At 72.1% G+C, this 55482-nt stretch carries 55 protein-coding genes (2 of these 55 cut by a window edge); 23 read left to right on the top strand and 32 right to left on the bottom strand.

Annotated elements, in window-relative coordinates; all coding sequences use genetic code 11:
- The 4 genes from AB0B94_RS11325 to AB0B94_RS11310 all read left to right on the top strand — a co-directional run.
- On the top strand, positions 1–572 hold the 3' end of the coding sequence (locus tag AB0B94_RS11325) for an FtsK/SpoIIIE domain-containing protein (RefSeq protein ID WP_357271715.1). Its footprint begins 2104 nt before the window's first position; only the last 572 of its 2676 coding nucleotides appear in the window; its start codon lies beyond the left edge, outside the window; it ends in the stop codon at positions 570–572.
- Complete coding sequence (locus AB0B94_RS11320) at positions 569–1231, top strand: hypothetical protein (protein ID WP_357271695.1); 663 nt, start codon at positions 569–571, stop codon at positions 1229–1231. The genes AB0B94_RS11325 and AB0B94_RS11320 overlap by 4 nt, the downstream gene beginning before the upstream one ends.
- A gap of 71 nt (positions 1232–1302) precedes the next feature.
- Complete coding sequence (locus tag AB0B94_RS11315) at positions 1303–3933, top strand: CHAT domain-containing protein (RefSeq protein WP_357271684.1); 2631 nt, start codon at positions 1303–1305, stop codon at positions 3931–3933.
- 39 nt (positions 3934–3972) lie between these two features.
- Positions 3973–4488 (top strand): trypco2 family protein, encoded by a 516-nt coding sequence (locus AB0B94_RS11310; RefSeq protein WP_357271671.1) that lies wholly within the window; start codon positions 3973–3975, stop codon positions 4486–4488.
- A gap of 1 nt (position 4489) precedes the next feature.
- Here AB0B94_RS11310 and AB0B94_RS11305 read toward each other — a convergent pair whose 3' ends face one another.
- Both AB0B94_RS11305 and AB0B94_RS11300 read right to left on the bottom strand, forming a co-directional pair.
- Positions 4490–5767 carry a cupin domain-containing protein gene (locus AB0B94_RS11305; RefSeq protein WP_357271654.1) on the bottom strand — a complete coding sequence of 426 codons (1278 nt, stop codon included), beginning with the start codon at positions 5765–5767 and terminating at the stop codon, positions 4490–4492.
- Positions 5768–5776: 9 nt separating this feature from the next.
- The gene (locus tag AB0B94_RS11300) at positions 5777–6082 is read right to left on the bottom strand and encodes a hypothetical protein (RefSeq protein ID WP_238672152.1); all 306 of its coding nucleotides are present in this window, start codon (positions 6080–6082) and stop codon (positions 5777–5779) included.
- A 157-nt stretch (positions 6083–6239) separates the two neighbouring features.
- Here AB0B94_RS11300 and AB0B94_RS11295 point away from each other — a divergent pair, with 157 nt between their 5' ends.
- Complete coding sequence (locus AB0B94_RS11295) at positions 6240–7019, top strand: DUF72 domain-containing protein (RefSeq protein WP_357271649.1); 780 nt, start codon at positions 6240–6242, stop codon at positions 7017–7019.
- Between the two features lie 42 nt (positions 7020–7061).
- Here the strand turns inward: AB0B94_RS11295 and AB0B94_RS11290 are convergent, their stop codons facing one another.
- The 10 genes from AB0B94_RS11290 to AB0B94_RS11245 form a co-directional block, all read right to left on the bottom strand.
- On the bottom strand, positions 7062–7490 hold the full coding sequence (locus AB0B94_RS11290; RefSeq protein ID WP_357271646.1) for a DUF2267 domain-containing protein: 429 nt from the start codon (positions 7488–7490) through the stop codon (positions 7062–7064).
- Positions 7483–7668, bottom strand: a complete 186-nt coding sequence (locus AB0B94_RS11285) for a hypothetical protein (protein ID WP_357271642.1) — start codon at positions 7666–7668, stop codon at positions 7483–7485. The genes AB0B94_RS11290 and AB0B94_RS11285 overlap by 8 nt, the downstream gene beginning before the upstream one ends.
- A 112-nt stretch (positions 7669–7780) precedes the next feature.
- Positions 7781–8653: a DUF72 domain-containing protein gene (locus AB0B94_RS11280; protein ID WP_357271638.1), complete on the bottom strand. Its 873-nt coding sequence runs from the start codon at positions 8651–8653 to the stop codon at positions 7781–7783.
- A gap of 48 nt (positions 8654–8701) precedes the next feature.
- Positions 8702–9100 carry a TraR/DksA C4-type zinc finger protein gene (locus tag AB0B94_RS11275; protein ID WP_091408390.1) on the bottom strand — a complete coding sequence of 133 codons (399 nt, stop codon included), beginning with the start codon at positions 9098–9100 and terminating at the stop codon, positions 8702–8704.
- A gap of 164 nt (positions 9101–9264) precedes the next feature.
- A complete protein-coding gene (locus AB0B94_RS11270) occupies positions 9265–9927 on the bottom strand; it encodes a uridine kinase (protein ID WP_357271634.1) in 663 nt (220 codons plus the stop codon).
- Positions 9928–9968: 41 nt separating this feature from the next.
- Positions 9969–10574 (bottom strand): winged helix-turn-helix domain-containing protein, encoded by a 606-nt coding sequence (locus AB0B94_RS11265; RefSeq protein ID WP_238672145.1) that lies wholly within the window; start codon positions 10572–10574, stop codon positions 9969–9971.
- Positions 10575–10821: 247 nt separating this feature from the next.
- Positions 10822–11355: a winged helix-turn-helix domain-containing protein gene (locus AB0B94_RS11260; protein ID WP_357271630.1), complete on the bottom strand. Its 534-nt coding sequence runs from the start codon at positions 11353–11355 to the stop codon at positions 10822–10824.
- Between the two features lie 50 nt (positions 11356–11405).
- Entirely contained in the window at positions 11406–11894 is a 489-nt protein-coding gene (locus AB0B94_RS11255; RefSeq protein ID WP_357271627.1) for a rhodanese-like domain-containing protein, read from the bottom strand.
- A 41-nt stretch (positions 11895–11935) separates the two neighbouring features.
- Entirely contained in the window at positions 11936–12391 is a 456-nt protein-coding gene (locus tag AB0B94_RS11250) for a cysteine dioxygenase family protein (protein ID WP_357271624.1), read from the bottom strand.
- 112 nt (positions 12392–12503) lie between these two features.
- Complete coding sequence (locus AB0B94_RS11245) at positions 12504–12881, bottom strand: signal peptidase I (RefSeq protein ID WP_030490949.1); 378 nt, start codon at positions 12879–12881, stop codon at positions 12504–12506.
- A gap of 64 nt (positions 12882–12945) precedes the next feature.
- Here AB0B94_RS11245 and AB0B94_RS11240 point away from each other — a divergent pair, with 64 nt between their 5' ends.
- Positions 12946–13338, top strand: coding sequence for an ankyrin repeat domain-containing protein (locus AB0B94_RS11240; protein WP_357271620.1), 393 nt, complete (start codon positions 12946–12948; stop codon positions 13336–13338).
- Positions 13339–13369: 31 nt separating this feature from the next.
- Positions 13370–14320 (top strand): DUF3500 domain-containing protein, encoded by a 951-nt coding sequence (locus AB0B94_RS11235; protein ID WP_238672142.1) that lies wholly within the window; start codon positions 13370–13372, stop codon positions 14318–14320.
- Positions 14321–14492: 172 nt separating this feature from the next.
- On the opposite strand, the gene AB0B94_RS11230 is transcribed toward AB0B94_RS11235, so the two are convergent.
- From AB0B94_RS11230 to AB0B94_RS11195, 8 genes are all read right to left on the bottom strand, one after another.
- Complete coding sequence (locus AB0B94_RS11230) at positions 14493–15251, bottom strand: methyltransferase domain-containing protein (protein ID WP_357271616.1); 759 nt, start codon at positions 15249–15251, stop codon at positions 14493–14495.
- A 75-nt stretch (positions 15252–15326) separates the two neighbouring features.
- The gene (locus tag AB0B94_RS11225; RefSeq protein ID WP_238672140.1) at positions 15327–15521 is read right to left on the bottom strand and encodes a DNA-binding protein; all 195 of its coding nucleotides are present in this window, start codon (positions 15519–15521) and stop codon (positions 15327–15329) included.
- 384 nt (positions 15522–15905) lie between these two features.
- Positions 15906–16391 carry a DUF2231 domain-containing protein gene (locus AB0B94_RS11220; protein ID WP_357271612.1) on the bottom strand — a complete coding sequence of 162 codons (486 nt, stop codon included), beginning with the start codon at positions 16389–16391 and terminating at the stop codon, positions 15906–15908.
- 213 nt (positions 16392–16604) lie between these two features.
- A complete protein-coding gene (locus AB0B94_RS11215) occupies positions 16605–17345 on the bottom strand; it encodes a GAF and ANTAR domain-containing protein (RefSeq protein ID WP_357271608.1) in 741 nt (246 codons plus the stop codon).
- Positions 17346–17526: 181 nt separating this feature from the next.
- Positions 17527–19818 carry an accessory Sec system translocase SecA2 gene (secA2, locus tag AB0B94_RS11210; RefSeq protein WP_357271605.1) on the bottom strand — a complete coding sequence of 764 codons (2292 nt, stop codon included), beginning with the start codon at positions 19816–19818 and terminating at the stop codon, positions 17527–17529.
- A gap of 75 nt (positions 19819–19893) precedes the next feature.
- On the bottom strand, positions 19894–21702 hold the full coding sequence (locus AB0B94_RS11205; RefSeq protein ID WP_357271602.1) for an ABC transporter ATP-binding protein: 1809 nt from the start codon (positions 21700–21702) through the stop codon (positions 19894–19896).
- Between the two features lie 41 nt (positions 21703–21743).
- Positions 21744–22832: a zinc-binding alcohol dehydrogenase gene (locus tag AB0B94_RS11200; protein WP_357271599.1), complete on the bottom strand. Its 1089-nt coding sequence runs from the start codon at positions 22830–22832 to the stop codon at positions 21744–21746.
- The gene (locus AB0B94_RS11195; RefSeq protein WP_357271596.1) at positions 22825–23835 is read right to left on the bottom strand and encodes a Gfo/Idh/MocA family oxidoreductase; all 1011 of its coding nucleotides are present in this window, start codon (positions 23833–23835) and stop codon (positions 22825–22827) included. The genes AB0B94_RS11200 and AB0B94_RS11195 overlap by 8 nt, the downstream gene beginning before the upstream one ends.
- Positions 23836–24063: 228 nt before the next feature.
- Between AB0B94_RS11195 and AB0B94_RS11190 the strand changes: the two genes are divergently transcribed.
- The 5 genes from AB0B94_RS11190 to ctaD all read left to right on the top strand — a co-directional run bounded on the left by AB0B94_RS11190 (position 24064) and on the right by ctaD (position 29746).
- Complete coding sequence (locus AB0B94_RS11190) at positions 24064–25047, top strand: glucosyl-3-phosphoglycerate synthase (protein ID WP_238672193.1); 984 nt, start codon at positions 24064–24066, stop codon at positions 25045–25047.
- Positions 25048–25070: 23 nt separating this feature from the next.
- The gene (locus AB0B94_RS11185; RefSeq protein ID WP_357273845.1) at positions 25071–26210 is read left to right on the top strand and encodes a glycosyltransferase; all 1140 of its coding nucleotides are present in this window, start codon (positions 25071–25073) and stop codon (positions 26208–26210) included.
- Positions 26211–26307: 97 nt separating this feature from the next.
- Complete coding sequence (locus tag AB0B94_RS11180; RefSeq protein WP_357273841.1) at positions 26308–26754, top strand: DUF4383 domain-containing protein; 447 nt, start codon at positions 26308–26310, stop codon at positions 26752–26754.
- Between the two features lie 146 nt (positions 26755–26900).
- Positions 26901–27629, top strand: a complete 729-nt coding sequence (locus tag AB0B94_RS11175) for an ATP-binding protein (protein ID WP_357271593.1) — start codon at positions 26901–26903, stop codon at positions 27627–27629.
- A 125-nt stretch (positions 27630–27754) separates the two neighbouring features.
- Positions 27755–29746 carry a cytochrome c oxidase subunit I gene (gene ctaD, locus AB0B94_RS11170; RefSeq protein ID WP_357271590.1) on the top strand — a complete coding sequence of 664 codons (1992 nt, stop codon included), beginning with the start codon at positions 27755–27757 and terminating at the stop codon, positions 29744–29746.
- Positions 29747–29810: 64 nt separating this feature from the next.
- Here ctaD and AB0B94_RS11165 read toward each other — a convergent pair whose 3' ends face one another.
- Positions 29811–30959 (bottom strand): SigB/SigF/SigG family RNA polymerase sigma factor, encoded by a 1149-nt coding sequence (locus tag AB0B94_RS11165; protein WP_357271587.1) that lies wholly within the window; start codon positions 30957–30959, stop codon positions 29811–29813.
- Positions 30960–31181: 222 nt separating this feature from the next.
- Positions 31182–32624: a hypothetical protein gene (locus tag AB0B94_RS11160; protein WP_357271584.1), complete on the bottom strand. Its 1443-nt coding sequence runs from the start codon at positions 32622–32624 to the stop codon at positions 31182–31184.
- Between the two features lie 145 nt (positions 32625–32769).
- Here AB0B94_RS11160 and AB0B94_RS11155 point away from each other — a divergent pair, with 145 nt between their 5' ends.
- Positions 32770–33000 (top strand): CDGSH iron-sulfur domain-containing protein, encoded by a 231-nt coding sequence (locus AB0B94_RS11155; RefSeq protein ID WP_238672129.1) that lies wholly within the window; start codon positions 32770–32772, stop codon positions 32998–33000.
- A 13-nt stretch (positions 33001–33013) separates the two neighbouring features.
- Here the strand turns inward: AB0B94_RS11155 and AB0B94_RS11150 are convergent, their stop codons facing one another.
- The 3 genes from AB0B94_RS11150 to AB0B94_RS11140 are packed head-to-tail and all read right to left on the bottom strand — an operon-like array spanning position 33014 to position 37038.
- On the bottom strand, positions 33014–34117 hold the full coding sequence (locus AB0B94_RS11150; RefSeq protein ID WP_357271581.1) for an iron-containing redox enzyme family protein: 1104 nt from the start codon (positions 34115–34117) through the stop codon (positions 33014–33016).
- A 49-nt stretch (positions 34118–34166) separates the two neighbouring features.
- Entirely contained in the window at positions 34167–35921 is a 1755-nt protein-coding gene (locus AB0B94_RS11145; protein WP_357271578.1) for a thiamine pyrophosphate-binding protein, read from the bottom strand.
- A complete protein-coding gene (locus tag AB0B94_RS11140; protein WP_357271575.1) occupies positions 35914–37038 on the bottom strand; it encodes a Vms1/Ankzf1 family peptidyl-tRNA hydrolase in 1125 nt (374 codons plus the stop codon). Before AB0B94_RS11140 ends, AB0B94_RS11145 begins: the two co-directional genes overlap by 8 nt.
- A gap of 142 nt (positions 37039–37180) precedes the next feature.
- Between AB0B94_RS11140 and AB0B94_RS11135 the strand changes: the two genes are divergently transcribed.
- Positions 37181–37729 carry a hypothetical protein gene (locus tag AB0B94_RS11135; protein ID WP_357273836.1) on the top strand — a complete coding sequence of 183 codons (549 nt, stop codon included), beginning with the start codon at positions 37181–37183 and terminating at the stop codon, positions 37727–37729.
- A 60-nt stretch (positions 37730–37789) separates the two neighbouring features.
- Here the strand turns inward: AB0B94_RS11135 and AB0B94_RS11130 are convergent, their stop codons facing one another.
- On the bottom strand, positions 37790–38128 hold the full coding sequence (locus tag AB0B94_RS11130) for a DUF3817 domain-containing protein (protein WP_112602008.1): 339 nt from the start codon (positions 38126–38128) through the stop codon (positions 37790–37792).
- A 153-nt stretch (positions 38129–38281) separates the two neighbouring features.
- Between AB0B94_RS11130 and AB0B94_RS11125 the strand changes: the two genes are divergently transcribed.
- Entirely contained in the window at positions 38282–39760 is a 1479-nt protein-coding gene (locus AB0B94_RS11125) for a glutamate--cysteine ligase (protein WP_357271572.1), read from the top strand.
- Positions 39761–39795: 35 nt separating this feature from the next.
- Here the strand turns inward: AB0B94_RS11125 and AB0B94_RS11120 are convergent, their stop codons facing one another.
- Positions 39796–40182 carry a DUF2267 domain-containing protein gene (locus AB0B94_RS11120; protein ID WP_357271569.1) on the bottom strand — a complete coding sequence of 129 codons (387 nt, stop codon included), beginning with the start codon at positions 40180–40182 and terminating at the stop codon, positions 39796–39798.
- A gap of 398 nt (positions 40183–40580) precedes the next feature.
- Here AB0B94_RS11120 and AB0B94_RS11115 point away from each other — a divergent pair, with 398 nt between their 5' ends.
- A complete protein-coding gene (locus tag AB0B94_RS11115) occupies positions 40581–41600 on the top strand; it encodes an LD-carboxypeptidase (protein ID WP_357271566.1) in 1020 nt (339 codons plus the stop codon).
- Between the two features lie 3 nt (positions 41601–41603).
- On the opposite strand, the gene AB0B94_RS11110 is transcribed toward AB0B94_RS11115, so the two are convergent.
- From AB0B94_RS11110 to AB0B94_RS11100, 3 genes are all read right to left on the bottom strand, one after another.
- Positions 41604–42179, bottom strand: coding sequence for a GNAT family protein (locus AB0B94_RS11110; protein WP_357271563.1), 576 nt, complete (start codon positions 42177–42179; stop codon positions 41604–41606).
- Positions 42180–42742: 563 nt separating this feature from the next.
- The gene (locus AB0B94_RS11105; protein ID WP_357271560.1) at positions 42743–43915 is read right to left on the bottom strand and encodes a zinc-dependent alcohol dehydrogenase; all 1173 of its coding nucleotides are present in this window, start codon (positions 43913–43915) and stop codon (positions 42743–42745) included.
- Between the two features lie 29 nt (positions 43916–43944).
- Complete coding sequence (locus tag AB0B94_RS11100; protein ID WP_357271557.1) at positions 43945–44895, bottom strand: SRPBCC family protein; 951 nt, start codon at positions 44893–44895, stop codon at positions 43945–43947.
- A 315-nt stretch (positions 44896–45210) separates the two neighbouring features.
- Between AB0B94_RS11100 and AB0B94_RS11095 the strand changes: the two genes are divergently transcribed.
- Positions 45211–45645, top strand: coding sequence for an NUDIX domain-containing protein (locus tag AB0B94_RS11095; protein WP_357271554.1), 435 nt, complete (start codon positions 45211–45213; stop codon positions 45643–45645).
- Positions 45646–45658: 13 nt separating this feature from the next.
- Positions 45659–46258: a GTP cyclohydrolase I gene (locus AB0B94_RS11090; protein ID WP_357271551.1), complete on the top strand. Its 600-nt coding sequence runs from the start codon at positions 45659–45661 to the stop codon at positions 46256–46258.
- Between the two features lie 12 nt (positions 46259–46270).
- Here AB0B94_RS11090 and AB0B94_RS11085 read toward each other — a convergent pair whose 3' ends face one another.
- Together AB0B94_RS11085 and AB0B94_RS11080 are read right to left on the bottom strand one after the other, a co-directional pair.
- Positions 46271–49762, bottom strand: coding sequence for an NB-ARC domain-containing protein (locus AB0B94_RS11085; protein ID WP_357271548.1), 3492 nt, complete (start codon positions 49760–49762; stop codon positions 46271–46273).
- 9 nt (positions 49763–49771) lie between these two features.
- On the bottom strand, positions 49772–50842 hold the full coding sequence (locus AB0B94_RS11080) for a carbohydrate kinase family protein (RefSeq protein WP_357271545.1): 1071 nt from the start codon (positions 50840–50842) through the stop codon (positions 49772–49774).
- Between the two features lie 160 nt (positions 50843–51002).
- Here AB0B94_RS11080 and AB0B94_RS11075 point away from each other — a divergent pair, with 160 nt between their 5' ends.
- From AB0B94_RS11075 to AB0B94_RS11055, 5 genes are all read left to right on the top strand, one after another.
- The gene (locus AB0B94_RS11075; RefSeq protein ID WP_357271542.1) at positions 51003–52013 is read left to right on the top strand and encodes a carboxypeptidase-like regulatory domain-containing protein; all 1011 of its coding nucleotides are present in this window, start codon (positions 51003–51005) and stop codon (positions 52011–52013) included.
- Between the two features lie 72 nt (positions 52014–52085).
- Positions 52086–52592 (top strand): sigma-70 family RNA polymerase sigma factor, encoded by a 507-nt coding sequence (locus AB0B94_RS11070; protein ID WP_357271539.1) that lies wholly within the window; start codon positions 52086–52088, stop codon positions 52590–52592.
- On the top strand, positions 52579–53787 hold the full coding sequence (locus AB0B94_RS11065) for a hypothetical protein (protein WP_357271522.1): 1209 nt from the start codon (positions 52579–52581) through the stop codon (positions 53785–53787). Before AB0B94_RS11070 ends, AB0B94_RS11065 begins: the two co-directional genes overlap by 14 nt.
- A gap of 82 nt (positions 53788–53869) precedes the next feature.
- Positions 53870–54232, top strand: coding sequence for an SCP2 sterol-binding domain-containing protein (locus AB0B94_RS11060; protein WP_357271519.1), 363 nt, complete (start codon positions 53870–53872; stop codon positions 54230–54232).
- A 12-nt stretch (positions 54233–54244) separates the two neighbouring features.
- Positions 54245–55482: the 5' portion of a glycogen debranching N-terminal domain-containing protein gene (locus AB0B94_RS11055; protein ID WP_357273830.1), read on the top strand. 805 nt of this gene lie beyond the right edge of the window; 1238 of the gene's 2043 nt are visible here — the first part of the coding sequence; it begins with the start codon at positions 54245–54247; the stop codon falls past the right edge of the window.

The raw sequence follows: 55482 nt of genomic DNA, 5'->3' as shown, positions 1-55482 counted from the left end.
CGGTGCTCGACGCGGCGGCCCGGTCGCTGGCCCGTCAGCACCCGCCGGGCACCGCCCGGTTCTCCATCGCCTGCCTCGACCCGGACGCCGACCCGATCGCCCGCGCCCTCTACGACGACCTGGCCGACGACGCCGCCTGGTACGACGAGGAGACCGTGGGCGAGCTGATGGCCGAGACGGCCGACGGGCTCAGCGGCCCGGGAAGCCCGCACTACCTGCTGCTGTTCGCTGTCGACGCGGCAGCGGGTGCGCTGGCCGCCCGCGCGGGTCGGCGTACCGGCCTGGAGCAGCTGCGCCGGATCATGCACGACGGGCCGGAACGGCGCACACACGTGCTGGCCTGGTGGCGGGGTGTGGCCCGGATGCGCGCCGATCTCGGGGGGCCGGCCGCCCGTACCGACCAGATCGGCGCCTGGGTCGCCCTGGACGCGCACGGCGGCGAGCTGGGCTCGTCGCTCTATCCGGGCACCGGCGGCCCGGACTGGTATCCCCGCCCCTGGCGGGGGCTCTTCTTCGACCGGGCGGTGCACCGCACCGGTCAGGTGATCATCCCGTATGGACCGACACGATGAACGAACCGGTGACCAGCGAGACGTACGCGGCCCAACTGCGCCGGCTGGCCGACCTCAGCGCGCGGGTGCGCGAGCAGCGCGCCGAGGCGCACACCTGGCACGAGCGGCAGTGCGTTGCCGCCGAGCGGGCCGTCGCCGAGGCGGCCGAGCAGCTCCAGAGCGCCGAGGAGGAGCTGGTCGCCGCCCGTGAGCAGCAGGAACGGGTCGACGCCGAGGTGGCCCACCTGTGGCAGCAGGTCCGCTCCCGCCTCGGTGCCCGCCGCCTCGGCGGCCCGCCCGCCCCGGCGAATGGCGTCGGGGCCACCGACCCGGTGCCGCTGCTCGCCAAGGCTCGTGACCTGCTGGAGCGGGCCGGCCAGCCGGGCGAGCTGCCGGGCTCGGTCAACCCGCTGCTGGCGCTCTGCGGGGTCGGCGGCGCGGTGCTCGCGTACGCGCTGGGAATCGGGGCGCGGGCGTTGGGCGTCGGGTATGGCGGTGACCTGGCGGTCGGACTGCCGGTGCTGGCGCTGGTGGTGACCCTGCTCGGGCCGCTGGTCGGGCTGGCGCCGGCGCGGGTGCTGGCCGACCGTCGGCACGCGGTGCTCGGGCCCCGGCCGATCACCGTGGTGATCGTCGCCGGTCTGCTGACCACCGTGCTGCTCCTGACGCTCGGCCGTTGAGCGATGAGTCCACTGGGGTTGTCGAGAAATCGACCGCGAGCGCGGGTGTTTTCTTCGCTACGGTACGTCGGGTGGTCAGCTTCTTCCTGAGTTACCGCTCCGGCGGCGGCGACAACATCGTCGCGCAGGTGCTCGACGATGCGCTGACCGCCCGGTTCGGCAGTGGCAGCGTGGTGCGCGACGACGAGAGCGTGTTCATGTCGCCCGCCGAGCTGTGGCGTCGGCTGTCCGCCTCAGCGGCACTTGTCATCGTGGTCGACCCGGCCGCACCCGGAAAGTCGGTAGGCTCGCCGCAGGTCCTGCCGGGTCTCAACCACCGGATGATCGCCACCGCCCTCACCACGCCGGTCCCGGTCGTCGTGGTGCTGGTGGACGGCGCGGAACTGCCACCTGAGACGCGCCTTCCCGAGGCGCTTCGCGCCCTTGCCAGGCAACACTGTCGGCGGGTCCGCACGAGCAGCCTCTGGTCGGACATCCGGCACCTGGTGGACGGCCTCGCGGCGGATCTCGGGCCGGAGACCGCGGCAGCCGGACGCCCGGTCCCCCTGGTCCTCGGCGTGGAGCCGATGCGGTGGCCCTTGTCGCCGCGCACCCGCGGGCCGTCGGTGACGACCGTCTACGCGACCCGCCACGGTGGCCTGGAAGTCGCCGCCGGTCCCGGACCGATGGTGGGGCAGGACCCCGGGCTCATGGCCCGATACGAGACGCGCTACGAGGTGGACGTCAGCGACCACTCGGTCGTGGTCGACCTTCAACTGCCCGCCAGGGGCGGCACGGACCACTTCATCGCGTCCTTCACCGTCGACTTCCAGGTGACCGACCCGGCGCAGGTCGTCCGAAGCGGGATCACGGACGCCTTGGTCCTGATCCGCCGGTTTCTGCTCGACAGTTTCCGGCACATCACCGCGGAGTACACCGTCGACGAGCTGGTCGAAGCCGAGGAGGCCGTCAATTCGTTGCTGGGCACCTCCATGTCCATGGTGGACGGCGTCACCCTTTGTCCGACAGACGCGGAGCTTTCCCACGACGGGTGGGTCAGTCACCCTATGGCGGTGCACTCGCAGGGCGACGTGCCACAGCGGGCAGCGCGGCTGGAGGAAGCGGAGTGGCGCCCTATCGTCCCCAGGGCGTCCCCCGAGTTTCACCCCGATGTGCTCGGGGGTCACAGCCCCACGGATTCCGCTCCCCCTGGTGTCGACCACGCCTCGCAGACCGGGGCGATACCGACGTTCACCGGACCGCCGACCTCGTCACTCCCGGACGTCACTTCGGCGGCGGAGCGGCTGTTGGTGGCGCGCGCACCCACCCAGGTCCCGGTGGGACGGGACCTGAGCGTCGAAGTCCGACTCGTCACCGAGGGACGGTCGGTTCATCCGGACGCCGTGGCGGCACGGATGCGCAGTTTCGTCGCCGCCGAGGCCGGCACACCGGTGACCGTGACCGTGCACGCACCCGCCGGCCTGTCCGCCGACGGTCCGCTCCAACAGACCGTGTTGGTCCTGCCCAACGACGATCCGGATCCGATCCGGTTCGGTTTCGGGGCGCGTACCGCTGGTCTGCATCGCGTCGACGTGTCCGCCTGGGCCGGCGGCACGTTCCTGGGCGAGGTGTCGGTGGAGGTTTCCGTCGCGGACGGTGGGCCGTTCCGCGACGGCCGGCCGACGGCGGCGCCGCTGGGCGCGCCGCGGGCGCGGCCGGGTGAGGTCACCATGGAGGTCCGGTTCGACGGCAGCCGGTACACCTTCCAGTTGCGGTCCGACGGGGCGCTGTTCGCGCCGGTCGTCGAGTCGGTCACGAACCCGCCGAACGCCGCCGTGGAGAACGCCATCCGGGAAATGCAGCAGTTGGCCGGCGGTGGTTCCCGCTACAGCGCGACGATGACCCGCGAGGTCATCCGGTCGGCGGGGATCCAGCTGTGGTCGGAGCTGGTGCCGGCCGATGTGCGGGACCAGTTCTGGCAGGTTGGCGGCGACATGAGCGCCTTCACGATCGCCACCGACCACGACGTGGTCCCGTGGGAGCTGCTCTATCCGCTCAGCGCCCAACGCGACGCCGGTTTCCTCGTCGAGCAGGTCCCCGTGGTCCGCCGCACCTACGGTCAACACCGGACCGCGACGGTCAACCTGCGCAACCCGCGCTTCGTGGTGCCGGCGAAGGCCCCCACCGGCGCGCACGAGGAGATCGCCGCCATCGGCGCGATCCTCGGCGTCACCGACAGCGAGCCGATCACCAGGGCCGACGACCTCCTCGCCCTGATCAATTCGGGGGCCCTGGGGGCGACCCACTTCGCCTGCCACAACACCTTCTCGGCGGACGGCTCGTTCATCGACATGGACGGTGGCCGGTTCCGGCCGACCCTGCTCGCCGAGGCCAGCATCCGGAAGCTGCTGGCTCAGACCGGCCCCCTCGTGTTCATCAACGCGTGCCGCAGCGCGGGCGTCGCCCCGACGTACACCAGGATGCTCGGCTGGGCGCAGCAGTTCATGTCGTCCGGTGCGGGCGCTTTCGTCGGCACGCTCTGGGCGGTGCGCTCGGACAGTTCGGCGCGCTTCGCGACCGCGTTCTACCGTTCCCTCGCCGACGGGGCCACGCTCGGCGCGGCGGCCCTCGCCGCCCGGGTCGAGCAGCAGGACGACCCGCTCGACCCGACCTGGCTGGCCTACACCGTGTACGGTGACCCGTTCGCCACCGCCGCCGTCTGAGCGGTCGGCAACCCCACTCGTACACAAGGATGGTGCGGCATGGACGTGACCGACCACAGCGTGCCTGTCGAGGAACTGGTGGCGGCGGTGAAGGACGCGGTGACGCAGGCCGGCATCTCGGCGACCGACGAGGGCCGGGACCTGCGGGTCAGCTCGGTTCAGCTGATCCTGAGCGCGGTGGCCACCACCAGGGCCGGCGGTGGTGTGGACTTCCGGGTGCCGGTGATCGGCTGGAAGGTCAAGGTGGCCGGCAGTCGATCCCACCAGCGAACCCACACCATCGACATCACGCTCGTCGCCGAGGATCTTGAGGATCGGCACGAGCTGCGGCACAGCGCGGTCGCGGCGACACTGGTGGACGCGATCACCACGATCCGCGCGGTGGTCGCCGCCGGCAGCGGCGGGGACGACCCGCTGGTGCTGAAGGCCGGCACTGTGGAACTCGTCTTCGGCGTCACCGAGCAGGGCACGATCTCGGTCGGCGCGGAGGGCGAGCTGACCGACGAGGTCACCAACACGCTCAGGATCGAGCTGGTGGCGGCCACCGTCGAATAGGTCAGGCCGGGACCAGGACAGCCTCGCGCAGCAGCCGGCGGGTCAGGGTGATCCGGTCGGTGTCGTCGGGCAACCCGGGCAGGTCACCAACCCGGGCGACCGCGCCGCTGAGCAGGACCCGGGCCGCCGGCTCGCACTCGGTGGGCAGGGTGATGGTGCGGTCGAAGAGCCGCAGCGCCACAGTGTCCGAGTCGTGCGCCACCAACTGCCAGCGCAAGCCGGACCGCAGGGTCACCCGGGAGTCGGCGTCCAGGGTGGCCAGCGCGTCGGCCTGGGCGAGCGGTCGGATCGGCGCCGGGCGGGCGGCCGGCCAGGCCCGCTGCCGCAGTCGCGCGGCGACAGCGACCGGGTCCGCGCGCAGCAGCCAGTCCCGCAACGCCTCCACGGTCTCGGTCAGCTCCGGCTCGATGGCGTCCGGGTCGGCGACGTCGGTGCCGAACGGCAGGCTGGCCCGCAGTCGCTGGTCCTCGGCGGCCAGCGACAACAATTCCTCGACCAGGGCGTAGCGGGTGAGCGCGCGGATGCCCACTGTCAGGTGCAGCGAGCTGCTGTCCTGCGCCTGCGCGCTGTGCAGCCACCCCCGCGGCAGGTAGAGGGCGTCACCGGGGGCGAGCACCACGTCCAGCGCGGCCGGGCCCTGCGCGGTGGCACCGACCTCGTCGGCGCGCCCACCCCACTGCTGCTTCTCCAGCGGGTCCGGTAGCACCGGCGGGTGGATCCGCCAGTGCTTGCGGCCGTCGACCTGAAGCACGAAAACGTCGTGGGTGTCGTAGTGGGTGGCGAAGCCCTGGCTGCCGGCCGGGGTCAGGTAGGCGTTGATCTGCAGCGGCTGGTTGAGCGCGAGGCCCAGGTCGCGGGCGAAGTCGACGAGTGGCGGCCAGATCCGGTGCAGCCCCTGCAACACCAGTGTGGCCCCGGACGCGTACTGCTCCAGGACCCGCTCGTCGAGCACCTGGTCGCCGATCTCGGCGCCCGCGCCGCCGCCGCCGGTCCAGCGCGACGCCGCGACCAACTGGCCGTCCTTGGCGACGCGCAGGAACGGGGTACGCAGACCACGCCGGCTCAGTAACTCGTCGGCGTCGGCGGGGCTGAGAAGGTCGGTGAAGCCGGCCGGGTCGGGCAGTTCGGCGGCTCGGGACAGCAGCGGGGTGTGCCCCCAGTGCGCGGCGGCGAACTTGGCCGGTTCGACCGAGACGCAGCGGGCCAGCGCGGCGGTGGCCTCGGCGGACGGAACCGCCGGGCGGCCGTGGTGGCCGCCCGGCGGGTCGAGGTAGGTCATGGCGAGCCGCTATCGGGCGCTGCCGTCAGCGCCACCGTCCTGCTGACCCGGGGTGGCACCACCGTCAGCGGGACCCTCCGCGCCACCGTCGGCGCCACCGTCGTGCTGACCCGGGGTGGCACCACCGTCAGCGGGACCCTCCGCGCCGCCATCGGCGCCACCGTCGTGCTGACCCGGGGTGGCACCACCGTCAGCGGGACCCTCCGCGCCACCGTCGGCGCCACCGTCGTGCTGACCGGGGGTCGCACCGCCGTCAGCGGGACCCTCCGCGCCGCCGCCGCCGGTGGTCTGCATGTCGTCATCGTTGAGTGCCATCGGTACTCCCTCGGGTGTGCCGCCCCGCCGTACGCCGGGGTCCGTCGTGCTGCGGGTGGTACCCCACGCGCGATCTTCTCTAACCCTCACCGTAGACGCCGAACCACTGCGACACGGGCAGTTCACGAGCGGCGGCGCAGAGTGCCAGGATGGGGTGGTGATCCTGGTGGGCACGTCCGGTTGGCAGTACCGGGACTGGCGCGGCCGCTTCTACCCGCAGCGGCTGCCGCAACGGCTCTGGCTGGAGCACTTCGCTGCCGGGTTCGCCACCGTCGAGGTCAACAACGCCTTCTACCGGCTGCCCGAGCGGGACACCTTCGCCGCCTGGCGGGCACGGACCCCGGCGGACTTCTGCGTGGCGGTGAAGATGAGCCGCTACCTCACCCACATCAAGCGGCTGCGCGACCCGGCGGAGCCGGTGGCCCGGTTCCTCGGCCGCGCCGACGCGCTCGGTGACCGGCTCGGCCCGGTGCTGCTGCAACTCCCGCCGAACCTGCGGGCGGACGTCGAGGCGCTGGACGCGACGCTGCGACTGTTTCCGGCGGAGGTGCGGGTCGCTGTCGAACCCCGGCACCCCTCGTGGTGGACCGACGCCACCCGGGCGGTGCTGGAACGGCGTCGGGCCGCGCTGGTCTGGGCGGACCGACTGGGACGCCCGGTCGCCCCCCGCTGGCGCACCACCGACTTCGGCTACCTGCGGCTGCACGAGGGGCGGGCGCGGCCGTGGCCCCGCTACGGTCGGGCCGCGCTGCGATCCTGGGTGGGCCGGCTGGCCGACGCCTTCGGCCCGGACGAGCCAGCGTACGTCTACTTCAACAACGATCCGGGCGGGGCCGCGATCGTGGACGCCGTCGCGTTCGCCGCGCTGGCCCGAGGGGCCGGGCACCCGGTGTCCCGAGTACCGACCGCCGCCGAGGCGGCCGCTGCCGACGACTGAGCCCGCCCGACAACGGTCGGGCGGGCTCGCGCTGTCAGGCCGTCACGGCATCATCGTGGCAAGGTCCTTGGGCATGGTGTCCTTCACGTCCTGCCACTCTCCCTGGGTGACATGACGGCGCAGCGTGTCCAGCACCACCTGCGTCACCCGCTCCGCGCCGCCCTCCGCGTCGTACGGGAAGCCCTGCCGGACCTCGTAGAGGAAGTCGTCGCGGTTGAGTTTGATCGGCACGTCGGACGGCACCCAGCCGTCGAAGTAGATCCCCCGCACCAGCACCGGCAACTGTTGGGCGAACTCCACGCTCTCGTTCACCGGCAGCCGGTCTCGCAGCAGGTGCAGCACGGTGCGCAGGGCCGCGTACGACTGGTTGCGCCGTTCCTTCGGCCAGCCGTAGGCGTTTTCGATGTCCTTGAGAATGAGGTTCGTCTTGTCCAGCGAGGACTCGAACGCCGAGATCATCGCGTCAGCCATCGGTCGACCCCCGTTCCGTGCTGTCCCACCGTCGGTCGTCGGCGCGACGCGGCGGCCCCACCGGGCCGCGGCGGCCCCGCACCGGGCTGCCCTGCGGGGCGCGCCGGGCGCTGTCGGCCGTGCCGACCACGTGCAGGACGGCACCACGCCGTCGATCCGTCACCACTCGAACCGTCATCCCCGTCACCTCCGTGTCGTCTCCGGCGTCGGCCGTCCACGGGGCGGCCGTACCCACCGCGTCCACCCTCCCTGTGGGTGGGGTGAGTCGTCCCCACCCGGATCGGGTGAGGTCACCCGGCGTCGAGGAGACCCGCGAGGGTCGTCGCGTTGGTCTGCGCGTAGTCGCGGTAGCAGTTGTTCATGAGCACGTGGGTCTGCCCGGCCTCGTCGGCCAGTTCGCGCAGCTTCGGCGCCCAGTCGGCCAACTCCCGCTTGGAGTAGTGGTAGCCGAACTTCTCGTGAATGTCCTTACTTGTCCACTTGTCGCTGTGCCCGTGGAAGCGCATGACAGCGAGGTCCGCGGTGGCGGCCAGCACCGGAGGCAGCGACGAGCGGTGGCCCTGCGGCATGTCCACGCAGACGTAGGGCAGTTTGTGCTCGCGCAGGAAGGCCAGGGTCTCGTCGGCATTGTCGCCGTCGAACCAGGAGGCGTGCCGGAACTCGTACACCGGGCGCAGTGGCGCGCAGCGCTTCGCCACCTCCAGCAGGTACTGCTTGTTGGCCCGCTTGATGGTGAACCAGGGCGGGAACTGGAACAGCAGCGCGCCGAGCTTGCCGGCCTCGACCAGCGGGTCCAGCGCGGACAGGAAGCGCGTCCACACCTCCTCGTACGACTGCGCGGGCAGGTCGTCGGGGTAGACGTTCTTCTTGTCGGTCTCCGGGCGCAGGTCCTTGTAGAGCGCGCTGACCCGGGTGGGGTGCCCGGTCAGCAGGCTGAACGCCTTGATGTTGAAGGTGAAGCCGGCCGGGGTGCGCTCGGCCCACAGCCGCGCTGTCGCCTCGGCGGGCGGCGAGTAGTAGGTGGCGTCCACTTCGACCAGCGGGAACTGCCGGGCGTAGTAGGCCAGCCGCTTCTCCGGGGTGTCGGCGGTCTGCGGATACCACCCCGAGTCCAGCAGTGTGCGGTCGGTCCAGGACGCGGTGCCCACGAGGATGTCACCCATTGTGGAAGTCCATCGCGTCACGGACCGACCGGCAACCGCTGGGGTGGCTCAGGCCGCCCGCCGCTCGCGAGTCTGCTTGCACGTCACACAGGTGGTGGCGGACGGGAAGATCTCCAGCCGCTCCACCGGGATCGCCGCCGAGCAGCCCTCGCACCAGCCGTAGGTGCCCTCCTCGAGCCGGCCGAGGGCGTGCTCGTACTGGGCGCGGCGGTCGAGGATGGTGCGCAACAGGGACTGGGCGGTGTCCCGCTCGGCCGTCTTGGTGCCGCTGTCGGCCTGGTCGTCGCCGGCGGTGTCGCCGACCTCCACCAGCCGCAGCACCTGGCTCTGGAGCACCGCCTGGTCGTACTCCGCGGTCAGCTCGTCGTAGCGCGCCTGGAGCGACTGTCGGATCTGGTCGATCTCCGTCTGGGACCGGGTCGTACCGACCGTGTCGTGGACGAGCATCGCTGCCTGCCTTTCCTGGGCCTGTGGCTCAAGGTGAACCGGGTGCCGGCGGCGCGGGGCCCCGGTCACGGTCGCGTTCGGTGCGCGGGCGATCACCCGCGCTCTGTGAGCCGGGCGAGTACCCGCCGAACCAGCCGTACAAACCGACAAATTCTCGGTTGTTGTCAGTCGTTCGCCCCGGGCTGCACGAGCGCCGGTCGGCGGGGGTCGTCGGCGCGTACCACCACGTCGGCGAAGCTCGCCGGCACGACCTCCTCGGCGTACCGGTCGAAGGCCGGCAGCGCCCACTGCTGGGCCGCTTCGGTACGCCGACGCAGCGCCGCCGGGGACAGCTCCAGGTGGACGGTCACGTCGAAGGGCAGGCCGCCGCCGAGCAGCAGCGAGCCGCTGACCAGGACGACGCCGCCGGGTGCCAGGTCGACGTAAGGGGCACGGCTGGCCCGGTCGGCGTCGGCGTCCCAGAGCGACGGAAGCAGCCGGCCGCTGCCGCCCGGACCGGCCGGGTCGAGCACCTCCCGGCGCAGCCCGGCCTCGTCGACCCAGGCCTCGTAGAAGGAGTCCGGGTTGGTGCGCCCCAACTCGAAGCGCAGCGACGCGGGGCGCAGGAAGTCGGTGGCGCGGACGTGCAGCACCGGATGGCCCTGGGCGCGCAGCGGGTCGACCAGCGACGCGGCCAGTTCGTCGACGCCGGCGGCGGGTGCGCCGTCCACCGCCACCCGCAGCCGCGCGGGGCCGGCGGCGGCGTTCGCGGCGCGGGTAGCCGCGTCGGCCAGCCGGCCGGTCAGCTCGGTGACGAGCAGGTCGGGCGAGATGGGGCGGATGCGCACCGGACCATCCTGCCCCGCGCCGGGTACGGCGGCGCCGCCGGTCAGCCGCTGCGGTCGATGGTGACCCGGGCGTCGTCGGCCAGCCGGTAGCCCACGCCGTAGACGGTGGTGACCAGCGGGACGTCCACGCCGACCTTGCCGCGCAGCCGACGCACGTGCACGTCGACGGTGCGTACGCCGGCGTGCTCGTAGCCCCACACGGCGTTGAGCAGTTGCAGCCTGGTGAACACCCGGCGCGGGTGGGCGACCAGGTGCAGCAGCAGGTCGAACTCCAGCCGGGTCAGCGGCAGCGGCTCCTCGTCGCGCAGCACCGAGCGCGACGAGGCGAGGATGTGCAGGGCCGGAATGGTCGAGCTGATCGGGCGGGCCGGCGACCGGCTGGCGGGGGCCTGGTCGGGGCGGCGTTCGGCCGGAACCGAGCCGATGATCACCCCTTCGCCCCGTTCCAGCATCTCGCGAGCGGCCTCCAACAGCCGACGCGCCGCCGGGGTCAGCGACTCCTCACAGGCCAGCGGGATGGACAGCGTCACGGTGAGCACGGGCGCGGCGGTGTTCGCCGGGCGACGCTGGCCGCCGGGGGGTCGACCGGGCACCGCGGGCTGGGACGTATGCCATCCGGCGCGCGACGAGGCGGGGCTGACCGACATGGTCCTCCTTGGGCTGGTCCGGGTATCTCCCCACGGCCCGGGACGCCGCTTCATCGATGCTTCCCGGCGCCTGGGCGAGGGTCAAGAGGCGGCTGCGTTGCATGAATGTGACAATTGACGAACACATCGGAGCCAAATGCTCGCTCTGCGTACGAGGCCTGATGATTACAGCAGAGTCGTCGAGATGCCCCGTTACGGGGGTCCCCGACCGGTTCACCAGGCGGTCACATCGCCGCCGGACCAGGGCTCAGCTGCTGTGATCCACGCTGATCGGGGCCTCGTCGGCCAGCCGGTAGCCGACGCCGTAGACGGTGGTGACCACCTCCGAGCCGGCCAGCTTGGCGCGCAGCCGCCGGACGTGCACGTCCACCGTCCGGGCCACCGCGTGCTCGTAGCCCCAGACGCTGGAGAGCAGTTGCAGGCGGGTGAAGACCCGGCGCGGCCGCTCGGCCAGGAACAGCAGCAGCTCGTACTCGATGCGGGTCAGCGCTATGACCCGGTCGCCCTGGCGGACCATCCGCGACCCGGCCAGGATGCGGACGTGGTCCGGCGCGGCCGGGCGCGGGGCCGGTGGCGGCACCGACGCGGGGTCCTCCACGGCCCGCAGTCGACCCTCCCCCGACTCGGCCAGTTCGCCGAGCAGCTGCACCAGCCGGGCCAGCCGGGGGCTCAGCGGCCCGGGGACGAGGTCGAGGGTGATGGTCAGGGTCGGGCTGGTGCGCGGACGGGCCGGCGGGCGCACGCCAGGGTGGCGGCGCGTGGGGATGGCGACGACGGACATGGTGCCTCCTGAGTGGCGGTACGCGCGCCACGCCGGGTGTGGCGTGACGGTCAGCGGCGCGCCCAGCCGGCGTTGACCGGGGACGCGAGGGGAGAGGGGTGGTGCAGCGGGGTCGGGCCGAGGGCCGGCAGGCCGGCGATCCGCCAGGCCGCGAACCCGCCGACCACATCGGTGGCCCGGTGCAGGCCGACGTCCTGCAACGCGGCGGCGGCCAGCGACGAGGTGTAGCCCTCCTGACAGAGGATCACCACCGGCACGTCGTAGTCGACGGCCTGCGGCACCCGGGCCGCGCAGCGTGGGTCGAAGCGCCACTCCAGCACGTTGCGTTCGACGATGAGCGAGCCCGGCACCACACCGTGCGCGGCCCGCTGCGCGGCCGGCCGGATGTCGACGAGCAGCGCTCCGCTCCGGTACGCCAGGTGCGCCCGCTCCGGGTCCAGCCGGCGCAGCCGGGCCCGCGCGGCGGCCAGGATCTCGTCGACGCCCCGGGAGCCCGGTGGCGGCACGGGGGCGGGACAGTGCTCGGCGGTTGTCTGCATTCTCGGTTCCTTCCGGTGACAGGGTTTCTCGGTGCGCGCGGCTACCAGGACCGGCCGGCTTCGGCGACCTCGGCGACCCGCAGCCGCCCGTCGAGGAGGTGGTAGCGGGTCATCCGCAGCAGCGCCGGCCGGTAGACGTGCACGCTGACCGCCGGGTCGACGCCTCGGTTTGTCACCTGGTGCACGTGCCGGGCGCCGAAGCGGCGGCCCGCGCCGGCCGGCAGCAGTCGGGGGCGTAGTCGGCCGGCGCTGACCGTCTCCTCGGTGAGAACGCCGCTGACCACCCGGAACGCCCCGGAGGAGCCGCCGTGGTCGTGCAGGTCGGTGCCCTGCCCGGGTAGCCAGCTCAGCGCCCACACCTCGTGCTCGTCGCTGACGGCGAGACGGGCGTACCAGCGATCGGCGCTGTCGAAACGCAGCGCGACCGGCCAGCCGGCCGGGTCGGCCCAGCCGCGGGCAACGGCGAGCAGGTCGGGCTCCGGACGGTGCTGCGTCATGGCGGTTCCTCGCGGGTCGTTCGGCGGGGTGCCCTCGTACTCTAGGCGGTAAAGCCTATAGGTTTAGTAGGTAATTCCGTCTGGTGGGACGCAGGTCAGCCGCTCGGGTGAATCAACGCAGCACTGGCGGGTCCGCGCGGTAGCCCGGCAACGATGGCCAGCGCACCGTCAACACCACCGACGCGCGCTCGGCGAACCAGGAATGGTCCACCCCACGGGCCCACACCACGTAGTCGCCCGGCGCGGCCAGCCGTACCGTCCGGTCCGGCAACTCCACCCGGAAACACCCCTCTACGAGTACGAGCAAAGTGGTGCGCACCTCGCCGGTCGCCCACCGCGACCGGGCCTGCCCAGGCGGATGCACACCCCACTTCACCTCGACGTCCGTGCTGTGCCGAATCTCCCCCGGCGGCGCGAAGTGCCCGAGTAGCCAACCGGCGTTGGTGGCGCCGTCAACGCCCGCGTTGCCCACGTACACCGTCTCACCCATCGGACCTCTCCCCCAGCGCGCCGGCCGAGCAACCTATCAGGACAGGTGTGGCTAACCTGGACCGGTGACCGAGAACCTCGACGCCGAGACGCTGGCGTTCGCGCACCGGATGTTCGACCTGGCCCGAGCCGGCGCCACCGACGAGCTGGCGGCGCAGATCGACGCCGGCCTGCCGGTCAACCTCACCAACGACAAGGGCGACACGCTGCTCATCCTGGCCGCGTACCACTCCCACCCGGACACGGTGGCCGCCCTGCTCAGCCGCGGCGCCGACCACACCCGGGCCAACGACCGAGGTCAGACCGCGTTGGCCGCGGCGGTCTTCCGCAGCAGCACCGAGGCGGTCCGCGCGCTCCTCGCCGCCGGCGCGGACCCGGCCCACGGCAACCCGTCGGCCGTCGAGACCGCGCGCTTCTTCGACCTACCGGAGATGACCGAGCTGCTGCGCGTCGGCTGACACCGGCACGGCCGGCCGGTATACAGGGTCGGTGGAAGATCCTCTACCGGAGCAGATGCGCTCCGCCGGCACCGCGCTGCTGACCGCGCTCGACCCCGCCGCCCGCGAGAGCGCCATGCACTCGTTCGACGACGAGGCGGCCCGACGCTGGCTGGAGTACCGGCCCCGACCCCGACCGGGCGTCTGCCTCGCCGAACTCGACGTCACCGCCCGCAAGGCCGCGCACCGGTTGCTGGCCACCGCGCTCAGCCCCTCGGCGTACGCACAGGCGATGGCGATCATCTCGTTGGAGGAGGTGCTGGACCGGGCCGAGGGCTGGCAGCGCGGGCGGCACAGCGCCGACTACTGGGTGGCCGTGTTCGGTGACCCGGCACGCGACGACCGTTGGGCGTGGCGACTCGAAGGGCACCACCTGTCGGTGAACATGACAGTGGTGGACGGTCAGGTCTCCCCAGCGCCGATCTTCTTCGGCGCCAACCCGGCCGCGGTCCGCTACGCCGGCCGGCCGGTCTCCCGCCCACTCGGCGTGGAGGAGGACCTGGCCCGCGCCCTGCTCGACGCGCTGGGCCCGGCCGAGCGGGCCGCCGCGATCATCGCCGACGAAGCGCCGGCGGACATCATCAGCGCCACCCGTGGGCGGGTCGACGCGCCACTGGAGCCCCTCGGCGTACCGGCGCAGCGGCTCGGACCGACCGGCCGCGCGCTGCTCGACCAGGTGGTCGCCCTCTACCTCGACCGGCTGCCGCCCGAGCTGGCCATCCGGGAGGCGACCCGCCTGGACGCCGGCCCGCTGCACTTCGCCTGGGCCGGCCCGACCCACCCCGGGCGGCGACACTACTACCGGGTGCAGGGCGACGACCTGCTGATCGAGTACGACAACACCACAGCGGACGGCAACCACGCGCACACCGTGCTACGCCGCCCCGCCAGCGACTTCGGCGCCGACGTCCTGGCAACCCACCACCAAACCCACCCCCACTAACCCGCCCCGCCCCGCCCCGCCCCCCGCCCCGCGCCCCGCAGCCCGGCGCCTCGCGCCCGCCCTTGCCGATCTTGCAGTTCTGGTGGTCGAACTGCCCGGATAAGCGGCTTTCACGGGTGCCGAAAGTGCAAGATCGGCGGGGATGGCGTGCTTGTCGAGGGTGGGGTGCTTGTCAGGGGCGGGTGGCCTCGATGAGGAAGCGTTGGGCGTGGGCGACGAAGGGGCCTTCGTTGGCGATGCGGTGGTGCAGGGCGCGCAGTGGCGCGCGGTAGCGGTCGACCGTGAACCCGGGCACCGTCCAGATCACCTTGCGCAGGAACCAGACCACCGCGCCGATGTCGGCGAAGGCCGCCCGCAGCGTGGCCCGACGCAGGTCGACCACCCGCAGGCCAGCTGACTCGGCGGCGGCGACCGCGTGCTCGGGGTGGCGCTGGGTCGGCGACGGCAACGGCCCGAGGATCGCCTCACTCAGCTCCCGCATCGTGCCGGCCCCGATCTGCTGCGACAGGAACGTCCCACCCGGCCGTAGCACCCGCGCCGTCTGAACCCAGTCGGTACGCACCGGATGCCGGCTGACCACCAGGTCGAACGAGGCGTCGCGAAACGGTAGCGGCCCGTCCGGCGCGACCGCGACCATCGACGCGCCGACCCGACGCAGGGTCCGGCGGGCGACCTCCACGTTCGGCGGCCACGCCTCGGTCGCCGCCAGCAGCTTCGGTGGACGCGGCACCTCGGCGAGCACCTCCCCGCCGCCGGTGTCCACGTCCAGCGCCGCATCGGCCCGCACCATCCGCTCGGCGACCAGCCTGGCGTACCCCCAGGGTGGACGCTCCTCAGTGGCCCGTCCGGCCAGCCAACCGAAGCCCCAACCATCGACGGGCGCAGCGGCGGCCTCCGCGATCAAGTCTTCGGCGTCACGCTCAGCGGTCATGGCGGTCAGCCTCGCGGCCGATCACCCGGCCGGCAACCCATTTGCCGCCGCCCGGTCGGGTGCCCACGGTGGAGCTCAGCCGAGGCTGAGCCCGTGCTCCTCAAGAGCGGCCTGGAGGATCCCGAGCGCCTTGGGGCCCAGGCCGTGCAGCTTGGCCAGGTCCGCCCGGGGAACGCCCGCGAGCTGGCGCAGCGCGGTGTAGCCGGCATCATGCAGGGCCCGGGTGGCGGGCGCGCCGATCTTCGGAAGCGTGTCCGGAGAGGAGGTCATCCGGGGATGGTAGACCGACCAGTCGCACGGATGCCGGCCCCGCACACCAGGCTCGCTGTCCGGCCGGACGCCGCGTCCGGCGGATCAGGCTCGTCCGGCGGGTCCGGCGGGTCCGGCGGGTCCGGCGCGTCCGAAGGGTCCGGCGGGTCCGGCGCGTCCGAAGGGTCCGGCGGGTCCGGCGGATCAGGCGGGGCCAGCGCGCCCAGCAGGGTCGGCGCGCCCAGCAGGGTCGGCGCACCCTCCGCGCATTCAGCGGGTCCGGCGCGTCCGGCGGGTCGGGTCATGGCGGACGGTCTCGCGGGTGGGGTCAGGGCGAGTCCAGCGGGTCCGGTGCGCGGGTCCGCTCTGCGGCCGGGGTAGAGCCGAGACCCCCGGCAGGTCGGGTCAGGGGCGGGCGATCTCGCCGGTGGAGCCGGCGAGCGCGTCCAGGCCGCCGGCCTCGGCGCGGCCGCTGTCGAACTGACGCATCAGCCGGGCGCCCAGGTGCACGCCGACCCCGCCGACGGCCAGCGCGACCAGTTCGGTGACCAGGATCGCCACCGACGCGCCGCGCTGCGGGGAGTGTGACCGGACCAGGCAGGTGAGCAGGAACATGGCGGCCATCACCGCGTTCACCAGGTTGAAGGCAACGGCGGTGCGGCGGGTACGGTCGCCCGGCACGTCCCACAGGTCAACCATGCCGGCCACGACGGTCAGCGCGGCCGCGACGAGGGCGGCGACGCCGGTCCAGTAGCCGACCTCGCCGAGGAACGCGGGCCCCCCGATCACGTCGGTGAGGTCGAAGACGGTGGCGCTGACGAACAGCCCGAGCGGGAACGTCACCAGCATCGGTTGGATCGGGTGCCCCTGCACCCGCAGCCGGCTCTGCATCGGTCCTCCCCCAGGTCGGCGCAGCTCACCTGACCAGAGTGCTACCCGGGGTCGGTCGAGGCGAAACGATGCCGCCCGACTCGCCGCCGGCAGGGAGAACGGGCACCGTGGCCGCGCTCGCCGAGGCCGGACGGCCAGACCGGCGGTGATCGACTCGGCCCCCAGGCGCACCCAGCGGCCCCAGCGCGGCCCACGCGGCCCCAGCGGCCCGGGTCAGTTGTCGCGTTGGCGGGAGACCGTCCGGACCAGGCGCTCGGCCACCTCGCGCAGCGGGATGTCCAGTGACGCGGCGGCGGTGCGCAGCACGTCGAGGGCCTCGGCCGGCGAGCACCCCCGCTGGGTCATGATCACGCCGACGGCCTGGCCTACCACCCCGTCGTGCAGGAGTGAGGTGTCCCGTTCACCGGCGAGGGTGAGTTGTCGGTTGCGGTCGCGGACGGCGGCGAGCAGCAGACCTGCGTGTTCGGCGAGCAGCATGGCGGTCAACTGGTGTTGCGGGGTCAAGAGGTCCGGCGCGGCGGCGTACAGGTTGATCGCCCCGATGACCTGGTCGTCGATGTCGACCGGTGCGGAAATCACCCCGCGTACGCCGAGGTCGCGGGCGTGCGTCGTCCACGCCGGCCAGCGGGGCTCACCGGTCAGGTCGGCGGCGAGGATCATCTCGCGGCGGTGGATCGCGCTCATCGCCGGTGTGTCCGGCCCGTGTCGCAGGTCGTCCAGCCCGGCCAGCCCCTCGTCGGAGGCGGCCACCCCGGCCGGCTCGCCGGCCCGCAGGGCGGTGAACCCGCACCAGCGCACCCCGGCGACGGCGTCCCGGGTGACCCGGACCAGGGCCAGCAGCGCCTCATCAAAGTCGGTCAGGGCGATCAGCCCGGCGGTCAGCTCCCGTAAGAGTGCGGCTGCTTCCAGGACGCCGAGGGTGTGCGTCACCGGCTCCCGCGTGTCGAGGTTCACCGGTTCGCAGCCTCCGTGCCGTCTCGCGCCTGCCCGGCAAGCATCGTCACCTGTGTCATCGTCTGCTCTCTCCCGACTCGACCGACCAGCCCTACTACCCTGGGAAACCTGGGTCGAAACGGCGTAAATCGGAGCCCCGGTCGCGCGCGGAGGCGCGATCGGGGCCCCGACGGTCGGTACGTCAGCGCGAGGCGCCGCTGAGTCGCCGCCCGATCGACGCGATCAGACGGTCGAGCTCGGACCCGAACGGGTTGTCGTGCACCAGGTACGTCCAGGTGGCGGTGGGCCGGACCAGGGTGCCGTCGTCGGGCTGCCAGTCCTCATCGAATTCGGTCTCGGTGAAGGTGGCGATGGTGCGGGCCTCGATCTCGGGGATCAGGTCGTTGAACGCCGGCACCGCGGCCCGGTGGAACTCGTCCAGCGGGTCGAGCCGGCCCAGCGCGCGCAGGTGCACGCCCTCGCGGACCTCCGACAGCTCGGCAAGGTGCTCGGCCCAGAGTCGGTCCAGGTGGTAGAGCGCGATCGACCGGGCGGCACGGGCGAGGAGGTCCTCGTCCATCTCGCCGGCCTTCTCGGGCTCCTTCTCCAGCAGCATGACCGCGGCCACGTCACTGGTCAGCAGCCGCTCCCGGCGGGCGGCCAGGGCCTTGCGCTGCTGCTCGATCACCACGCTGTAGCGCCAGGTGTTGCGGTGGATCTCGTGGTTGACGCCCTCGGCGACCCGTTGGGCGTGCTCCACCGCGTAGTCGACCTGCTCGTCGGTCACCAGACCGTCGGCGTTCATCCGCGGCGAGGCCGGCACCGAGTCGGCGGCGTGCCGGACGACGAGGTCGTCCTCCAGACTGACGAAGAAGACCGAGCCACCCGGGTCGCCCTGCCGGCCGGCCCGACCGCGCAGCTGGTCGTCCACCCGGCGGCTGTCGTGCCGGCCGCTGCCGATCACGTAGAGCCCGCCCAGCTCGGCGACCCGCTCCTGGTCGGTCTGGTCGCTGCCGCCGAGGCGAATGTCGACGCCTCGGCCGGCCATCTGGGTGGAGACGGTCACCGCGCCGTACGCGCCGGCCTCGGCGATGATCGCGGCCTCTTCGTCGTCGTTCTTGGCGTTCAGCACGACGCAGGGCACCCCGGCGGCGTTCAGCCCGGCGGCCAAGCCCTCGGACTCCTTGACGTCAAGGGTGCCGACCAGCACCGGACGCCCCTTGGCGTGCCAGCGCTGGATCTCGTCGATCAGCGCCTCGTCCTTCTCCGCCCGGGTGGCGTAGATGCGGTCCGGCTCGTCCTCGCGGATGCACGGGGTGTTCGGCGGGATCACCGCGACCTCAAGGTCGAAGAACTCGCGCAGCTGGTCGCCGACCAGCACCGCGGTGGCGGTCATCCCGCAGACCTTGGGGTAGAGCGCGATGTACGCCTGCATGGCGATGGTGCCGAGCACCTCACCCTCGGCGGTGGCGTCCAGCCCCTCCTTGGCCTCGACCGCGGCCTGGAGACCGTCCGGCCAGCGGCGGCGCTGGGCCACCCGGCCGCGCATCTCGTCGACCAGCTCGACGGAGCCGTCCCGGACGATGTAATCCACGTCACGGTGCAGCAGGGCGTGCGCGTGCAGCGCCACGTTGACAGCGGAGAGCTGCGCGACGTGTTCCTCGTCGTACAGGTCGATGCCGAGCTTGGCCTCGATGGCGGCCAGGCCGGCGGAGGTGAACGCCACGCTGCGCCCGTCCTCGGCGACCGTGTAGTGCTTGCCCTTGCGCAGGCCACGCACCAGCGCGGCGGCGGCGTGCACCGGGTCCTGCTCGCCCGGCACCGCGCCGGCCAGGACCATCGGCACCCGGGCCTCGTCGATCATGATCGAGTCGGCCTCGTCGACGATGGCGGTGGTCAGCGCGGGCTGCACCCGGTCTTCCACGTCGGTGACGAGCTGGTCGCGCAGGTAGTCGAAGCCCGCCTCGCTGACCGAGACGTAGGTGACGTCGCAGGCGTACGCGTCGCGCCGCTCCTGCGGGGTGGAAGCCTCGTTGACCCAGCCGACGGTGAGGCCGAGCAGGGTGTAGACCGGCTCCATCCACTGGGCGTCGCGCCGGGCCAGATAGTCGTTGATGGTGAGCACGTGCACCGGGCCGTTGCCGAGCCGGACGTGCCCGTACGCGGCGACCGTGGCGGTCAGTGTCTTGCCCTCACCGGTGGCCATCTCGGCGACCTTGCCGGAGAGCAGCGACATCGCGCCGAGCAGCTGCACGTCGTACGGCCGCTGGTCGAGGCCGCGGCGGGCGGCCTCACGGCCGACGGCGCAGATCTCCTCGTAACCGGCGGCGGCACCCGCGGCCGCGGTCAGCTCGGCGTCGTCGAGCGCGGTGAGCTCAGCCTCGCGCGCCTCGATCGCCGGGAGCAGTTTCTCCAGCGGAGCAAGATCCACGGTCGAGCCGGGGCGCTGGAGGAACCGCCGGAACTTGCTCTTGAACCGTTGCGACACACCCATGAGCGGCAACGGTACGCGATTCCGGGCGGCGCGCGCGGCCCGGCCGCCCGGCAAGTCTGCCTTCCTGGGGCGCGGTCAGCCGACCAGCAGCTGGTGGCTGGCGAGTTCCCGGTACAGCGGGTCGGTGGCGGTCAGTTCGGCGTGGGTGCCCACGGCCACCACTCGGCCGCCGTCGAGGACGACGATCTGGTCGGCGTCGACAACTGTGGCGAGCCGGTGCGCCACGATCAACAGGGTCCGCCGGACGGCCACGGCGTCGATGGCGCGGCGCAGCGCGACCTCGTTGCGGGAGTCGAGGTTGCTGGTCGGCTCGTCGAGCAGCAGCACCGGCGGGCCGGCGAGCAGCGCGCGGGCGATGGCCAGGCGCTGCCGCTCACCTCCGGAGAGCAGCACGCCACCCTCGCCGACCTGCACGTCGAGGCCCAGCGGGGTGCGCTGCGCCAGGTGGCCCAGGTTGACCTCGTCGAGGACGTCGCGCAACCGGTCGTCGGTGGCCTCCGGGGTGGTGATCAGCAGGTTCTCCCGCAGCGTGCCGGCCAGCACGGGAGCCTCCTGCTCGACGTAGCCGAGCCGGGCCCGCAGCGCGTCGCGGGGCAGGTCCCGAACGTCGGTGCCGTCGAGGCGGACCGCGCCGGCGCTCACCTCGTAGAACCGCTCGACCAGGGCCAGCAGTGTGGACTTGCCGGCGCCGGAGGGACCGACGAGGGCGGTCCGGGTGCCGGCGGGGACCGCGAAGCTGACCTCGTGCAGCACCGGCTCGCCGTCCGGGTAGCCGAAGCCCACCCGGTCGAACTCGATCATCGGGGTCGGACGGCGCGGGGTCGCCGTCGCGGCGGCGGGCGCCGGCCGGTCGTCCGCGCCCTCGGCGGGCACCGTGAGGATCTCCTCGATCCGCTGGAGCGCGCCGAGGCCGGACTGCAACTGGGTGTACGCCCGCAGCACCTGACCCAGCGGCAGCGCCAGCAGGAACAGGTACATGACGAACGCGACCAGGTCGCCGACGGAGATGGCCCCGGCGGCGACCCGCGCCCCACCGATGCCGAGCACCAGCAGGAACGCCCCCTGCACGGTGACCGAGCCGATCGGACCGACCAGCGCCTGCACCCGGGCCACCCGCAGCCCCGCCGCGTACGCCTCCCGCGCGCTGCCGGTGACGGTCTCCGTCTCCCGGGTCTCGGCGCGGCTGGCCCGGATGGTCCGGGCCGCGGAGATTGCCCGCTCCACCGCCGAGGTCATCTCGCCGATCCGCTCCTGGGCCACTCGGGCCAGCGCCCGGACCCGGCGGGCGAAGGTGGCGGCGAAGGCCAGCCCCAGCGCCACCCCGAGCAGTGTGACGCCGAACAGCAGCGGGTCGAGCAGCACCATTGCCGTGCCGGCGCCGACCACCGTCACCGCCCCGGTGACCGTCTCGAACAGTCCGGAGGTGACGACCGCCCGCAGCAGCGTGGTGTCCGAGCCGACCCGGGAGAGCAGGTCACCGGTGCGTCGGCGGTCGTACTCGGCGATGGGCAGCCGCAGCAGGTGACCGGCCAGGCGGCGCCGGGTGCCCAGCACCACCCCCTCGGCGGTGCGTTGCAACAGGTAGTCACGCAACCCGCCGATCGCCGCGCCGAGCACCACGAGGGCCACCAGCACCGCCACCAGCCGGGCCACGCCCTGCTCGGCGCCGATCCGCTCGAGCACCGACCGGGTCAGCAGCGGCTGCGCCAACGACGCCGCCGAGCCGACCAGCGACAGCGCGCCCACCACCACCAGGGTGCCGCGGTGTTCGCGCAGGTAGGGCAGCAACGCGGCCAGGCCGACCGAGCGGCCCGCACGGCTGCCGCCGGCCGGCCGGCCGGTCGAGGTGTCGCCGGGAACCGGCCGGTCCTGCACGGTGCTCATGTCGCGAACGGTAGCCGCCCCGGGCACGCGGCGACGGCGGGTCAGGCGGCGAGCACCACCTGAAGCTCCTGGCGGCGACGGTCGGCCAGGTCGGTGAGGAGGGCTGGCGCCTCGTCGAACGGCACCACCGCCGAGACGAGGTGCTTGCGGATCGCGTCGCCGTAGGTCCTGAGCAGGTCGACGGTCTCGGCGGAGAGCCGCTCGCGGTCCCAGGTGGGCGCGAGCCCGCGCGGCACCCGGCCGATCTGGGCACAACGCAGCGACAACCCGTTGTGGTGGAACTCCTCACCGAGGCGGACCGCGTCCGCGCCGCCCTGATAGAAGGCGAGGTCGATGACGCTGCCCTGGGGCCGCAGCAGACGCAGGGCGAGGTGCAGCGCCCACGCCTGCCCCCGGCACTGGAACACCACGTCGGCGCCCCGGTCGCCGGCGGTGTGCGCCCAACGGGTCTTGAGCACCACCGCCGGGTCGTCCGCGTCGGGGTCGAGGGTTTCCAGGCCGAGCGCCTCGGCCACCTGGCGGCGTTGCGGGGTGGGGTCGAGCACCACCACCGACGCTGCGCCGTTGCGCCTGGCGAACAACGCGGTCAGCAGCGCCACGACGCCGGCGCCGACGACGGCGACCCGTCGGCCGCGTACCCCGTCGCCGAGCGCGCGGACGTCGCTGCCGTGCAGGTCGGCGGCGGCGTGCAGCAGACCGTTGGCGCAGATCGGGCCCATGTGCGCGACGTAGACGCCGAGCAGCGGGTCCAGGTCGTCGGGCAGCGCCACGAACCGCTCGGCGACCGGGTCGGCCAGCCAGCCGGTGCGGTGCCCGTACGTCATCGCGCCGACACTGCCCACCGCGATCGCCGGGGTCTCGCTCTCCACCACCCGGGCGACCTGCATGTAGCCGAGGCGGTTCACCGGGTAGGGCGTGCTGGCCGCGCCCGGCTGGAACAGGCCCAGGTCGGCGTTCCAGGTGACGTTCAGGTAGGGGTTCGTGCCCTTGACGTAGCTCAGCTCGGTGCCGGCGGAGACACCGCTGAACAGCGTCTCGACCCGGAAGGTGCCGGGGCGCAGCGGGGCGGCGTCCTGCTCGACGAGGTCGACCCGGCCGGGGCCGGTGACCACCACGACCTTGTCACGCATCGACTGTCACCCCCGTGGCGAGCACCACCGGCGCTGTCGCTGCGCCGAGCCGCACCGTGGCGCCGGTACGGGCCGAGTCGGCCACCGCGAGCGCCAGGCGCTGGGTCGCGAGGGCCTCGGCGTACGGGACGCGCACGTCGTCGCCGATGCCGCGGACGGCGTCGACGAAGGCGCGGTCCACCGCCACCCGGGCGGCTTCCGGGTCGGCGGGGATGTGTCGTTCGCCGTTGGCGTCGCGTACCGACAGCCCTTCCTCGGTGATCGCGAGGGCCAGCCCGTCGGCGAGGATCTCCAGGCCGGCGCGGTGCTTCCAGCCGAGGACGCAGGCGGCGCTGAGCGTGCCGACCGCGCCGTCGGCGAAGCGCAGCGCGGCGGTGGTCACCGAGTCGATGTCGGCGCCGTCGACCGGCGGTGGGGTGCCGTTGCCGTACGCGGTGACCTCGGTGACCTCGCCGGCCAGCACCCGGATCAGGTCGAGCACGTGGGCGGCCTGCTCGACCACCGGCCCGCCGGAGCGGTCCCGCCGCGACCACCACGCCACCGGGGGCACCTTGTCCAGCCAGGCGCCGCTGACCATCCGCACCGGACGGTCGGCGAGCAGGTCGCGGGCCTGGTCGAGCACGCTCAGGTAACGCCAGTGGTGGCCGACGGCGGTACGCAGCCCGCGCCGCGCGACCAGGTCGGCGATCCGCTCGGCGGTGCTCAGGTCGACAGCGACGGGCTTCTCCACGAACATCGGCACCCCGGCCTCGATCACCGCTTGCTCGGCGGGGCCGTGCGCGAACGGTGGCACGCAGACGTACACGGCGTCCAGATCGGTGGCCAGCAGCTCGGCGACGTCGGCGCAGGCCCGCCCGCCGTGCTGTGCGGCCAGCGCGGACGCCGCCTCCGGCGCCACGTCGGTGACACCGACCAGCTCGACGTCGTCGAACCCGGCCAGCACCCGCGCGTGACGCTGTGCCACGCCGCCGGCCCCGACCAGCCCCACCCGACAGTTGCGCATCCCCCACACCCCTTCGAAGACGTTTCACGTGCGATGGGAGCAGTCCCCTGGGGTGTGCGCAATCAAACGTTCATCCCCCGGGAACGAATTGTCGTCACCTCTGTGATCAAGCTGTTGCCGAGAATGCGGTTAGCGCGTGATGAGGAATGGGAACAACCAATTTCGGTTTTTCCACGCACGAACGGAGGGGTGCCCGTGCGGGATACGACATCGAACGTGTCGCCGGTGGTGGAGGCGTGGGCTACGTACCGGACGACGTCCGCGGCGGACTGGCCAGCCCGTCGGCTGTTGCGTGCCAAGGGTGAGACCCGGGTCAGCGTGGTGCTGCCGGCCCGCAACGAGGAGGCCACGGTCGGCGCGATCGTGTCGACCATCCGGGAACACCTGATGGATCGGGTGGCCCTGGTCGACGAGCTGATAGTGGTGGATTCCCGATCGACGGACCGGACCGCGCAGGTGGCCCGTGCCGCCGGCGCGGAGGTGGTCAGTCAGGACGCGATGACCCGGGGCTTGCCCCGACTCACCGGCAAGGGCGACGCGCTCTGGGCCGGGCTGGCCGCCGCCGAGGGAGACGTGGTGGCGTTCATCGACGCCGACCTGCGGGAGTTCCGGCCGCATTTCGTGAGTGGGCTGCTCGGCCCGCTGTTGACCGACCCGTCGGTCGACTTCGTGAAGGGCTTCTACCACCGGCCCCTGGTGGGCACCGCCAGCGTGGAGCAGGACGGCGGGGGCCGGGTGACCGAGTTGATGGCCCGGCCGCTGCTCAACCTCTTCTGGCCCGAGCTGGCGGGCTTCGTGCAGCCGCTGGCCGGCGAGTACGCGGGTCGGCGGGACGTGCTGGCCCAGGTGCCGTTCGTCTCCGGTTACGGGGTGGAGACGGCCATGATGATCGACCTGCTCGACCTGGTCGGCCTGGACGCGCTGGCGCAGGTCGACCTCGGTGAGCGCAAGCACCGCCACCAGGACACCGCCGCCCTCGGCCGGATGTCCGCGCAGATCATGTTGACCGCCTGGTCCCGGCTGCAACGGCGCGGCTGGGCCACCCCCGGGCTGGCGCCGGAGGCGTTGCTGACCCAGTTCCGTCGCGGCGGCTCGGACACCCTGCCGAACCTGGACCGCGAGATCGTGGTCAGCGACGTGTCCATCGAGGAACGCCCGCCGTTGGCCGAACTGCGCCACCGGGTGCCCCGCCGAAGGGTGGCCGCCGCGTGAGCGCGAGGAGCCTCACCGTGCTGATGAACGCCGGCCCGTGGCTGTCGGTGCCACCGCCCGGCTACGGCGGCATCGAGAACGTCATCGCCACGCTGGTGCCGGAGCTGCGACGACTCGGCGTACGGGTGGTGCTCGCCTCGGTGGGCAGCAGCACCCTGCCGGTGGACGAGCAGATCTCGGTCTTCGCCGACGGGCAGTTCGCCGCGTTGCAGCGGCCGTACAACCAGGTCTGCGGGATCGCCCAGGCGCACCTGGCCGGGGTGGTCCGGGAGCTGCACTCCCGCGACGACATCGACCTGGTGCACGATCACGTCGAGGCGGTCGGGCTGGCCACCCTCGCCGCGATGGGGCCGGCCGGGCCGCCGACCCTGCACACCCTGCACTGGGATCTGGCCAAGCACCCGGCGCTCTACGGCAACCTGGACGGCGGCGACCGGATCCGGGTCAACGGCGTCTCCGCGTCGCAGTTGGCCCGCGCCCCGCTGGCGCTGCGGGAGCACTCGGTGGGGCACGTGCACCTGTCCACGCCGCTCGCCGTCGACGCCGACCGGCGGCCCCGACCGGACAAGGGCGAGCACCTACTCATCCTGGGCCGGATCAACCCGGGCAAGGGGCAGGACGTGGGTGCCCGGCTCGCGCACCGGGTCGGTGTTCCGCTGGTGCTGGCCGGCCCCGTCGGCCCGTACCATCGGCCGGCCGAGCTGGCCGCGGCCGGCGACGAGGCCCGGCAGAACCCGGACGTGCGGTTCTTCCTCGACGAGGTGGCACCGCACGTCGACGGCGACCTGGTCCGCTGGGTCGGCACCGTGGCCGGCCAGGAACGCGACGACCTGCTCGCCAGCGCCCGTGCGTCGCTGTTCCCGCTGCGCTGGGAGGAGCCGGGCGGCACGGCGGTCGTCGAGTCGCTCGCCCTGGGCACGCCGGTGGTGGCCACCGCCCGGGGTTGCCTGCCGGAGCTGATCGAGCACGGCCGGACGGGGCTGCTCACCAGCGACGAGGAGGAGTTGGCCGACCTCGTCCTCGCCGCCGGGTTGCTCGACCCCGACGAGTGCCGGCGGGTGGCAGCGCAGCGCTTCACGCCCGCGGTGATGGCGCAGCGTTACGTCGAGCTGTACGAGCGGGTCCGGCAGTCGGCGAGCGCGCCGCGGTTGCTGCCGGCCTGACCGACGGCGGGACGGGCCGGTTTGCCGGTCGCATCAGCGGGTAGCCCGGCAGCGCTCATGCCCGCCGCACGACGAGGAGCCGGGAATGGTCGGACCGATGGCGCACTCCCGGGCCCGACCCAACCCGGCCGACGGCAAACCGCCGGTCCGTCGCGCGGCGGCGACGGTGGGGGTGCTGTTCCTGCTGGTCGGCGCGCTCGGCTTCGTGCCGGGGATCACCACCGGCATGGACGCGCTGCGCTTCGCCGGCCACGACTCGGGCGCGTTCCTGTTCGGCGTCTTCCAGGTGTCGGTGCTGCACAACCTGGTGCACCTGGCGTACGGGGTGGCGGGCCTGCTGCTGGCCCGGACGGTCACCGGCGCTCGGGCGTTCCTGATCGGCGGCGGGGCGATCTACCTGGTGCTCTGGCTGTACGGGTTGGCGGTGGACCACGACACCGGGGCGAACGTGCTGCCGGTCAACGACGCCGACGACTGGCTGCACCTGGGGCTCGGCGTCGGCATGATCGCGCTGGGCGTCCTGACCGGTCGGCCCCGTCGTTGACCGTCGACAGGGCTCGAACGGTTGCGCCCGCGCCTGACCTGGGGTTGCGGGACGTGACTTGCCTCGCCCCGAACGTCGGTCCGGTTTGATCCGGAAGGGCCTCGGGTAGTTGGCAGATCCCGACCCAGCAGCGAATTGAGGCGCCGATGTCGAGCGGGATCACCTGCGAGGTGCGTACCACGGCACCGGTGGCGGTCGTCCGGCTCACCGGTCCGCTGCACCTGGGCACGATGCGCTCGGTGCACCGGGCGCTCAGCGACGCGCTGGTCGACCAGCCGGAGGCGCTGGTGGTCGACATGGCCGGGGTGAACGTGGAGGACCGACTGGCGCTGTCCGTGTTCGCCGCGACGGCCCGCCGGGCCGAGGAGTGGCCGGCCGTGCCGGTGTTGCTCTGCTCGCCGTCGCCGGTCGCCGCACGATGGCTGGCCGAGTCGACCACGTGCCGGGTGCTCTCGGTCTCCGCTGACTGCGCTGAGGCGACCCGGTTGGCCGGCACGACGTCCCCGTTGCGGATGCGGGCCCGGCTGGAGCCGGTCGCCGGGGCCTGCCGGCGGGCCCGGGAGCTGGTCACCGAGGCGTGCGCGCGGTGGAACCTGCCCGACGCGTCCGGCCCGGCCGCGTTGGTCCTCAGCGAACTGGTCGGCAACGTGGTGCGTCACGCCGGCACGCCGATGCAGGTGACGGTGACCCTGCGCCGGCCGTATCTGCACCTGGCGGTGGTGGACGGCAGCAGCGCCCAGGCCCGAGCGGGCGGGACGGACCTGCACGCCGAGGGTGGACGAGGGTTGATGCTGGTGCGGGAGCTGACCCAGCGGTGGGGCAGCGTGCCGGCCGGGCCGGGCAAGGCCGTCTGGGCGATGCTGCCGGCAACCTGAGCGTTCGAGGCGCTTGCACCCGGTACCAGCGTTCTGACCGAATTTACCGCTCTAGCCTGGTTACATGGTGCGAGGGTCGGGTAGGCACGCCCGTCCTTTCTGCCGTCACGACGGGGTGAGCAGCCATGCCCAAGCGGGTAACCACGGAACCCGGTCGCGATCGGGGCCCGGCAATCCTGGCACCGGCCCGTTTCGGGGGGTTCCCGGGAGCGGTACGGGCACCGATCCCGGGCAACTCCCTGATCAAGTTCCTCGCCACTACGGACCACAAGCAGATCGGCCTGCTGTATCTGCTGACCTCCTTCGGGTTCTTCCTGCTGGCGGGGCTGCAGGCGATGGTGATGCGCGCCGAGCTGGCCCGACCGGGGATGCAGTTCCTCTCCCCCGAGCAGTACAACCAGCTCTTCACCTCGCACGGCGCGGTGATGCTGCTTTTGTTCGCCACGCCCGCGGCGTTCGGGTTCGCCAACTACATCGTGCCGATCCAGATCGGCTCGCCGGACGTGTCGTTCCCCCGCCTCAACGCGCTGGCCTACTGGCTGTACCTGTTCGGCGGGCTGATGGTGGTCGGCGGGTTCGTCACCCCGGGGGGTTCGGCGGACTTCGGCTGGACCGCGTACAGCCCACTCAGCGACGTGGACAACAGCCCCGGCGTGGGCGCGAACATGTGGGTGCTCGGCCTGGTCGTCTCCGGGCTCGGCACCATCCTCGGCGCGGTCAACCTGATCACCACGATCCTCACCCTGCGCGCGCCGGGCATGACCATGTTCCGGATGCCGGTCTTCACCTGGAACATGCTGTTCACCAGCTTGCTGGTGATCCTCGTCTTCCCACTGCTGGCCGCCGCGCTGCTGGCGCTCTCCGCCGACCGGTTGCTCAACGCGCACGTCTACGACGCGGCCACCGGCGGCCCGATGCTCTGGCAGCATCTGTTCTGGTTCTTCGGCCACCCCGAGGTCTACATCATCGCGTTGCCGTTCTTCGGCATCATCACCGAGATCATTCCGGTCTTCTCCCGCAAGCCGCTCTTCGGCTACACCGGGATCGTGCTGGCCACCGCCGCCATCACCGTGCTGTCGATGACAGTCTGGGCGCACCACATGTTCGCCACCGGCCAGGTGCTGCTGCCGTTCTTCAGCATCCTGAGTTACCTGATCGCGGTGCCCACCGGCGTGAAGTTCTTCAACTGGATCGGCACCATGTGGAAGGGTCAGCTCACCTTCGAGACGCCGATGCTGTTCGCCATCGGCTTCCTGGTCACCTTCCTGCTCGGCGGCCTCACCGGCGTGCTGCTGGCCAGCCCACCGGTCGACTGGCACACCCACGACAGCTACTTCGTGGTGGCGCACTTCCACTACGTGGTGTTCGGCACCGTGGTCTTCGCCCTCTTCGGCGGCTACTACTTCTGGTGGCCGAAGATGACCGGGCGGCTGCTCGACGAACGGCTCGGCAAGGCGCACTTCTGGACCATGTTCATCGGCTTCCACGGCACCTTCCTGGTGCACCACTGGCTAGGCAGCGAGGGCATGCCGCGCCGGTACGCCGACTACCTGCCCACCGACGGGTTCACCACGCTGAACACGATCTCCAGCGTCTTCGCGTTCATCCTCGGCCTGTCCACCCTCTTCTTCATCTACAACGCCTGGAAGTCCTGGCGGTACGGGGCAATGGTGACCGTGGACGACCCGTGGGGCTTCGGCAACTCCCTCGAATGGGCCACCAGTTGCCCGCCGCCGCTGCGCAACTTCGACCGGATGCCCCGGATCCGCTCGGAGCGCCCCGCCTTCGACCTGAAGTACGGACCGCTCGTCGCCGACCTGGGCCGCGACCTGCCGCAACGCACCACCAAACCGCCGCAGCAGTTCGCCGAGGAGCTGCGGTTGGAGCACCACGCCCCGGAGTCGCCGGCCGCCGAGGGCGCGCATGGCGCTCGCGACGCCGTCGACTACCAGCCGGCGCCACGCTCCGGCGCCCGGCCGGTGGACGTGCCGGAGCCCGAGGGCGTCCGTCGGCCGAGCTTCGAGCAGAGCGACCCGCCGCAGGACGCCCAGGACGCGCCGAAGCCGCACGAGCGGTGGCGGCACCCGCACAGCGACGGCAACCCCGAAGAGCACTGACCAGGGGTACGCGCACAAGGGCCGACACCCAGCGGGGTGTCGGCCCTTCGCTTGTCAGTGTGCGTCAGTCCCGGGCCGGCGAGAGGCCGGCGGCGGTGAGCGAGCGGCGTACCGCGGGCTGGACCCGGGTCAGTCGCAGCGGCACCCCGGTCCGCTCCGCCGCGTCCCGGCCGGCCATCAGCGCGGCGATCCCACCGGCGTCGAAGCCACCCGCGCCGACCAGGTCGACGACCACCTCGCTGGGCTGGCCGGTGACCGCCTCCAGCATGGCCCGGCGCAGCTGGTCCGCGCCGTCGCGGTCGATCTCGCCGCCGACCTCGACCACCACCGAGTCGCCGTCCTGCTTGACCGAGATCCGGGTCTTGCCCGGGTCGGGTTCGGCGGCGCCGTTCTGCCACGGCGGCGGCGCGTCGGCGAGCATCGCCTGGCGCAGCCAGGTGAGCGCCCGCGACAACAGCCGGGACACGTGCATCTGCGAGATGCCGAACCGGGCGGCGATCTCCGCCTGGGTCTGGTTGCCGTAGAAGCGCATCGCGAGGATCCGTCGCTCACGCCAGGGCAGTCGGTGCAGCAGGCCGCTCACCGTCACCCGGTCGTCGACCGACTCCAGCGCATTGTCGGATTCGCCGACAAGGTCCCCGAACTCGGCGGAGCTCTCCCCACCCACCGGCGCGTTCAGCGAGGCCGGGCTGTAGCCGGCCGCCGACTCCAGGGCGGCGAGGATCTCCTCCTCCGGGGTCTCCAGCCGGGCGGACAACTCGGCCACCGACGGTGCCCGGGACAGCTCGCTGGTGAGCGCGGCGGTGGCCTGCCCCACCTCGAGGATCAGGTCCCGGAGCCGACGGGGCACGTGCACGCCCCAGGTTCGGTCCCGGAAGTGCCGTTTGATCTCGCCAACGATGGTGATGGCGGCGTAGGCGGTGAACGAGCCCCGTTCCGGGTCATAGCGGTCGACGGCGTTGACCAGCCCCAGTCGGGCCACCTGCTCCAGGTCCTCCAGCGGCTCCCCCCGCCCCCGGTAGCGGCGGGCCAGCCGACCGGCGAACGGCAGCGCGAAGCGCACCAGGTCGTCCCGCGCCTCCCCCCGCCGCTCCGGCGGCAGCCCGGCGATCCGGGCCGCGTACGCCATCGCCGCCGCGTCGAGATCCTCCAGCCCTCGATCGTTGGGTGGTGGTGGGGTCGTGGTCGTGCTCGTGCTCGTCTGTCCGAACATCCGCGCCTCCCTCAGGAAGGTCCCCCGCCCGGATCGGGAAACCGGTCGTGCGCGTGGTCGAGCCACGCACCGGGCCGGAAAGTGGGTCAGTGACTGGGATGCCAGCGGGCGACACCGCCTCTACGCGGCGCAATCAGGCCGTCGCAGCCAGCGATGTTCCCGCTCCGTAGGTACTCAATCACGGGACCCCGGGTTCGCGAGGATGTTTCGGCGTCCTCCGTCTCAGGAGACCAACAACCCCTGGTGGCCGCCGCTGTCGCGGAGCACCGCGAGGGCCTCGGCGACCCCCAGCGGGGGCGGCGCGGGCAGGTCGTACGGCTGGGCGCGCAGCACCTCGGTGGCCCGGCGGGTGGGCACCGAGGTGACCGGGTAGCCCCGCGCGGTGGTGCGGTCCAACGCCCGACGCCGCCGACCGAACCCGGCGACGGCCAGCCACTGCGGCAGCCCGGCCAGCGCGGGTGAGCGCACTCCGGGCGGCTCGGGCAACACGTCCACCGAGCTGAACGCCTCGCTGCCGGCCAGCCACCACTCGGCCTCGTCGACGCTGCGTCGGGTGGCGTTCTCACACCAGTACGGCACCAGCCCCGCCCGCACCACCTGCCACGGGTCGAGCAGTCGACCGCACTCCACCACCAACCGGTCACCGGTCTTGCCGGCGCGCCGCAGCCATCGCCGGTACAGGTCGGCCACGCCCGCGCTCAGCGCCGCCGGCCGGGGCACCAGCACCCGGTGCAGGGGGTGCTGGTGCCGGGTGGACCAGTCCCGCGTGGCCAACTCGAAGCTCGAGTCGACGCCGTGCTCGGCGTACGCCGACGGCACCGACACCTCCGGCGGCTCCCACCGGGTCGCGTCGCCGCCGACGGAGCGCAGCACCTGCCGCAACGCGTGGCTGTCCGGGTGGAAGTCGACAGGGTCCAGCCCGCTTGCCGGGCAGCCGACCTGGAAGCTGTGTCCCGCTCCGCGCTCCAGCACCGGCCAGGTGCGCGCGTCGCTGACCAGCAGCACTGGGGCACCCGGCACCAGCCGGTCGGCCAGGAACCGCGTGTACGCGGCCGGTAGGGCCTTCCACGCGGCGGTCAGCGACACCGTCGCCCCGGTCAGCGCGCCACGGCTGGCCGGGCAGTGCACCTGGCGCAGGTGCAGGTCGGCGTTGCCGGCGAGCAACCTGGTGGCGAGTGCGGCGCCATGCTCAGCGGCGTCCGCCGGGCGGTCCACCCCGCCGTCGGACCAGTGCACCGTCATCTCGAAGCCCGCCGGCAGCCACGGCACGCCGAGGGCCACCGCGAGGTGAGCGGCCGCGCCGTGCGGAGAGCCGATCAGCACCCCGGGGTAGCGCCGACGGGGGTACTGGTCGACGAACCAGCGGGCCACCCGGGCGGCGTCCACCTCGTCGGTCTGGGCCACGGTGAGCGCGACCCGGCCGGCGGCGCGGGTGACCGCGGCACGGCGTACCGGCTCGGGGGCGCCGGGGAACCGCGACGTCGGCCCGGTGTGCCCGAGGTCGGCGCAGTCGACTCCGCGCAGTGCCCGGGCGGTGGCGGCGACCAGCACCCGGGCGGAGCTGCCCACGGCCACGACCCGGTCGCCGGCGAGACCGGCGCCATCGGCCGTGAGCCCCTTGTGCACCTTGTGCACCGGCCCCACCTTGCCTCGTTCGCTCACCACGCGGCCCGGCTTCCCGTCCCGATGGGGTTCAAACGGGGCATCACCCACCCGGCGGCACATTCCGCTGGTCAGCGGGGTGCCCCGGTCATCACCGGCGTTCGGCGGCTCGGGTTTCGCCAGGGCCAGGACGGGCACTTCCGGGGCCATGCGCACCGACGACACCAGCGAGCCAGCCGCAGCCACGATCACCCCGTACGAGGACGGACCGCTGCTGGTCCGTGGCGACTTCGCGTTGGTCACCCCGGACGGCGAGCGCATCGACGCGCGGCGGGGCACCGTGGCGTTGTGCCGGTGCGGCAAGTCGGCGCTCAAGCCGTTCTGCGACGGCACCCACAAGGCGATCAACTTCCGGGCGGGCACCGCCCGCGAGGGCTGACCCCGCGCCGCCGTCAGACGACGACGGTCCGCACCGGCGGGGCCACCGCGGCGTACGCGGCCACGGCGAGCGGGACGGTCGGCGGCACGGCCGGCGGAGCCGGCGGGCGCAGCGAGCTGCGGCCGGCGGCCCAACTGTCCAGCAGGTGCGCGGCGAACAGCCGGTCCACAGCGAGCCCGGCCGCCGCACCGAAGAGCACATCGGAGGCGAGGGCCGGCTCGACGCGGACCAGGCCGCCGCACATGTCGTGCGCGGCGATCTGCTCGTGCACCGCGTCGGCCTCGACGTGCTCGTCGTAGAAGCGGGTGGCCACCTCGTCGAACCCGAGCCGGCGCAACCCGTTGCCGTAGCGACGGTTGGGCAGCGAGGAGGTCATCTCGAACGCGGCCAGGTGCCCGAGCAGCGCGCCGCGCAACCGTCGGTGCAGCCCGAACAGCGACATCAGGTTGTTGGTCGCCAACGTCACCGCCGGCGCCACGTCGATGTGGGCGCCGTAGCTGGTGTCCAGGCCCAGCCGGTCGAGGGTGCTTCGGAACAGCTCGGCGTGCATCCGGTCCAGCCGCCCGTTGCCGTACTCGTCGGTCTGGATCTCCACGAGCGCTGCCTTGGCCGGGCCACCGAGGCGGGGCAGCGCCCAACTGTGCGGGTCCGCCTCCCGCAGGTGGTAGACGGAGCGGTGGGCGGCGAACTCGCGGAACTGGGCGAGGTCGGCGCGGCGTTGCAGCGTCGCCGCCAGCGCCGGACCGTCGTCGGCCGCGACCAGCTCGGCCAGGCCGGCCGCCACCCCGGCGGCGGGCACCGACGGCGCGCCGACCAGCCGGCGCAGCGCCGCCTCGAAGACCCGCTCGCAGCGGGCACGCACCGCCAGTAGCGTCGGCTGCCACTCCCACGACTCGTCCACCCCGGCCCAGCCCCGGTAGTGCAGCTCGTAGCAGAGGAACAGCGTGAGTTGCAGGTCCTCGTCGGTGAACGGGTCCGGCGGGTAGACGTCGACGCCGAGATCGACCGGCAGGTCGTGCGGCGGGTGCCGCAGAGCCTCCACGACCGCTGCGGAGAGCGGACCTCGTGCCGCCGGCAGGGTCGCGGGACCGTAGCGGCGGTCGGCGGGCTCGGACATGGGACCTCCAGCGTCGTCGGGCCGCTACTCATGCCCTGGTCCGGGGTGGCTAAACGAGGTCGTCGGCGTTCGCGGTGACCTCCACCTGCTCGCGGACCTTCCGGGCCGGAGCGCCCTCGGCGTACAGGCCGCGCAGGTCGGCGAAGGCGGGCTCCGGCGGCGCCAGCGACACCGCCGGGTCGACGACCGCCTCCAGTACGCAGGGGCGGTCCGCGGCGAGGGCCTCGTCCCAGGCCGCGCCGACCAGCTCCGGACGGTCCACCCGCACCCCGTGCAGCCCCAGCAGCCGGGCCCACCCGGCGTACGGCACGTCGGGGCGGCGGTGGGTCGGGTCGGACGACGGTTGCCGCCCACCACCCATGCCGTTCTGGTCCCGGTTGTTGAGCACCAGCACCACCAGCCGCGGGTCGCGCCACTGCTGCCAGAGGTGCGAGACGGTGATCAGTTCGGCGAGCCCGTTGAGCTGCATCGCCCCGTCTCCGACCAGCGCGACCACCGGCTGGTCGGGGGCGGCGAGCTTGGCCGCCACCGCGTACGGCAGCGCGCAGCCCATCGAGCCGAGGGTGCCGCACAGCTGCGCGTTGACCCCCGGCGGCAGGGTCAGGTGCCTGGCGTACCAGTAGAGGACCGACCCGACGTCGACAGCGACCGCGCCGGTGCCGGGCATCCGGGCGGACAACTCCTGCAGGACGAGCTGCGGGTTGACCGGGTCCGCGGCGGCGGCAGCCCGCTCGGCGGCGACCTCCCGCCAGCGGTCCACCGAACTCTCCACCGTGGCGCGCCACTGCTGTTCGGACCGGCCCCGCAACCGGCTCAGCAGCGCCCGCAGCGTCTCGGCGGCATCGCCGACCAGTGGCACGTCGGCCGGGTACCGCGTGCCGATGCGTCGGCCGTCGATGTCGATCTGCACAGTGCGCGCCTGCTCGGGCATCGGGAAGTAGTCGGTCCACGGGTCGTTGGTGCCGATCATCAGCAGCGTGTCGCAACCACCCATCAGCTCGGCCGCCGCCGGGGTGCCGACCTCGCCGAGCACCCCGGTGTGGAACGGCAACCGCTCGTCGAGCACCGGCTTGCCGAGCAGCGAGGTGGCCACCCCGGCCCCCAGCCGGTCGGCGATCTCGATGATCTCGGCGGCCGCGTCCCGACCACCCTGGCCCACCAGGATCGCGGTCCGTTGGCCGCCGCTGAGCAGCTGCGCGGCGGCGTCCAGGTCCACCTCGTGCGGCAGGACCCGGGCCAGCGGCTCGCCGGGGGTCGCTGTGATCACCCCGACGCCGTACGACTGCAGGTCGGGCACCAGCGCCTCCTGCAACTGTCGGGGCAGCACCACGCACGTCGGGCTGCGGGTCGCCGCCGCCGTCCGGAACGCCTGGTCCAGCAGCGCCCCCACCTCGTCGGGACTGCGGCCGTACCTGACGAACTGGTTGCACACGTCCCCGAAGAGCCGACTCAGCCCGATCTCCTGGTGTGCGCCGCCGAGCGGCCCGGAGATGTCCTCCCCGACGATGGCCACCACCGGCTTGCTGTCCAGCTTGGCGTCGTAGAGACCGTTGAGCAGCTGGACGGCGCTGGGCCCCTGGGTGGCGAGGCAGACCCCGATGCCGCCGGTGAACTTGGCGTGCCCGGTTGCCATGAACGAGGCCGTCTCCTCGTGCCGGGCCGGGATGAACGCCGGCTCGCCGCCGGTGCGGTCCAGCGCGTCGACCAGTGGAGCGATCGCCTCGCCCGGGAACCCGAAGGCGCGGGGTACCCGCCAGGCCAGCAGCCGTTCCACGACCACGTCCGCGACCGTGCGGTCAACCATTGCCGCGCCCGGGTGTGCTGGGGTCGACGTAGCGCAGTACCGCGCCGACGCCGTCGGCGAGGTCGGGCGCCTCGTCGGGCCCGAGCACGGTCAGGGCCGCGTCGGTGCCGACGAGAGCTCGGACCAGCGCCGCGTCGGCGCGTACCCGCTGCGGGTCGGCCACCGACATGGCGGCCAGCTGCCCCGGGTCGACGGCGATCTCGGTGGGTTCCGCGCCGATCCACAACTCACCGTTCGCCGACGGGTCGTCCACGATGATCATCATGTCGACCTGGTTGCGTTGCAGGGCCGAGACGACAGCGTCGAGGCCGCCGCCCACGTCCTCCTGCACGCCGAACTTGTCCAGCGCGGCGCTGATCCGCTGGTCGGCGATCTCCGCGATGGTCTGCACGGTGAGGTCGTCCAGCATCGTCTGGTCGGCGCCGCCGGCCCGCGACCCGGCATCGGTACGGACCACCTGGTCCTGCCAACGCTCCGGCATCTGGGCGGCGATCATCCCGGTGGCCCGGACGTCACCGGCGACCACCACCACGTCCGCGCCGACCCGGTCGGCCAGCTGCACTGTCGCCGCTGTGACGTCGCCGGCGTTCTGGTGCCACGCCTCCATGGCCGCCCGCTGATAGCGCGACTGGGACCAGCCGCCGGGCTTCGTGCGCCGCAGCGGGTACTCGTCGCGGCCGGCCACGTGCGCACGCCGCGGCACCCCGCCGGCGCTGACCGCCATCGCGTCGGCGCCGAGACGGTCGGCGACCACACGTACCCAGGCCACCTGCTCGCCGCGCTGGGCGAGCAGCGGCATCACGTGCGGCAACGGGCCGACGTTGGCCAGGTCCCGCAGTGGCGGCGCGGACAGGTACTCGGAGAGCACCACCTGGCCGTGACTGGCGAAGAGCGCCAGGCCGTAGTCCCCGACCATCGGATCATGACCTCGGACCACCCGGTCCAGCGCGGCGATGTTCGCCTCGTCCGCCCCCTGTTCGGCCAGGCTGCGTTCCAGGGCACGCCAGCGCAGGTCCAGGGCGGGTTTGGCGTCCTCCGTGTCCGCGGAGGCGTCCAGATACACCGAGCACCACGGCCCGGGACGGTCGTAGAGCGGGCGCAGGAAGGACAGCTGCATGCTCGACCCCTTTCCAGCTCGGCCCCTCGCTTACCCGGGTCGCGGGGGATGTCACCTCGCGGCCGTGAGCCCGTGACCAGGTTTCATTCACGTCGTTCAACCGAGGACGTCGATACGATCTGTGAACACAAGCGGACTCTCGGTGGTGGAAATGGACAGCGGACTCGACACCCGACGGATCGTGCACCCGACGGAACGAATCGTCACCGGGCGGCTGATCCGCCTGCTCGACGGCTACACCCGTGAAGTGCGCATCGGTCAGCCGGTGCTGGTGGCGGTGCTCGCCGCGGCGGCCTTCGCCCGGCTGCCCGCCCTGCTGCTGCGCTCGCTCTTCTCGTTCGGCGGCGGCGGCACCCGCCGTCGCTGGAAGGAGCTGAAGCAGGGTCCGGAATACCTGGTCACCCCGGTGCGGCTACGCAACACCGCCGGTCAGCTCTGCGAGGTGGAGCTGCACGGTCACCTGCCGCAGAGCGCCCTGCACCCGGCAGACCAGGTGCAGCTCACCCTGCGCCCGCAACGCGACCCGGAGCTGCCGCCCCGGATCGAGCGGATCGTCAACCTCACCACCGGGCAACTGCTGACCCCGCGTACGGCGACGCTCTGGTCGCATCTCGGGCCGCCACTGCTGTTGCAGGCGTTCTTGGGCACGCTGCTGCTGGCCGGCATCGCGGCCTGCTCCGCGCTGACCTGATCGACCCGGGGCGGTCGGCGGTTCAGCCGACCGCGACGGGTGCGCGGGCGGGTCGGCGGTTCAGCCGACCGGGGCGGGCTCGCGGGCCGGCTGCCGGTCGACGCCGAGCATGCCCCGGCGGCGGGCCCAGCGCTCGAAGGCCAGGGTGGCGAACGGCGGCACCGCGCTGGCCAGGGCCACCGCCGTGGCCAGCAGGCTCCACCGGTGCAGCCGGGCCACGGCCAGCACCAGCAGGACGTAGGCGACGAACAGGCCGCCGTGGATCGGCCCGAAGATCTTGACGCCCAGCTCGTTGTCGGGCGGACCGTACTTGACGAGCATGCCGACCAGCAGGGCCAGCCAGGAGCAGGCCTCGGCGATCGCCGCCGCGACGAACAGCCGGGTCACCTTCTCGCGCATCCGCACGCCACCACCTCTCGGGCCGCAATGCTATCGGTCCTGCCTGACTGGGCTAACAGGGCGGGCGGTTGGGTAGGAAAGGGTCCTCGGGTCTTCCCCCGCCCGCCGATCACGTGCGAGGTTAGGGGGACCAGCGGTGACGGGGTGGTGACCATGGGCGAGGACGTCGGCGTACGAACCTTCAGTCGAGAGGATCGAGCCCGCTACCGCGACAAGGTCCGCCGCTGCCTGGATGTCTTCGCCGAGATGCTGCGCGAGTCCCGCTTCGACCTCGACCGGCCGATGACCGGCGTGGAGATCGAGCTGAACCTTGTCGACGGGGCGTCGAATCCGGCGATGCGCAACGCCGACGTGCTGGCGGCCATCGCCGACCCGAGTTTCCAGACCGAGCTCGGCCAGTTCAACGTCGAGATCAACGTGCCGCCGCGCCGGCTGACCGGCACCGGCACCGCCGACTTCGAGGAGTACGTGCGGGCCAGCCTCAACGCCGCCGAGGTGAAGGCCAGGGCGATCGGCGCGCACATGGTCATGATCGGGATCCTGCCGACGCTGCGCCCCGAGCACCTGACCGCCGAGACGCTGTCGGCCAACCCCCGCTACAAGCTGCTCAACGAGCAGATCTTCGCGGCCCGCGGCGAGGACCTGCCGATCGCCATCAGCGGGGTGGAACGTTTGGCGGTCACCGCCGACACGATCACCCCGGAGGCGGCCTGCACCAGCACCCAGTTCCACCTCCAGGTCAGCCCGGCCCAGTTCGCCGACTACTGGAACGCCGCCCAGGCGGTGGCCGGCGTCCAGGTCGCGGTGGGCGCGAACTCGCCGTTGTTCTTCGGCCGGGAGTTGTGGCGCGAAACCCGCATTCCGCTGTTCCAGCAGGCCACCGACACCCGGTCGGAGGAGATAAAAGCCCAGGGGGTACGCCCCCGGGTCTGGTTCGGCGAACGCTGGATCACCAGCGTGTTCGACCTGTTCGAGGAGAACGTGCGCTACTTCCCGGCGCTGCTGCCGGTCTGCGACCCGGAGGACCCGGCGCAGGCCCTCGCGGCCGGTGAGGTGCCCAATCTGGCCGAGTTGCGCCTGCACAACGGCACCGTCTACCGGTGGAACCGCCCGGTGTACGACGTGTCACGGGGCCGGCCGCACCTGCGTGTGGAAAATCGGGTGCTGCCCGCCGGACCGACAGTGCTGGACACCATCGCCAACGGCGCCTTCTACTTCGGGTTGGTGCGCGCCCTCGCCGAGTCGGACCGGCCACTGTGGTCGCAGATGTCGTTCAGCGCCGCGGAGGAGAACTTCACCAGCTGCGCCCGGCACGGCGTCGACGCGCAGGTCTTCTGGCCCGGTCTCGGCTACCTGCCGGTCACCGAGCTGGTGTTGCGCCGGTTGCTGCCGATGGCGCATCACGGCCTGGACCGGTGGGGGCTCGACCCGGCCGAGCGTGACCGGTTGCTCGGCATCATCGAGCAGCGCTGCCTGACCGGCCGCAACGGCGCGACCTGGCAGGTGGAGACGCTGCACCGGCTGGAGTCGGCCGACCACCTGGACCGGCCGGAGGCGCTGCGCGAGGTGGTCCGACACTACGTCGACCTGATGCACAGCAACCGGCCGGTGCACGAGTGGCCGATCCCGTGAGCACACCGGATGGGTAGCCCGATCGGCGCGGGGGCTCAGCCTCGCGGGGTGGGAACACCGAAGAGATCGGTGATGCCGCCGGGAAGCTGGGCCAGCAGGTCGTGTCGCTCGTCGTCGTCCAGCGCCTCGGCGACGGTACGCAACACCGCCTGGGCGTGTTGACGCACCTGGTCCGCGTTCGCGACCTGTTCGCGGTCCCCGACGTTCTTCAGGAACTCGCCGACGTCCCACCGGCGGCCCTGCGGGTTGCGGGTGACCGATCCGTTCAGCCGCTCCGGTAGCTGTGCCGCCAGGTTGTCCGCCTCCTGTCCGGCGAGCCGTTCACCGAGCACCGACAGGACGGCCTGTATGGACCGCACAGCCTCGTTCTCACCGAGGCCCGCGCGCTGTCGTACCGTGGCGATCATCTGCTCGTACTCCATGCCCCGCTCCTTCGGTCTCGTCGGCATGCCGTCAGGCCTGCCTGCGGACGAACGGGGCGAGTTCCCCGGCTCCCTGGCGACAAACGGGGTCACGCGCGGATCCGGACTCCCCGCCATCGGCGGGCGGGGCCGCACAAAACATGCCAGTCACGTCACTCGGGTTGCCGGCTGAGTCGGGTCGGGCCGTGCCGGAGGCTCGCCCGCTGACACAGGGGCACCGCACGTTCGTGCGGGCGGACGCCGTCCCTTGTGGACCCCCATGGCGATCGAAGCCCGTCGTAGGCTGTGGCAGCTCGCACACATCGTCTGATCACGATGAGGGGACGCCGATGGCCACTTCTGGAACAGATTCAGCCGCGATCCAGGAGCCCGCGCGGGTGCCCCTGTCCCGTCGACACATGCTGCGGATGGGAGCGGCGGCGGCCGGTGGCGCGGTGCTCGTCGGCTCGGCGGAGGCAACGTCCGCGCAGGCCGCGCCGGCTGCCGCGAAGCGCGTTCTGCGGGCGCCGGCGCTGGCACCCGGTGACCGGGTCCGGGTGGTCTCGCCCGGCAGCACGCCCGACCCCACGAACATGGCTCGTGGCATCGAGATCCTGCGGAGCTGGGGCCTGGAGGTCGAGCTGGGCAGGCACGTCTTCACCAGGTACGGCTATCTGGCCGGCACTGACGCGCAGCGGCTGGCCGACCTGAACGCCGCCCTCACCGACCCCGGCGTCCGGGCCGTCTTCGCCGCCCGCGGTGGTTACGGCACGCAGCGGATCGTCGACCAGATCGACGTGTCCGTTCTGCGCAGGGACCCCCGGGTGGTCGTCGGTTTCAGCGACATCACCAGCATCCACGGCAAGATCTGGCGCGAGACGGGTCTGGTCACCTTCTACGGCCCCATGGTCAACTGGAGCGACGACCGGACCGGCCCCGACTCGGCCGAGGCGCTGCGCACCGCGGTGATGTCCACAGCACCGGTCACGATCTCCCGGGACCCGGCCGAGACAGCCGCTTCCGTGGTGGTGCCGGGGCGGGCATCGGGGCCTCTGCTCGGCGGTTGCCTGACGCTGATCTCCACCTCGCTCGGCGCAGAGGACTCCCCGAAGTTCGACGGCGCGATCCTCTTCTTCGAGGACGTGGACGAGGCCCCGTACAGCATCGACAGCATGTTGACCGAGCTGCGCCGGGTGGGCGTGCTGCGCAGGGTCGCCGGTGTGGTCATCGGCCAGATCACCAACAGTGTCGGTGAGCCGGGCGAGTGGGATGCGGCATCGGTGCTGAAGGACCGCCTGTACGACCTGGGCGTGCCGGTCCTGGGTGGGCTACGGCTGGGGCATGGCAACGGGCAGCTCACCGTTCCGTTGGGCTCGCGCGCCACGATCGACGCCGCGGCGGGGACCCTGACCGTGGAGCCGGGGGTACGCCCGCGCTAGCGCTCAGGCCTGTGGCGTCGGGTCCCAGGGTGACGGGTCGTCGCGCAGCCGGCTGTACAGGTAGCCGTCGCGCCACTGGCCAGCCCGAAACTCGCTGGCCCGCACGACGCCCTCAAGCTGGAAACCGGCCTTTTCCAGCGCCCGTTGCTCGGCGACATTTTCCGGGTGCGTACCGGCCTGGATGCGCTGGGCAGGACTGTGGTGGAAGAGGTAGTCGCAGAGCAACGCCTGGGCGCGCCAGCCGATGCCCCTCCCCCGCCACTGCGGCAGCAGGGCGATGCCGATCTCCCAGTACGACGCCCGGCCGGCGTAACGCCCAGCGGTGTAGCTGACGAAGCCGGCGGCGGCCTGTTTCTGCTCGACCTCCACGACGAGTCGTCCGTCGTCCTCGCCGAGGTAGCCGTCGACGGCGAACCGCCGCGCCGGGGCCCCGGCGTCCCGGAAGCCGGCCCAGTCCAAACCGATCAGGCCCGGCTCTGTGCAGAACTGCCGGAACATCGCCAGGTCGGGCTCGGCAACCGGCCGTAGCCGGACAGTGAGGTCGACCGCGACAGCCACCGATATACCGCCACTCTCCATGGCGCCACGCTAGCTTGCGCAGAGCCGAGGATGGGTTCGGCGCCGTGTGCACGCAGAGCGACCGGCGTTGGTAGCCGAGGCTCTAGTCGGCTCCTTTGGAGTTGAATCGTTGACGACATCACCCCCTGCCCCACGCCACCCCACCCCACGCCAGCCCAGCCCAGCCCAGCCCAGCCCACCCCAGGCCCAGCCCAGCCCAGCCCAGCCCAGCCCGGCCCAGCCCAGCCCGGCTCACCCAGCCCACCCCGGCCCAGCCCACCCCAGGCCCAGCCCAGGCCCAGCCCAGGCCCAGAGCAGCCCGGCCCAGCCCAGCCCAGGCCCAGCCCAGGCCCAGCCCAGGCCCAGCCCAGCCCAGCCCAGGCCCAGCCCGGCCCAGCCCAGCTCGGCCACCCCAGCCCGGCCCACCCCAGCCCAGCCCGGCCCTGCCCAGCCGCCGGACTCTCTGGCGGAGGCAGCCAAACCAGCCGGGCTGAATCGTTTGCGACATCAGCTCCAAAGGCAGCGCGCGAAGAACTTCTCCGCCGGCAGACCCAGCCGCCAGTCAAACCTTGACCAGCCGCCAGTCAAACCTTGAGCAGCACCTTCGTACAGTCGTCCTGCTTCTTCTGGAAGATCTTGTAGCCCTTCGGCGCGTCCCGCAGCGGCATCCGGTGGCTGACGATGAAGCTCGGGTCGATCTCGCCGCGCTGGATGCGCTCCAGTAGCGGCCGGGTGTAGCGCTGGACGTGGCACTGACCGGTCCGCATGACCAGCGAGCGGTTCATGAACGCGCCCATCGGGAACTTGTCGACGAAGCCGCCGTACGCGCCGACGACCGAGACCACTCCGCCGGAGCGGCAGGCGAGGATCGCCTGTCGCAGCGCGAACGGTCGTTCCGTCTCCACCCGCGCGGTCTGCTTGGCCCGGTCGTAGGCGTACATGGCGGCGTTGCCGTGGTGGCCCTCCAGGCCCACCGCGTCGATACACGCGTCGGGGCCCCGGCCGGCGGTCATCTCGTTGAGGGTGTCCAGCACGTCGGTTTCCTCGTAGTTGATCGTCTCGGCGTCGATGTGCTCCTCGGCCAGCCGCAGCCGGTACGGGAACCGGTCGATGACGATCACCCGCTCCGCGCCGAGCAGCCGGGCGCTGGCCGCGGCGAGCAGCCCGACCGGCCCGGCCCCCCAGACCGCGATCACCTGCCCGGGTTTGATGTCGCACATCTCGGCGCCCATGTAGCCGGTCGGGAACACGTCGGCCAGCATGACCGCCTGGTCGTCGCTGATCTCGTCGGGCACCTTGACCGGGCCGACGTCGGCGAACGGCACCCGGGCGTACTCGGCCTGGCCACCGGCGTAGCCGCCGAGCAGGTGCGAGTAGCCGAAGATTCCGGCCGGCGAGTGCCCCATGATCTTCTCGGCGATGCCGGCGTTTGGGTTGGAGTTCTCGCAGACCGAGTAGAGGCCACGCTGGCAGGACGAGCAGTGCCCGCAGGCGATCGGGAAGGGCACCACCACCCGGTCGCCGGGCGCGAGGTTGCGGACCTGCGGGCCCACCTCCACCACCTCGCCCATGAACTCGTGGCCGAGGATGTCGCCCTTGCGCATGGCGGGGATGTAGCCGTGGTACAGGTGCAGGTCGGAGCCGCAGATCGCCGTGGTGCTGATCCGGACGATCGCGTCCCGGGAGTTCATGATTTTCGGGTCGGGTACGTCGATGACCTTGACGCTGTCGGTGCCCATCCAGGCGGTGGCCTTCATTCTCGGTCCCTTTCGGAGAGCTCGGGCGGTCAGCGGCGGGACGCCGGCAGCGGCTGGGCGGGTCGCTGCATGGCCTGTTGGCGTACGGAGACGCCGTTGGGGCTGCCCTCGGAGCGGACGACCTCGCCGGTCTCCAGCACCTGCTTGAAGCGGCGCAGGTCGTCGCGGACCTGCTGCTCGGGTTCCTCGCCGAAGAGCTTCGCCACCGCTCGGCCGAGCGCGCCGGCCGGTGGCGCGTAGCGCAGCTCCACCCGCACCTCGGTCCCCCGGTCGCCGGGCGCGGGCACGAACCGGACCCGGCCGGCGTTGGGCACCCGGGTCCCCGGCAGCGACCGCCAGGTGATCGACTTGTTCGGCTGGTCGTCGATGATCTCGGCGTCCCACTCGACGCGGCGCCCGGCCGGGCCGCTGGCGATCCAGTGCGAACGGCGCAGGTCGTCGGCGCGGACGGACTCCAGGTGCGCCATGAACCGGGGCAGGTTCTCCATGTCCCGCCAGAACCGGTACGCCTCGGCGGGCGACCGGTTCACAGTCACCGCGATCTGCATCCTGATCACCCGGGCGCGGGCCCGTCCAGCCCGCCCGACGCGTACGGCGGCGAGCACGTCGACAGCGGCGATGCCGGCGATGGCGAGCGTGGTCAGCGCGACTCGGCGGCGGCGTTCACCGCTGCGGTCGGCCAGGGCCCGCCCGAGCATTGTGAGGTCCATGGCGTCGCCGGCCACCCGGCTCCAGGCCCAGCTGGCCGGACGACGGCCGCTGAGCAGGCCGGCGGCGCTGCCCAACTCCCGTAGGCCGATGGCCGGCAGCACGGACCGCGCGGCCGGGGAGTCGTCCACCCCGGTCAGTCGCGCGACGGGTCCGGGCGCGACCAGCGCGCCCACTCCCAGGGCCAGGCTCAGCAGGCCGAGCGCGCTCGGCAGCGTCGCCGGCACCGGCCGGTCCAGCTCCGGCAGGAGCACAGTGTCGACACGACTCATGTCCGGTCCCTTCCGGTGGGCGTCACACCGACGGCCCGCCGGCGGAGCGGCGGTGCCGTCACCGAGACGCTATGCCGTATCTGTGAGATGTGTGCATGGTTCGCGGCAGAATGTCCGCTGTTGGCACACTGTGCCGGAGTACGCGGCGCAGCGCCGTGAAGTGCGGGTATTTCTTTAGCCGCCGCCAGGACAGTAGGCTCAATCCGCATACCCGCCGCGATGCGCTCCGGAAATTCCTCGCATTTCTCCGAAGCGCCGGGATCAGCAGATCCGGGGCGCCGATCGGGTGGGCCAATCTGGACGACAGGAGGATTTATGAAGCCGGAAGACCGCCTGCGGGACCCGAACCTCGACGGCATTCAGAAGGTGGGTGCTGCCATCGTGCGCGACGGCAAGGTTCTGGTGGTCCGAAAGAAGGATCAGCCATCTGCGGAGTACTACATGCCGGGCGGCCGCATGGAAGAAGGCGAAACTCAGCGTGAGACTTTGTTCCGGGAGGTCCGCGAGGAACTCTGCGTTGACATCGATTACTTTGAGTACGTAGGCTCGTTCGAAGATCGGGCGGTGTTCGAAGGAACGCCGATCGTTATCCACGCCTATCTCGTGACAGTCGTCGGCGTGCCCACTGCGGCCAACGAGGTCAGGGAGTACGCGTGGATCGATCAGCATCACGAGCGGCAGGGTCTCGAGGTCAGCTCGATCATGGCGAAGCAGGTGATTCCTGCTCTGGTGAAGGCAGGCCGCCTGTAGTCAACATGCGGAGGTGGGAGTGGAGCACACTCGTCCCGGTGTCGATCGAGCCAAGCTCGAGCAGGCGCAACGGCTGATCGCGGAGGCCTTCGGTGAAGATTCACCGGAGGCTCTGGAATTCTCCGCCAGCCGTTTCGCGCGGTGGCAGGAGGCGGCGCTGTCCGCTCCGCGAACCGCATACGAGGCGGACAATGTCCGCCTTTTCGCCGCGCCGGAGACCAACCACGTCGGACTGGTGACGATCAAGGCCACCGCCTACTCCGCCTGCGAACATCACTACGCGCCGGCATGGCTCAAGGCAACGATCGGTTACGTTCCGGGCGACAACTTCGTCGGATACTCAAAGATCGTAAAAATGTTTCGGAATTTCGCCTGCCGCTACACCATGGATGAGCGCCTCTGCAATGACTTCCTCAATGAGTTCATCGCGCGTGTCTCGCCTCGCGGGGTGGGCCTTGTGCTGCGCGGCAAGCACTTCTGCGTGATCTCGCGCGGCGGGCTGGAGAGCGACTTTCCCACTGTTTCGGCGATGTGGGGCGCCGTCAGGGACGACGAGCAGATCAGAAGGGAGTTCTATCAGCACTGCTTCAGTTCCTGGGAGACAGGCTCCTGATCAGTGGCCCTTTCACGGGAGGTAACGCAGGACGTAGGTGCCCACCCCGCCCACGGCGCACAGCCGCGTGCCGTCCGGGTGCCACGCCACCCAGGAGAGGGGACCACCAACCCGCAGGGCGCACACGCACGTGCCGGTCTTCACCTCCCAGAGCCGGATGGTCTGATCGTTGCTCACCGTCGCCAGCAGTGAGCCGTCCGGCGAGAACGCACAGCGGTCCGCCCAACTCGTGTGACCGCTCAGCGAGGCGTACAGCGTGTGGTCGGCGGTCCGCCAGAGTCGGACCGTCCGGTCGCCGCTGACCGTCGCGAGGAGGCTGCCGTCGGGTGAGAAGGCACAGCTGTGAACGCCGCCGGTGTGACCCGTGATCGTCGCGGTGCGGCCGTCTCTCGGTCGCCACAGCCGCACCGCGCCCACTGCCGTCCCCGCCGCCATCCAGGAGCCGTCCGGCGAGAACGCGCAGCTACGGAAGCCGCTCGCGGCGTCGTCGAACCGTGCGAGCGGCTGGGCGTCCAGCACGGACCACAGCCGGACGGAACGGTCGGCGCTCGCCGTGGCCAGCAGGGTGCCGTCCGGCGAGAACATGCAACTACGAACCCAATCGGTGTGACCGGTGAGCGTTGCGTACTCGCTGCCTTCGCCGACGTTCCAGAGCCGCACGTCGCCCTTGCTTGTCGTCGCCAGCAGCCGACCGTCCGGCGAAAACGCGCAACTGATCGCTCGGCTGTCGTGACCGCGCAACACCCCGGTCCGGTGCCCGGTCTCGACGTCGCGCAGCAACACCGCGCCGCTGTAGTCCGTCGTCGCTACGATGCGGCCATCTGGCGAGAAGGCGCAGCTGTTCACCTTGCTCGGCCCGCCAGCCAGCACCCGCAGGGTTGTCCTGTCGCTCGTACGCCAGATCCGTGCGGTCTGGTCGTTGCTCGCCGTCGCGAGCATCGTGCCGTCCGGTGAGAACGCACACGCCCACACCGCGCCGGTGTGCCCGCCAAGGACCGTCGGCTCCGGGCCGACGGCTGGACGCCACACCTGGACCATCCCGTAACTGGTCCCGGCGACCTGGGCGTCGTCCGGGGAGAACGCGCAGCTGTCGATCTCGTCACCGCGCCCGTGCAGGACCCCGGCCTGCTGCCAGTCCGACGTACGCCACAGCCGGACGAGGCCGGTTGTAGCCGCCGCCAGGAGCCTCCCGTCGTGGGCGAACGCACAATCCCAGACTGGACCGCCCTGATGCGCCAGCACCGCGACAGTGGTTCCGGTGGCACTCCGCCAGACGCGCACGGTTCCGTCGTTGCTGGCGGAGGCCAGCAGACGTCCGTCCGGGCTGAAGGCGCAGTTGCGTACCTCGGCTGTGTGTCCGTGCAGCGTAGCCAGCGGCCGCCAGTCGGCGGCGCCCCAGAGCCGCACCGTCCCGTCGGCGCTCGTGCTCGCCAAGAGCGTGCCGTCCGGCGAGAAGGCGCAACTACGGACCCAGTCCGTGTGGCCGTAGAGCACCGCCACCGTCTCTCCGGTGGTCACGTTCCAGACTCGTACCGTCCGGTCCGTGCTGGCGGTGGCGAGCAGTGCGGAGTCCGGCGAGAACGCGCAGTCCCAGATCCCTCCCGCGTGTCCCAGGAGCACGTTCTGCTGACTTCCGTCGGCGACCCGCCAGATCCGGACGGTCCCGTCGTCGCTGACCGTCACCAGTAGGGATTGGTCGGAGGAGAAGACGCAGCCGGTGACCCCGCCGCTGTGGCCGGTCTGCGTCGACTGGTCCTCGACCGCGTCGGGCAGCGGCCATGCCGGCTCGAGTCGAGGGCGTGCCAGTCCGGCCCGATAAGGCTCCAGCAGTTCCTCGAGCCCGGCGACCTGGTGGAGTCTGCTGGCTAGCGTGGCGCCCAGCGCGGCTGGCGGCTCGATCGGTCCGAGCAGCGCCGCGGCGCGCCCCAGGTGCCGCTCCAGCAGCTTGGCGACAGGTTGGTCGGTCAGGTCAAGGTCCGCCTGGACGGCTGCCACCGAGCCGAAGCGGCGGGTCTTCTCCTCCACCCAGCGCAGGTCCGTGACGACCCGCAACAGATCGGCCGGCCGGCCGGCGCGATGCAGATGGTAGGGAAGGTAGCGCCAGAGGTAGCGCGCGTCGTCGGGCAGTAGCCACCACGGTGTCACCCCCTCCTCCGAATGCAGTTCGTGGGCGGCCGCGTCGACCAGGCGGCCGTGGGCCACCGACCACTCTCCCGCGCTGCGTCTGCTTTGCAGGAAGGCCCGCATGATGTCGTGCAGGACGAGGCGAGCCTCCGGCGCGTCGAGCCGGTAGTCCGCGACCAGCCCCAGCCCGACCAGGTCCTCGCAGAGCTGGTGGACCCGGTTGCCGTCCCACAGTGCCTCCAGCACGGACACGGGAATCTCGACGTCCTCCGGGAACATGCCGAGGTCGAGGTAGCGCTGCTGGTCCTCCGCGGTGAGCATCCGAAGGCTCGCGCCGACAGTCGCGCTCACCGCCTGGCTGCGGTCGGCGGATCGCGCCGGATCGAAGGTCGCCGGCCCGTCCCGAACAAGTTGGTCGATGATGTCACGCGCCGCATCGGGCGGCGACTGCTTGCGCCGCACACGTCGTCGCAGGACACCGTTGATGAGGTTCAGCAGTACCGGCCAACGCCCGGCGAGGGTGGCGAGGCGCTCGGCGAGATCGGTGGGCACGTTCGGCACACCGTGGACGACAAGGGTGCGGGCCTGCCGCAGAGACATCGCATCCACCACGATGCGGACTCCGCCCGCGGGCAGCAGGTCGGGTACGCGGGTGGTGACGAGGCGGGTGGTGCGGCGTCCACCGAACCGGAACGGCCGAAGCTGGGCGTCGTCCCACACGTCGTCGACGATCAGCAGAATCGGTGGCTGTTCGTCCAGTAGCCTGCCGAGTTCCGCACCGGCGGCTTCCGGGTCGGCCAGGGTCGACCGCTCGCCGGTCAGCGCGAAGATCAGGTCATTGACACGCACCGCCAGGTCGGCTCCCCCGACCTCCTGGCCGACGACCGTCCACAGCAGGCCGCCGGGGTAACGCTCGTTGATCTCTGGTCGATGGCACACCCAGGTGGCGAGCCTGGTCTTGCCGAACCCGCCGGCACCCTGCAACTCGGTCGTCAGGGCCACCTCGGTCGGTCTCGCCTCGGTCAGGGTGCGGAGCAGCTCGGTCCCCACGTCCGGTCGCTCGATCATGCGGTCGAGGGGTGGTGCCATCCATGGTCGGCGACGCGGAGGCACCGGCTCGTCATCTCGCAGCCGTCTGGTCTGACGTTGGCCAACGACCGTCAGGACGAGCCCAACCACCGTCGCTGGCAACGCCAGGATGTTCGCCCAGCCGGCGGCATCGGTGAGGTTGCCGTCGGTCAGCGCCCAGAACGGCAGCGCGACGCAGAGAACCGCCAGGGCGAACGCGATGGTGCTGGTTCCCAGTCGGGTCAGCCAGGACCGACCGGTGCGCGGGGTGGGTCGTCCCGTGGACGCTGCCCTGAACAGACCAAGCCGCACGCGGATCTCCTAGAACCTGCGCAGTGCCTGCGCGGCGGCGATCGTCGCCCGTTGGAGGGTCCGCGCAGGCAGATCGCCCGAGATGATTCCGGCGGCGAACATCCCACACGCCGCGTCGCCGGCGCCGGAGGTGTTGACGATCTCCTCGATCGGCAGGGAGATGGCTGGCACCTCGGTTCGATGCCCGTCCCAGGTGGCCACCATGCCGTCGGCGCCCCTGGTCACCAGCGCGTACGGGACGCTGGCCGCGACGCGGTCCAGCAGGCGGTGGATTCGATCATCGCCGGGGCCCAGGTCCGGGTACAGGGCTTCGTACTCCTGAATGTTGCCGCACAGGCCGACCAGACAGCCGTCGTCGATATAGCGGCGCACCTGCTGGGCCCGGTCGCCGCCGGTCAGGATGGTGTGGTTTCCCAACGACAGAAGAACGGCGTGGCGCTTCGAGGTGATCATCCGGTCGACGAACCGGCCGAATGGGTGCGGGCCAAGGTTGTAGACATCGGCCAGCACGAGCGTCGGAGCCAGCCCGCCCAGGTCGAAGTCGCCGAGTTCGTCGGCGACTCCGGGAAACATGGCCAGCGTGCGATCCACCTGGGCGTGACTGCTCAACACGAAGACCACCGGGTTGTCACCGACGACCGGGACGGCGTGGTGCGCGATCCCGATCGCCTCGATCGCGGTGCGGAAGAACTCCGACAACGGATCCCACGCGTCGCCCCGAACCCCCACCGTGGACACGAATGTGCGCCGCAGACCATCGCGGGGTGGGATCACCGAGAGCGCATTGGCTACCGTGGAGCCGGGTCGGATGACGACGTCAGAGGGCAGGTCCGTCTCGGTGTGCAGCAGGACGTGACTGGCGTCTGCGCCAACTATCACATCGAGAAGCGCCCGGGCGACGGCCGCGTCAATGCGGCGCCATTCGCCAGGTCTCCGTCCGATGAGGCTGAGGCAGTGCTGCCACGTCTCGGCAGGTAGCCTCGCCACGACGTCGACGATGCTCGGGGCCAGGCCGACGATGTGCTGACCTACCCCGACTCCTTCGGGCGGCGAGGACATTAGCGGATTGGCCGGCGGCATTGGCGGATCACCATCCGCTGAACTCTAGGCGCTGTGGCCCGGATGGCGAGAAACGGTCAGAGACCCGACAGTGGTTCCACCCAATGGCATTGACCGTTTTGGATCACTCGAACGCCGTTACCGTGGGCTCAACCCGCCGCGCCGCCGGAAGGACATCCCCATGAGCCGCGCTCTGCTGCGCCAGTTGACCGCCACCATCGCCGTCGTACTGCTCGTCGCGGAGGCCGCCGCGCCGGCTGCCGCGCGTACCCCCGGGTCGCCCGCGCCCGGCGGTGTCCGCACCGTGGTCCGCGACGCGACGACCGGCGCGCCGGTCCCCCGGGCCTGCGCCGCGCTCGTCCCGGTGGACGCCGCGGCGTTGGCGGCGGTCACCCTCGGCGAGGACCAGCTCGGACGGTACGGGGGTTGCGCCGACGAGCAGGGAGTCCTGGTGACCGGGGACGTCGCCCCGGGGAGGTACCGGCTGCTGGTGCGCCCCTACGACACGACGGCGCACGGGTGGCAGTGGGTGGGCCGGCACGGTGGCACCGGTGAGCGTGAGCGGGCCCGGGTGGTGCGGGTACGCGCCGGCGCGGTGACCGGCGTGCCGGACATCCGGCTCGACCCGCCCGGCACCGTTGTCGGAGTGGTGACCGACGCGGCGACTGGCGCCCCGGTTCCGCGCGCCCGGGTGATGGTGGTGCCGTACGTGCCGGATCCGAAGTACGGCGACCACGGCCCCACCACCGACGACGACGGCCGCTACACGATCACCGGCCTCGGCCCGTACCGCTGGCCCGTGCAGTTTGCCGCCGCCGGACTGGCCACGGTGTGGTCCGGTGGGGTGGGCAGTCGGCAGCAGGCGCGGCCGGTGCGGGTCCGCAGCCACCAGACGGTGACCCTGGATCAGGCGCTACCCGCCGGGACGCCGCTCAGCGGGGCGGTACGGGTCGACGAGCTGCTCACCTACGCCCAGGTGATCGCGTTCGACCCGGCCACCGGGGACCTGGCCGGCGTGGCGGACGTGGGCAGCGGCTACGCCCTGCGCCTGCTCCCCGGGCAGCGGGTGAAGCTGCGCTGCGACTGCGCGTACACCCCGCCGGTCTGGCACCGCGACGCCGCCGGCTTCGACGCCGCGACCCCGGTGCGGGTCGGGCGGGCACCGGTCGTGGTGGACTTCGACCTCGGCTGACCCGGATTCTGGTCGGCCACCGGAACCTTCTCCCCGGCCCGTTGGTGGGAATGGTGGAGAAGGGGGGTGGCGGTGTCCGACGGCGATCTGATCTCCGAGCTCTACGCCGGCTGTTTCCGACGCCTGGTGGTCCAGCTGTACGCGGTGACCGGCGACCTGACCGAGGCGCAGGAGGCGGTCCAGGAGGCGTTCACCCGCGCGCTGGTGTCGCCGGGGCGGTTCGCCGCGCTGGAGAACCCGGAGGCCTGGCTGCGTCGGGTCGCCGTGAACTGGGCCCGCAGCCGGTACCGCCGTCGTCGGATGCTGGACGGCCTGCTGCGCCGGATCGGCCCGCCGCCGGCCGTCGCCGACCACTCCCCGGAGCACCTCGCCCTGCTCGCCGCGCTGCGCGTGCTGCCCGAGGGGCAGCGACACGCGCTGGCCCTGCACTACCTCGTCGACCTGCCGGTGGACGAGGTCGCCGCCACGCTGGGCGTGTCGTCCGGGACGGTGAAGTCCCGGTTGTCACGGGGCAGGGCGGCCCTGGCGGCACTGCTCGCCGACACTACGGAAACCGGGAGGATCGATGTCCGGTCGTGAGTTTTCCGGATTCGACGTGGACACCGTCACCGAGGCCGTGTCACCGCCGCCCCTCGACGAGCTGCGCACCACCGCCCGGTCCCGTCGGCACCGGTCGGTCGCGATGGTGGCGACCGCGCTGGGCGTACTGGCCGCGCTGGCGGTCGTGCCGCTGGTGGTCGAGCCGGACCGGGCCGCGCCGGCCGACCCGCCGACGCCGTCAGGCGGGCAGTTCAGCCAGTTCACGCTGACCGGGCCCGACTCCGGGGTCGACGTGCGACAGGACGGCTGCGTCGTGCGCTTCTCGTACACCGGCGACGGTGGCCGCAGCTGGTCGGACTGGGACGCGGCGCGCTTCGAGGCCACCAGATGCGCGGCCGGCACCGCGGCCGCGACGCCGGGCAGCGGCACTGACTTCTCCGTCCTCGGTGAGCGGTCCTACCTGGTCACCGACTCGGGGCTGGCCCACCTCTCCACCGACTACGGCCGCACCTGGCGGGACGCGGGATCCGCGATCGTCGCCGTACCGGCGTTTCCGGCGACGGCCCGACCGGTCCTCTGCGGATTCGGCTGCGCCCCGGTGTCGGAGCCGCTGGCGGTGGACCCGTCGAGTGGAACGGTGTACCGCCTCACCGCCAGGGCCCCCACGCACCGTCCGCTGTTCAGCCTCTACCCGGCAGCGGACGGCAGCCTCTGGGCCACGTACCGGATGTCGAGCGCCCAGGGGTCAACCGTCGCGCGCAGCGCCGACCGAGGCGCGACGTGGACCACCTGGGAGGTGGGCGACGGCGGGGACGTGATCTCAGCCGTCGGGCTCGACGACCGGAACGGGTACGTGCTGACCGAACCGTCGACGGCGGGCGGCGGGATGCGGCTGCTGCGGACCACCAACGGCGCGAAGACCTGGACGGACACCGGCGCCGAACTGCCCGCGCAGGCGCACTACGACCTCACGGTGGGCTCGGACCGGTCCCTGCTGGCGATCACTTCCGGTGCGGGCACCGAACCCGACCGCCGGGCGCGGCTGCTGGTCAGCCGGGACGACGGGCGGCAGTTCGCTGTCGCCCGGGAGTACGGCCGGCTCGTCGGTGCGGTCAGTGTGGCGCCGGGCTACGCCTGGCTCTTCGGGCGGGACGACGGGTCGACGGGCGAGCCGGACCACGTCCTCGTCACCACTGACGCGACCACCTGGACGCGTTTCTCGCTCACACCCTGAACATGGGGGCACCACCCGGCGTTACAAGTGCGCGGCAGCGGGTAGCCGGCATCCGCTCTTAGCAGCGCCGGAGGAGGTGGGGATGTCGGAGACCAGCGCCTTCTTCGAGCGGTTGACCGGGGCTGGCCAGGATCCACGGTTCAGCAAGGTCTGCGGCAGCGTGCGATTCGACATCCGCGACGACGGCAACCTGGAGCAGTGGCTGCTGAACATCGATCATGGCCGGATGCGGGTGACCCGAAGCGGCGCCCCCGCCACCACTGTGATCCAGGTGTCCGCGCAGGTCGCGGAGGCGATGGCGCGGGGCGAGGTGAACGGGCTCGCGGCGATCACCCGGGGCGAGATCATGGTCGACGGTGATCTCGCCCTGGCGTTGCGCATCGGGCGGCTGTTTCCGCGAGAGCCCGAGCGGCCTCAGCGCGACGCTCCCGACAGTGGGACGTGACCGGTGAGGGACATCGAGGGCACTGTGGCGTGCATCGACGGGAACACCTTCATGGTGTCCGACGCCAGCGGCGACGTGCAGCCGTCCCCGAGCACCCCGGTCGGCCTCTTCGCCGCTGACACGCGCTTCCTGTCCCGCTGGCGGCTCACCGTCAACGGCGAGTGCATGACCGCGCTGTCGGTGGACGACAGCCAGTACTTCGAGGTCACGTTCTTCGCGGTGCCCGGCGCGGCGGTGGACTACGTGGAGGCCGACGTCTCGGCCATCCGACGCAGGCGCATCGGCCCGGACCTCACCGAGTCGCTGACGATCTTCAATTACGGCGAGCGGGACATGACGCTCGACGTGCGTCTGGAGGTGGCCGCCGACTTCGCCGACATCTTCGAGATCAAGTTCGACATCGGCGACAAGAGCGGCGCGTACTACACGCACGTCGGCACGGACGAGTTGCGCCTGGGCTATCGACGCGGCACCTACCGACGTGAGGTCGTCGTGTCGGCCAGCGAGCCCGCGGAGTTCAGCCCGGACGGGCTCAAGTTCGCGGTCCGGCTACGCCCGGGGCAGCAGTGGTCCACCCGGTTGCAGGCGGTCATGCTGGCGCTGCGCCCGGACGGTGTCGACCTGCGCACCGCCCTGCGGGCCCAGCGGCCGGACGACTCCACACTGCCCAGGAGCGTGCAGTCCTGGGTCGCGGCGGCCCCGACCCTGGACACCGAGAGCGTCGGCCTCCAGCAGGTCTACCACCGCAGCCTGGTGGACCTGGCGGCGTTGCGCTTCGCCCCGCTCTCGCTCGGCGGGGCGAGCGTGCCCGCGGCCGGGTTGCCCTGGTTCATGACCCTGTTCGGTCGCGACAGCCTGTTGACCTGCCTGCAGACCCTGCCGGTCACCCCGTCGCTGACCCCACCGACACTGCGGATCCTCGCGTCGCTGCAGGGCGCCCGAACCGACGACGTGTTGGAGGAGGACCCGGGCCGGATCCTGCACGAGCTGCGCTACGGAGAGTCGGCCGCGTTCGAGGAGCAGCCGCACTCCCCCTACTACGGCACAGTGGACGCCTCGCCGCTGTTCGTGGTGCTGCTCGACGAGTACGAGCGGTGGAGCGGCGACACAGCGCTGGTGAGGGAGTTGGAGCAGGAGGCCCGCGCGGCCCTGGCCTGGATCGACGGGTACGCGGACCTGACCTCCACCGGCTACGTCTGGTACCAGCGACGCAACCGCGCCACCGGCCTGGACAACCAGTGCTGGAAGGA

Source organism: Micromonospora sp. NPDC048986 (assembly GCF_040649335.1).
Classification (GTDB): domain Bacteria; phylum Actinomycetota; class Actinomycetes; order Mycobacteriales; family Micromonosporaceae; genus Micromonospora; species Micromonospora alfalfae.
The sequence above is the reverse complement of the archived record's forward strand: the minus strand, read 5'-3'. Positions and strand labels throughout refer to the sequence as shown.

Excerpts from the sequence above, each read along its gene's own strand:
- AB0B94_RS11320 (WP_357271695.1), top strand. The coding sequence starts at position 569 with ATGAACGAACCGGTGACCAGCGAGACGTACGCGGCCCAACTGCGCCGG.
- AB0B94_RS11310 (WP_357271671.1), top strand. The coding sequence starts at position 3,973 with ATGGACGTGACCGACCACAGCGTGCCTGTCGAGGAACTGGTGGCGGCG.
- AB0B94_RS11305 (WP_357271654.1), bottom strand. The coding sequence starts at position 5,767 with ATGACCTACCTCGACCCGCCGGGCGGCCACCACGGCCGCCCGGCGGTT.
- AB0B94_RS11300 (WP_238672152.1), bottom strand. The coding sequence starts at position 6,082 with ATGGCACTCAACGATGACGACATGCAGACCACCGGCGGCGGCGGCGCG.
- AB0B94_RS11290 (WP_357271646.1), bottom strand. The coding sequence starts at position 7,490 with ATGGCTGACGCGATGATCTCGGCGTTCGAGTCCTCGCTGGACAAGACG.
- AB0B94_RS11285 (WP_357271642.1), bottom strand. The coding sequence starts at position 7,668 with ATGACGGTTCGAGTGGTGACGGATCGACGGCGTGGTGCCGTCCTGCAC.
- AB0B94_RS11280 (WP_357271638.1), bottom strand. The coding sequence starts at position 8,653 with ATGGGTGACATCCTCGTGGGCACCGCGTCCTGGACCGACCGCACACTG.
- AB0B94_RS11275 (WP_091408390.1), bottom strand. The coding sequence starts at position 9,100 with ATGCTCGTCCACGACACGGTCGGTACGACCCGGTCCCAGACGGAGATC.
- AB0B94_RS11265 (WP_238672145.1), bottom strand. The coding sequence starts at position 10,574 with ATGTCGGTCAGCCCCGCCTCGTCGCGCGCCGGATGGCATACGTCCCAG.
- AB0B94_RS11260 (WP_357271630.1), bottom strand. The coding sequence starts at position 11,355 with ATGTCCGTCGTCGCCATCCCCACGCGCCGCCACCCTGGCGTGCGCCCG.
- AB0B94_RS11255 (WP_357271627.1), bottom strand. The coding sequence starts at position 11,894 with ATGCAGACAACCGCCGAGCACTGTCCCGCCCCCGTGCCGCCACCGGGC.
- AB0B94_RS11250 (WP_357271624.1), bottom strand. The coding sequence starts at position 12,391 with ATGACGCAGCACCGTCCGGAGCCCGACCTGCTCGCCGTTGCCCGCGGC.
- AB0B94_RS11245 (WP_030490949.1), bottom strand. The coding sequence starts at position 12,881 with ATGGGTGAGACGGTGTACGTGGGCAACGCGGGCGTTGACGGCGCCACC.
- AB0B94_RS11230 (WP_357271616.1), bottom strand. The coding sequence starts at position 15,251 with ATGACCGCTGAGCGTGACGCCGAAGACTTGATCGCGGAGGCCGCCGCT.
- AB0B94_RS11225 (WP_238672140.1), bottom strand. The coding sequence starts at position 15,521 with ATGACCTCCTCTCCGGACACGCTTCCGAAGATCGGCGCGCCCGCCACC.
- AB0B94_RS11220 (WP_357271612.1), bottom strand. The coding sequence starts at position 16,391 with ATGCAGAGCCGGCTGCGGGTGCAGGGGCACCCGATCCAACCGATGCTG.
- secA2 (WP_357271605.1), bottom strand. The coding sequence starts at position 19,818 with ATGGGTGTGTCGCAACGGTTCAAGAGCAAGTTCCGGCGGTTCCTCCAG.
- AB0B94_RS11205 (WP_357271602.1), bottom strand. The coding sequence starts at position 21,702 with ATGAGCACCGTGCAGGACCGGCCGGTTCCCGGCGACACCTCGACCGGC.
- AB0B94_RS11200 (WP_357271599.1), bottom strand. The coding sequence starts at position 22,832 with ATGCGTGACAAGGTCGTGGTGGTCACCGGCCCCGGCCGGGTCGACCTC.
- AB0B94_RS11195 (WP_357271596.1), bottom strand. The coding sequence starts at position 23,835 with ATGCGCAACTGTCGGGTGGGGCTGGTCGGGGCCGGCGGCGTGGCACAG.
- AB0B94_RS11185 (WP_357273845.1), top strand. The coding sequence starts at position 25,071 with ATGAACGCCGGCCCGTGGCTGTCGGTGCCACCGCCCGGCTACGGCGGC.
- AB0B94_RS11180 (WP_357273841.1), top strand. The coding sequence starts at position 26,308 with ATGGCGCACTCCCGGGCCCGACCCAACCCGGCCGACGGCAAACCGCCG.
- AB0B94_RS11175 (WP_357271593.1), top strand. The coding sequence starts at position 26,901 with ATGTCGAGCGGGATCACCTGCGAGGTGCGTACCACGGCACCGGTGGCG.
- ctaD (WP_357271590.1), top strand. The coding sequence starts at position 27,755 with ATGCCCAAGCGGGTAACCACGGAACCCGGTCGCGATCGGGGCCCGGCA.
- AB0B94_RS11165 (WP_357271587.1), bottom strand. The coding sequence starts at position 30,959 with ATGTTCGGACAGACGAGCACGAGCACGACCACGACCCCACCACCACCC.
- AB0B94_RS11155 (WP_238672129.1), top strand. The coding sequence starts at position 32,770 with ATGCGCACCGACGACACCAGCGAGCCAGCCGCAGCCACGATCACCCCG.
- AB0B94_RS11150 (WP_357271581.1), bottom strand. The coding sequence starts at position 34,117 with ATGTCCGAGCCCGCCGACCGCCGCTACGGTCCCGCGACCCTGCCGGCG.
- AB0B94_RS11145 (WP_357271578.1), bottom strand. The coding sequence starts at position 35,921 with ATGGTTGACCGCACGGTCGCGGACGTGGTCGTGGAACGGCTGCTGGCC.
- AB0B94_RS11140 (WP_357271575.1), bottom strand. The coding sequence starts at position 37,038 with ATGCAGCTGTCCTTCCTGCGCCCGCTCTACGACCGTCCCGGGCCGTGG.
- AB0B94_RS11130 (WP_112602008.1), bottom strand. The coding sequence starts at position 38,128 with ATGCGCGAGAAGGTGACCCGGCTGTTCGTCGCGGCGGCGATCGCCGAG.
- AB0B94_RS11125 (WP_357271572.1), top strand. The coding sequence starts at position 38,282 with ATGGGCGAGGACGTCGGCGTACGAACCTTCAGTCGAGAGGATCGAGCC.
- AB0B94_RS11120 (WP_357271569.1), bottom strand. The coding sequence starts at position 40,182 with ATGGAGTACGAGCAGATGATCGCCACGGTACGACAGCGCGCGGGCCTC.
- AB0B94_RS11115 (WP_357271566.1), top strand. The coding sequence starts at position 40,581 with ATGCTGCGGATGGGAGCGGCGGCGGCCGGTGGCGCGGTGCTCGTCGGC.
- AB0B94_RS11110 (WP_357271563.1), bottom strand. The coding sequence starts at position 42,179 with ATGGAGAGTGGCGGTATATCGGTGGCTGTCGCGGTCGACCTCACTGTC.
- AB0B94_RS11105 (WP_357271560.1), bottom strand. The coding sequence starts at position 43,915 with ATGAAGGCCACCGCCTGGATGGGCACCGACAGCGTCAAGGTCATCGAC.
- AB0B94_RS11100 (WP_357271557.1), bottom strand. The coding sequence starts at position 44,895 with ATGAGTCGTGTCGACACTGTGCTCCTGCCGGAGCTGGACCGGCCGGTG.
- AB0B94_RS11095 (WP_357271554.1), top strand. The coding sequence starts at position 45,211 with ATGAAGCCGGAAGACCGCCTGCGGGACCCGAACCTCGACGGCATTCAG.
- AB0B94_RS11080 (WP_357271545.1), bottom strand. The coding sequence starts at position 50,842 with ATGCCGCCGGCCAATCCGCTAATGTCCTCGCCGCCCGAAGGAGTCGGG.
- AB0B94_RS11075 (WP_357271542.1), top strand. The coding sequence starts at position 51,003 with ATGAGCCGCGCTCTGCTGCGCCAGTTGACCGCCACCATCGCCGTCGTA.
- AB0B94_RS11065 (WP_357271522.1), top strand. The coding sequence starts at position 52,579 with ATGTCCGGTCGTGAGTTTTCCGGATTCGACGTGGACACCGTCACCGAG.
- AB0B94_RS11060 (WP_357271519.1), top strand. The coding sequence starts at position 53,870 with ATGTCGGAGACCAGCGCCTTCTTCGAGCGGTTGACCGGGGCTGGCCAG.